The following is a 55,232-nucleotide window of genomic DNA, read 5'->3' on the forward strand; positions in this document are numbered from 1 at the left end:
AGAGAGGCAGTCGAGGTAGTACTGGGCGAAGAACACAAGGGTCTCCTTTGCAGCCGTAGGGGGTGCGGCATCACTGCGAACAATACCCCCGGGGGTATTACTCCCGAGGCCCCCGTGACCTGTCGCACACCACCTGGACCAGCCCCGGAGTCACGGCCAAGGCCTGGCCAATGAATACGGGTGGGGGTATATGATGTGCAGCGAAGCATACCCCCCTAGGTATCCGCCAGAAGGACGAGCACATGGACGAGGAGCACATGTACTCCGCGGAGACCCGAACCCACCACCGAGACCCCTCAAGGACCGCCATGCCGCTCTTCGCGCACACCTCCGGCCCCACGCAGATCACCGTGACCGAAGCCCATGACCGTGCCGAGGCGGGCGAGGCGGTGCTGCTCGACGTCCGGGAGACCGACGAGTACGCCGCAGGTCACGCGCCCGGCTCCGTCTGGCAGCCGCTCATCGCCGTCGCCGCCGGGGCCGACCTCCCCGCCGCGGCCCAGGGGCGCCCGGTGCTGGCGATCTGCCGCTCGGGCAACCGCTCCCAGAAGGCCGCCGAACTCCTCGCCGCCCGCGGCGTGGACGTCTCCAACGTCTCCGGCGGGATGCGCGCCTGGGCCGAGGCCGGACTGCCCGTCCAGGACAACGCCGGTCAGGACGGGCAGGTCATCTGACCGCCCGCGTCGGCGCCCCGCGCTGACACCCGCAACCAAGGCCCGTACCCCCGCGGCAGCCGTTCCGCTCCGCACCCCGGAACCGTTCACCGAAAGGAACACCCCCACCATGGCAGCCTCACTCACCGCCGAGCAGCTCGAACCCCGTCTGGGACAGTTCACCGTCATCGACGTGCGCTCACCCGGCGAGTACGCCGGCGGACACATACCCGGCGCCCTCAACATCCCGCTCGACAAGCTGCAGCGCGCCCTGCCCGACCTGCGCGCCGCCGCCGAGCGCGGCGAACTCGCCGTGGTCTGCGCCTCCGGCGCCCGCTCCCAGACCGCCTGCTCCCAGTTGGCGGCGGCCGGAATCCCCGCGTTCACCGTCGTCGGCGGCACCGCCGCGTGGGCCCAGGGCGGCCGACCGCTGGACCGGCCCGCCGGTGCCCGTGCCGTATGGGCCATGGACCGCCAGGTCCGGCTCGCCGCGGGCTCCCTGGTGATCGCGGGCATGCTGGTCGACCTCGCACTGCCCGGTGCCCGCTGGGTCTCCGCAGCCATCGGCGCCGGTCTGGTCTTCTCCGCGCTCAGCAACACCTGCGCCATGGGCACCATGCTGGCCAAGCTCCCCTACAACCGCCCCCGCGGCGGCACGGCCGACCTCGACGACATCCTGGGCAACCTGCGGAAGTGACAGGAGGCCGACCGGGCCCGGCCTCCTGAGGGACGATGACGGTTCACCTGTTCGCCCCCCCTGGCCGACAGGGTCCACCTGAAGGATGAGAGCGGGCTCCGCCGCGCAACGGAGGCGAAGAGCCTCGATAGTTGATGCCTGCCTTCAGGGCGACGCCCAAGACTGGGGTCCTTTCCGTGGAAGGGGCATCCAGGTGGAACGGTGGGATCGGATCGGGCGGTGGGCGGGATACGGGGCGGCGCTTGCCCTGTCCCCGTATGCAGTGATCAAGGCGTCGTGGGTCATCGGCTCCCTGCTGGGCCTGACACCGATCGGCGAGGGCTTCGACCTGGCCGGCTGGGTCCTCCTCAATACGGTGACCATCGGCATGGCGGTACTCGGGATCGCCTTGGCGCTCGCCCTGGTCCGACCCTGGGGCATGCGGATACCCGGCCGGCTGGTGGCCTTCTGTGCCTGGACGGGGGCCGGATTCCTCGTGTCGATCCTGCCGTACGCCGTGCTCAGCACGGTGCTCGACGCCGGGCAGAGCACGGCAGCCGACCACGGGGGCGACGACCCGTCCATGCCTGGCTGGGAAGCCGCTCTGATCCAATTCGGTTTCATCGGCATGGGGTTGGGTCTGGCCCTCGCGCTGCCCGCCTACCTGATCCGGCGCTGGCCGGAGGCCTTCGCCCCCCAGGCCGGGGACAAGGCCCGCACCTCTGCGCCATGGCCGACGTTCGTCGCGGGCGTCGTCGGTCTCGTCTGGCTGTACTGGACGATCGGCGGCACCCTCGGCATCGCGAACCCGGCTGAGCGGGACACGAATTGGTACCTGATGACCGGTGTGGGCGCGCTCTGGGCGCTGGCCGGGGCCGTCGCCACCTGGGCGCTCGTCCGCAAGCGTTCGGCCCGCGTGTTCCACCGGCTCCTGCTGGTGCTCGGCTGGCTCGGGTCGGGCTCGCTCTTCGCCTGGGGCGCCTGGAAGTTGCCGCTCACCGTGTTCGTGGCGCTGGCGCGCCCGAGCGACGTCACCTTGCCCGAAAGCCTGGTCGCCGCACCCGTGTTGCACCTCGCCGCCGTCGTAGCGGGGGTCGGCATGGCGAGGTCACTGATCCAACGGCAGCGTGCGCATCCAGCACGTTGACGGCAGGCCCGTCGCCGCGAGGCGGTCACCCTGGCAACTGCCTTGCCGATGGCGTAACTTGGAGCGCCGACCTGGGCTGGACAGGCAGGGGGAGCCGATATGACGCAGCCGGTGCGGGAGTCGACCCGGGTCGTGGTCGTGGGGGCGGGACCGGCCGGGCTGACCGTGGCCAACTTCCTTCACCGCGCCGGGATTTCCTGCGTCGTACTGGAACGGCAGGACCGTACCTACACGGAGCGGCGGCAGCGCGCCGGCATCGTCGAGACCCGCGCCGTACGCATGTACCAGGAGTGGGGACTGGACACCCGCGTCCTCGGCGGCGCACCGTCCGACGACGTCCTGGAGATCCGGGTGGACGGACAGCAGCGCCTGCTGCGGTTCGGCACCGACGACGACGGCCCGCAGTCACTGCTGTGCCCCCAGCAGGTCCTCGTCGCCAACTTGATCGCGACGTTCCGCGACGACGGCGGCGATCTGCGCTTCGAAGCGTCCGAGGTGGCCCTGGACGGGCTCACGGGTCCTCGTCCGACGGTCCGCTACCGCGCTCCGGACGGCACCGCGCACGAGATCACCTGCGACTTCGTCGCCGGGTGCGACGGCGACCACGGGGTCAGCCGGGCCTCCGTACCCGAGGGCGAGTTGACGGCCTACCCGTACGACCACGGCATCTCCTGGCTGACCGTGCTCGCCGAGGCACCGCCCCCGCCCCACCCCTTGATGGCCATCAGCCGCCACGGCTTCGCGGGACACTTCGCGCGCGGCCCCTTCGCCAGCCGCTTCTATCTGCAGTGCCCGCCCACGGACCGGGTGGAGGACTGGCCGGACGCACGGGTGTGGGGGCACCTGCGGACCCGGCTGGGCGAAGACGGACTGGTGGCAGGCGCGATCACCGAGAAGGTCGTCTTCCCGCTGCGGAGCGTCGTCCATGAACCGATGAGCTACGGCAGGTTGTACCTGGCCGGTGACGCGGCCCATGTGGTGTCCCCAGTGGGCGGCAAGGGGATGAACCTCGCCCTGTACGACGCCGAGATGTTCGCCCGCGCCGTACGCGACTTCCTCGCCGACGGGGACGAGTCCGGACTGAAGTCCTACTCCGCCGCCTGCCTGCGCCGCACCTGGAACTACCAGGAGTTCTCGCGCTGGATGACCGAGATGCTCCACGACGCGGGCGACGTCTCGCGGGCGGGCCCCTTCCACCGCAAACTGGCGCTGGCCCGGCTGGACCGGCTCTGCACTTCCCGCACCGCCGCCCTCGACTTCGCCGAACTCATGGCCGGGCTCGCCTGACGCCAAGTGGCTGCCGTACAGCGTCGTCGGCGCACCGGCCCGCCGCCGGATCCCGACGGCGGGCCCGGCCCTTCCGGGCTACGCCTCTGCCTCGGCCTTCACTCCGGCCAGCGTCGCCTCGATACCCGTACGCAGCAGCGCCAGCCGACCGTCGACGATCTGCTCCTCCTTCTCCGGGTTCTTCTCGACGAAGTCCTGAAGCGGGCTGCGACCGGACCCGAACCGCATGCCGTGCTCCACCCGCGTGCCCGCACCGTCCGCGAGCGGCTCCAGCGTGTACGTCCAGATGGCCAGCACCTCGCTGCTCTCCGGGCCGTCATAGATCACCTCCCACTGGAAGGTGTGCGGCGGCGTCACCTCCACGACGCGGCTGACGGTGCGCCACTCCCCGATGTGGTCGTTGCGGTTGCGGCCGGCGAAACGCGCGCCGACGACCGGCCCGTCGGCTCCGTCCAGCCACTCCACCTCCTGCAGTTCCGGGCTGTGCCGAGCCGAGGTGGAGATGTCCGACACCAACTCCCACACCCGCTTCGGCTCGGCGGCGATCTCGATCGCACATTCCACGTGAGGACCATCGGCAAGACGCATCGCTTCAACCTCCAAGACAGAACGGTAGTTCGGGGTCAGTGTAGTTGATGTTGTATTACAGGTATACAGAAATCAGCGTCAGGGAGACCAGGGGGATCGGGCGAATCTCAGGAATCGCGAGAATCGAAAGAGTGAAGAATGGAGAATCACAGGAACGATAATCACGAATATAGCTGTCTCCGACTTTCCCTTGCACAGAGAGGCTTCCAACCCTGATGCTGATAACGCGAAGTGAAACCAATTCGGTTCTCACTTCTTTCGTCTCAACGTCAGGAGTGAAGCGTGCTCAACGGATTCAAGAGCCGAGTCGGTGTCTTGGCCGCCATCGGCATCGTGGCGTCGGGTGGCTGGCTCGCGACGGCGGCTCCCGCCTCCGCGGCCGTCACCAGGGCGACTCCCGCCACCGTCGCTGCCCCCGCGGTCGCGCTCACCAGTGACACCATCATTCGCCCCCGGGCCCAGATCTGTAAGAACCAGGCCTGGACGTCCGGTAATGGGCGGGCCATTCTCCGCATGCAGTCCGACGGCAACCTCGTGCTCTACAAGAACGGCCGCCCGGTCTGGCAGGCCCCGAACGCCTGGAACCACGGCAACTGCGCCGTCTTCCAGGAAGACGGCAACTTCGTGGTGTACAACGCCTCGGGCCAGGCCGTCTGGGCTTCCGGAACGTGGCACAAGGGGGCCTATCTCGCCGTGCAGGACGACGGCAACCTCGTGATCTACAACAGCGCCAGGCGGCCGGTCTGGGCCAGCAACACCGGCGACTGACGCTCCCGCTTGTCGCATGAGGGCCCGCCTGCTCCCAGGCGGGCCCTCATGCCACATGTCCCCACTCCCCCACCGGGCTCAACTCCGGCCACGACGATCGCGCTCGAACACGATCGGGTCGTAGCGTGACGGTGTCCGGCCTGTGATCACGTCACCAAGCCGTCCCTGACACCGATTCACCACCCCCGGCACGCACCTCCCCGGCATCGCTGCACCCCGGCTCACCTGGTCTATGGTGGTCCGGGGCGAGTGACGGGGGGCACGGCGATGCAGGGCAAGCGCCGCGGTGCCATGGGCGCCGCCCTCGCACTGCTGACCCTGCTGGCCGCACTGCTCTGCGCGACCTCCGCCTCCCCGGCCCTGTCACAGGCGGCACACTCCTCGGCCGCGGCCGACCTTCGCGCACCGAGCCACCCGACGCTGGGCAGCGTCGGTCAGGACGCGCCCCGCACCGCGACCACCGCTCCCTGTCTGAAGAAGACACAGCCGGAGCGACAGCAGTCGCACTTCGCCGTGCCCCTCGTTCGTGCCCTGCCGACAGCACCCGACGCCCTGGCGTCGGCGCGGGCGGCCCTGCCCGCGCGGGTGCGGCACCGCGGTCCGGCCCCCTCCCCACCCGACCTCGCGGAACTCTCCGTACGACGGCTGTAGGCCCGCGCGCGCACGGTCGCCCCGCCTCCCGTACCGCTTCGCGCTGCCCAACGCCCGCGTACGCGCGCGGAGTTACGGGGCATTCCTGCGCACCGCTCGCCCCACTTCCCCTCTTCTCCTTGCTCTCGCACACCTGACTTCGGAGGTACCGTGCCGTCCTCTCTTCGTGCCCGCCGTCGCCGTCTCACCCTGATCGCCGTGAGCGGCGCCGTGGTGGCCGGTCTGGCCGCGATCGCCGCCCTCGGCGGTGGTTCGGGGGGTTCCGAATCCCCCGACCGGCCCGCAGCCGCCGCCTCGTCACCCGTCGGCGAAGCCACCCTCGACGAGCAGCAGAAGTCGCTGCTCGCCCTGGCCCGCCGGGACGCCAAGGACCCGCTTGCCATGGGCCGCGCCGACGCGCCCGTCGTCCTGATCGCCTACGCGGACTTCCAGTGCGCCTTCTGCGGGAAGTTCGCGCGGGAGACCGAGCGGCAACTCGTCAGCACGTACGTGGACAAGGGGGACCTGCGGATCGAGTGGCGCAACTTCCCCGTGTTCGGGGCCGAATCGGAGCGGGCCGCCCGCGCCTCCTGGGCCGCCGGGCAGCAGGGCCGGTTCTGGCAGTTCCACGATGTCGCCTACGCCAAGGAACACGCCCACAACAAGGGCGAGTTCTCCACCGCGCGGCTGCGCGAGATGGCCCGTGCGGCGGGTGTCCGCGATCTCGACCGCTTCGCCACCGACATGGAGTCCGACGCCGCCCAGGCGTCGGTGGGCCAGGACCAGGGAGAGGGCTACACGCTGGGCGTGTCCAGCACCCCCGCCTTCGTCGTCAACACCACGCCCATCCTGGGCGCCCAGCCGCTGAGCACCTTCACCGACGCCATCGACAAGGCCGCGAAGGAAGCCCGGCGATGAGCGGCGTCACCGTGGCGACGGCCTTCCTCGGCGGGCTGCTGGCGCTGCTCAGCCCGTGCAGTGCGCTGTTGTTGCCCGCGTTCTTCGCCTACTCCTTCACCACTCGCACCCGTCTGTCGCTGCGCACCGCGGTCTTCTACGCGGGCCTGATCACCACACTGGTGCCGCTCGGCGTGGCCGGTTCCTTCGCCAGCCGCCTGTTCTACGGGCACCGGGATCTGCTGGTGGCCGTGGGCGGCTGGACGATGATCGGGCTGGGGCTGGCCCAGATCCTGGGCGTGGGCTTCGGATCGCGCCGTCTTCAGCAGGCGGCGGGCAGCCGTGGGGCCGGGTCCGCGCTGTCGGTGTTCGCCCTGGGCACCGTCTACGGCCTCGCGGGCTTCTGCGCCGGACCCATTCTCGGCGGCATCCTCACGGTCGCGGCGCTGGACGGCAGCCCCGTGCACGGAGGTCTGCTGCTGGCCGTCTACGCGCTCGGCCTGGCGGTGCCCATGTTCGTCCTGGCGCTGCTGTGGGACCGCTACGACCTCGGCCGCCGCCGCTGGTTGCGAGGGCGCGCGATGCGGCTGGGCCCGCTGACGGTGCACAGCACCTCGCTCGTGGGCGGGCTGGTCTTCGTCCTGCTGGGGGTGGTGTTCCTGCTCTTCGACGGCACGTCCGCCCTGCCGTCCCTGCTGGACATCGACACCCAGGCGGCCTGGGAGGACGGCGCCGTGCGCCTCGGCAAGGCCGTCTCCGACCGAGCCCTGCTCCTGGTGGTGGCCCTGGCGGGAGCGGCCATGGCGGTGACGGCCGCCGTCCGCCTGCGTCGCCTCCCGGCGGAGGAACCCCAGGAGGAGTCGGACTCGGCGGTCTGACACAGCCGTCGTCACCGGGTCGGAGCCGACCCGGTGACGCCCCTTCCGTACGAAGTGCGGCTCATGCCTCCGCTGGGGCGGCCTCGGGGGACATGACCTGGGTGTCCGAGGTGCCCGGGGTCTCCGGCTCGGCCACGCTGGGGCGTTCCGCCCAGAAGTCGGCGGAGAACAGGCGCCAGAGGAGCATGGTGACCACTCCGGCCGCCGTGATGCCTATGCCGATGACGAGCGGCGGGCCCAGGGAGAACCAGGTGACCCCGCTGTAGGAGTTCTCGGGGTCGGACATGTCGATGACGGACTCCACCAGGAGCCAGGTCAGCATGGCGGCTCCCACCAGCGGACCCACGCCGATGAGAACGAAGTTGCGCAGGCTCTCCAGGAGGCGGTGGCGGTAGTAGACCGCGCAGGCCACACCGGTGAGCGCGTAGTAGAACGCGATGAGCAGCGACAGCGCGGTCAGCGAGTCGAGCAGGGCGTTCTCGCTGATCTGGTTGACGCCCAGGTACCAGACGATGGCCACCCCGGCGACCCACCAGGTGCTGACATGGGGGGTCTGGAAGCGGTGGTGCACCTTGCCGAAGTGCTGGGGCAGGGCATGGCGGCGGGCCATGGACAGCAGGGTGCGGGAGGCGGGGAGGATGGTGGTCTGGGTCGAGGCCAGCGCGGAGGTGCAGACCGCGAGGAGCACGACCCAGTCCCAGCCGCCCATCACCTTCTCGGCGAGGACGGCGAAGACGGCCTCTTCCTCGTCGGCGTTGGAGGCCAGGAAGGTGGTCCCGGCGAAGGCCACGATGGCGAAGGCCACGGACACGTAGGTCACCAGGAGGACGACCGTCGACCAGATGCCCGCCTTGCCGGGGGCGCTGGCGGAGTCCTCGACCTCCTCGGTGAGGTTGGCCGCCGACTCCCAGCCCCAGTAGATGAAGACGCTCAGCAGGAGGCCCCCGGTCAGCGCGGCACCTCCGGCGCCGAAGGGGTTCAGCCAACTGACCGACGGTGTGAGCGACTTGGGCATCGCGGTGCCGGCGTACACGCGGTACAGGGCCACCACCGCGAAGGTGAGGAGGAAGGCGACCTGGGCGAGGATGAGGACGTTCTGCACCTTGGCCGATGTCTCGGTGCCCATGACGCACACCGCGGTCATCGCGAGGATGAGGACGACGGTCAGGGTCTGCCGCACCAGATCGTCGGCAGCCAGACTGTCCAGGCCCATGGCGAGCAGCCCGAAGTTCACGGCGACGTCGGCGAGGGAGCCGACCACCAGGACGCCGGTCATCGCGATGGCCCAGCCGCCGAGCCAGCCGGCCCACGGTCCCATGGCCCGGGTGACCCAGGAGAACGTGGTGCCACAGTCCTGGTCGGCCTTGTTGAGGTAGTGGAACGCCGATGCGATGAGCAGCATCGGGATGAAGGAGGCCAGCATGATGCCGGGGGCGTAGACCCCGACGAGGGCCACGACCGGGCCGATGACCGCGGCGAGGGAGTAGGCCGGGGAGGTGGAGTTCAGACCGATGACGAGGGCATCGACGAAGCCGATGGCGTCGGCCTTGGGTTCCCCGGGCGGGCGGGCGTCCGCCGCAACGTCGTTCTTCAATGTGCTCCCTTGCTTCGGGGGGTCGGCGGGGCGTGGGGTACTGCGATGGCCGGGCCGGACGCGAGCGCGTCGGCCGGGGGCGGGGCGTGCCGGGTCCGGCCCCCGGAGTGGGGCCGGACCGGCGGCGAGGGGACCGGCGAGGGACTACTGGTCGCGCATGCCCCAGGGGGAGCCGTACTCGGTCAGCAGGTTCAGGAAGGGGCGGGGGTCGAAGGCTTCGGCGCCGAGGATGCCGGCCCCGCTCCAGGTGCCGTCGGCCAGCAGTTCGAGGGCGATGACCGGGTTGATGGCGGTCTGCCAGACCACGGCCTGCGAGCCGTACTCGCGCATCGACCACTGGTTGTCGACGACGTGGTAGAGGTACACCTCGCGCGGCTGTCCGTCCTTGGTGCCCTTGACCCAGGTACCGGCGCACGTCTTGCCGTGCATACGGTCGCCGAGCGTGGCCGGGTCGGGCAGGCAGGCGGCGACGACGTCACGCGGGGAGACCTGCGTACCGCCGACGGTCACCTTCTCCGTACGGTCGAGGCCGAGCTTGTGCAGGGTCTTGAGCGTCTCGATGAACTCGTCGCCGAGCCCGTACTTGAAGGTGACCCGCTCGGCGTCCACCCAGCGCGGGATCAGCAGGACCTCTTCGTGCTCGACGTTGACGCACTCGACGGGGCCGATGCCCTCGGGGAAGTCGAAGACCTCGGGCTCGCTGAAGGGCGGCGTGGTGAACCAGCCGCGGTCCTTCTCCCAGATCACCGGCGGGTTCAGGCACTCCTCGATGGTCGTCCAGATGGAGAAGGAGGGCGCGAAGTCGTATCCGTCGACCGTCAGGTTGGCGCCGTCGCGGACGCCGATCTCCTCGATCTCGTCGAAGAGTTCCTCGGCGGCGTAGCGGGCGAAGACGTCGGACAGGCCAGGCTCCACACCGACGCCGACGAGCGCGAGGCGTCCGGCCTGCTCCCAGGCCTCGGCACGCTCGAACTGCGCGTCGCCGAGCTTGACACCGCACGTCTCGTACGGCCGCTCGGGGTGCGGGTACGACAGGGACATCGCCATGTCGATGTAGTGCGCCCCGGCCTCCAGCGCGGCCTCGAACAGCGGCATCACGAAGCGCGGGTCGGTGGCGTTGAGCAGGACGTCGCAGCGCTCCTGGGTGAGCAGTGCGGTGACCGCGGCCTGGTCGGAGGCGTCGACGCGCGTGGCGCTGAACCGGGTGCTGCCCTCGCCCAGTGCCGCCACCGCCGCTTCGGCCCTGGACAGGTCGTAGTCGGCGACGACGATGTGGTCGAAGAAGGAGCGGCGGGCCGCGATCCGGGTGATCGCCGTTCCTACGCCGCCCGCGCCCACAAGCAGTACTCGCATGGCAATGATGCCTTTCATCAGCAGAGGCCGGTCATCAGCAGAGGCCGGAGCCTTGGTGCGCCCATGAAAGGTCCCCCGGCCAGCACACGTCAATGCCGTTGGCATAAGCTGCGAATGCGCTGGTGGAGGAGGGGTTATGCCCAAGAATGTGGTGCCGGAGGCGGCGCGAAGGCGTAGGAAGCCCACCAAAGGGGGCGTGGTTCTCTCGGAGCGGCTCATCGTCGAGACCGCGATGCGGCTGCTGCAGCAGCACGGCAGGGAGGGGCTGACCGTCCGGCGTCTCGGTGCGGCGCTCGGGGCGGATCCGAGCAGTCTCTACCGCTACTTCCGGGGCGCCGACGACCTCACGCTCGCCATCGCGGACGAGTTGATCGGCCGCGCGGTGCGGGGCTGGGAGGCCACCGGGGACTGGCGTGCCGATCTGCGCGATCTGGGCCTGCGCATCCACTCCGCCTATCTCGCCCATCCCCAGGCGGCGGTGCTCACCGCGAGCCGGGTCAGTGGCCGCGCGAACGAGATCGACGCCGACGAGGTGATCCTCGGTGTGCTGCGTTCGGCGGGCCTGCCCGACCGGGAGGTGGTGCGCGTGTACCACGCGTTCATCGACCAGACGCTGGCCTTCGCCGCGCTGGACGCGGCCGGTCGTGCCCTTCCGCATGCCGCGCGCGTCGCCGACGAAGCGGTCTGGCACGCGACCTACGCCCGGCTCCCGGCACAGACCCATCCGAACATCGCGGCCACGGCCTCCCTGCTGGTCGAGCGCATGAACGACAGCGCCTATCCGACGGCCCTGGAGATGCTGCTGGACAGCGCCGCCACCACGCTCGCCCGCTCGGCGGCGGACGGTCAACACAGTGCGTAGGTGGTTCCCTCGCCGATGGCGCGGAGCTTGTCCGGGTTGGCCACGTTGTGGAGGGCGGTGATGCTGCCGTCGGCGTCGAAGTCGAAGGTGACCGTGGCGATCACGCGGTCCGGTGCGCGGAACACCATGCCGGGTCCGCCGTTGATCTCGACGAGTTCGGCGGTCATGTCGGCCGGTGCGACACCTTGGTAGGTGACGGTGCCGATCGCCGCGAACCAGGCGGCCACCGTGGCGGCACCGACGACCGGGCGCAGGGCCTGGCGGACCTTGCCGCCACCGTCGGTCCACAGGGTGACGTCCGGGGACAGCAGCTCCATCAGGGCGCTCACGTCACCACCGGTCGCGGCGGCGAAGAACCGCTCGGTGACCTCGCGTTGTCGTGACCGGTCCGCGGTGAAACGCGGCCGGCGGGCCCGCACATGCTCGCGGGCGCGGTGTGCGGCCTGCCGCACCGCCGCCTCGGAACGCTCCACCATCTCCGCGATCTCCAGGTGGCTGAAGCCGAACACGTCCTTCAGGACGAACACGGCGCGCTCGAGGGGGCTGAGCGTCTCCAGCACCACCAGCATGGCCATCGACACCGACTCGGCATCGGTGACGGCGTCGGCGGTGTCCCCGGTGGTGAGGACGGGTTCCGGCAGCCATGGCCCCACATAGGTCTCCCGCTTGTGCCGGGTCGAACGGAGCTGTTCCAGCGCCTGGTTGGACACGATCCGCGTCAAGTAGGCCTTGGGATCGGCTACTTGGGAACGGTCGGTGGCGGACCACTTGATCCAGGCGTCCTGGACCGCGTCCTCGGCGTCCGCCGCGCTGCCGAGTACACGGTAGGCCACCGAGAACAGCAGGTTGCGGTGCCGGTCGAACGCCCGTTGATCCAGCGTCCGTTGGCCGAACTCCTGCTGAGCGATGTCCGGGGACGGGTCGGTCATCGCGCCTCTCCGATCCGGGTGAAGCGGCCTCCGCGGGGCCAGAACACGCCCGAGGCGGGCATCTTCTTCATACGGCCATAGGTCGGCCAGGGGGAAGCGGTCACCGTCTCCTTGTACCAGGCCGCCCTCCGGCCGGTCAGGCAGATGCGTCGGGGGCTGTTGTCGGGGTGGGTGAACTGCACGACCGCGTCGTCGCGGCCCAGGCTCACGGGTGCGTGGTAATAGCCGAAACGGAACGCCTTGGGCTGTTTACCCTTCAGGGTGCGGGCGATCGACACCGCGGCGTGCACCCCGGTCGGCATGCCGCCCTGACAGGTGCCGTGCATGAGGCCGTACCCCTGGCGGATCGCAGCGGCATCGCCCACGGCGTACACCTCGGGGTGCGACACCGACCGCAGTGCGGTGTCGGTGACGATGCGCCCGCGCTCGTCGACGGTCAGTCCGGCCGCGGCGGCCAGCGGCGAGATCCGTGTGCCGCCCGTCCACACGACCACGTCGGCGTCGACACGCTCACCTCCGGTCAACTTGACGGCGTCGGGCAGCACTTCGGCCACCTCGACCCCGCTGCGCACAGTGACGCCCAAGCGGTCGAGCGCGGCGTGCAGATACCCCCTGGCCTTCGGGTTCATGGTCACGCCGGGTTCCTGCCGACCCAGCAGGACGACGTGCGACTCCGGGTACCGCTCGGCGATTTCGGCCGCTGTCTCGATGCCGGTCAGTCCGCTGCCGGCGACCATCACCGTGCCTCCGGCGAGCCGCGCCAGTCGGGCGGCCAGCACCTCGGCGTCGTGGACACTGTCGAAGGTGTGGGCGTACTCCGCCGCGCCCGGTACCGACTCCGTGTCGGCCACGCTGCCCAACCCGTACACCAACGTGTCGTAGCGCAGGGTGTGTCGGTCGTCCATCCGCACGGTCTTCGCGGCCGCGTCCACCGCCGTCACCCAGCCGCGCACGAACCGCACTCCGGTGCCCTCCAGCAGTTCGGGGATACTCAGCTCGGACAGTCGCTGCCCCGTCCCCGTCATGTGTAGCCGCAGCCGCTCGGCGAACCGCTCCTGCGCGTTCACCAGCGTCACCTGTACGTCTTCGTGCCGCCGAACGCGGGCCGCGAGCTGGATCGCCGCCGACATCCCCGCGTATCCCGCGCCCAGGATCACGACGTGGTGCGCGGTCGCCGTGCGGGCTTCGTGCTGTGCGCTCATCGGTGTGCCTTCCTCCCGTGTTCCTGCTGACCCTCACCAGATGGGAGCGGCCCGTCCCTACGTGACATGAAATCGATGTGACGCGCGACACAGCCGGGTCGGCGGGTGTCAGCCTCGGGGCAACAGGAGGCGGGAGAGTGCGGCGGTGACGAGGAGGACCGCGGCGACGATGAGGAGTCCGAGGCGCATGCCCGGGAGGGAGTAGTCGCCGCCAGGGCCGGTGAGCAGGCCGCCGAAGAGGGCGACGGCCAGCGCGCCGCCGGTCTGGCGAAGGGAGTTGAGGAGTCCCGACGCGGTTCCGGCGCGCTGGGCGGGGACGGCGTCCATCAGCAGGGCGGTCAGCGCGGGCACCGTGAGCGCCCCGCCCGTGCTCAGCGGCAGCAGCAGGAGCAGGACCAGCCAGACCGGGGTGTGGGCGCTCAGCGGGAGCAGGGCCAGCATGGCCGCGACCAGGATCAACTGTCCGGCGACGATCACCGGGCGCCGCCCGATCCGCTCCGCCAGCCGGGGCGAGACGAGGTTGGTCGCGGTGACCACCATCGACATGGGGACGAACATCAGCCCGGCGGTGATCGCCGACATCCCGCGCACCTGCTGGTAGTACAGCCCGAGCAGGAAGATCCCGCCGTAGAAGGCGCCGTTGAGGGCGAACCCGGCCGCGAGTGGGACGGAGATCTTACGGTCCGTCAGAAGAGGCAGCGGGACCATGGGTTGGTGGTGGCGGGCCTCCACCGTACGGAAGGCGTAGGCGCCGGCGAGGGCAAGTGCCATCGCGGCCAGTACGGGGGCGCTGGTCCAGCCCAGGTGGCCGCCCTCGATCACCGCGAAGGCCAGGGCGGCCAGGGTCAGTACCGCGGTGAGCTGGCCGCCGCCGTCCAGCGCGGCGGGCCTGCGCGGGGAGCGCTCCACCCGGACCAGCAGGCCGAGGATCACCAGGCCCACGGGGAGGTTGAGCAGGAAGACGGCCCGCCAGCCGGCCGAGTCGGTGAGCAGCCCGCCCAGCACGGGGCCCGCGGCCATCGCCACCGAGCCGCCGACCGTCCACAGCGCGATGGCGCGGGCCCGCGCCCGAGCGTCGTCGTAGGACTGCCGGATCAGGGCCAGCGAGGCGGGCATCACGATCGAGGCGGCGGCACCCTGCGCCACCCGCGCGGCGACCAGCGCACCGATGCCGGGCGCGAGGGCGCAGCCGAGGGAGGCGAGGGTGAACAGGACGACGCCCCAGCCGTAGGCGCGGCGGGCACCGACGCGGTCGGCGAAGGCACCGGCGGAGAGCATCAGGGCCGCGAACATCAGGGTGTACGCGTCCAACACCCACTGCAACCCGGTCATTCCGCCGCTGAGGGAGGTCCGGATCGCGGGCAGGGCGATGTTCACCGCCGAGACATCGATGGTGATCACCGTGAACCCGAGCAGGGAGGCGAGCAGGGCGACGCCCGCTCCCTTCGGTGCGCCCGCCCCTCTCGGTTCGCCCGCCCCCCTCGGTGCGGCTGGTCGGCGCGGGTCCGGTGCTCGTCCCCGGAGTTCGAGGTCGTGTTCGGGAGCGGTGACGGGGGACGCGGTGCTCAGGGACGACATCGTGAACTCCTCGGTGCGGTGGGGTGGTTGGTGGTCGGCGAAGGCGACCGAGCGGCGGCGCCGCACCGCCGGGACCGCGGCCCGGTGTCTCGCACCCCCTGGGCCCCGGCGGTGGCGCCGCCCGCTGCGAGATCAACTCTCCGCTTCCGCAGGGCAGTCAGGTAGACCGCGCCGCACCCGGGGTGCCGCGTTCCTGGCCCTGACACACCCCCTCACGCTTCCCATGCACCTGTCACAATGATCGAATGACAGCAGCAGCGGACGTGCGGGGCACCGAGCTCGGCAGGTATCTGAAGGCCCGCAGGGCTCAGGTCCGCCCGGAGGAGGTCGGTCTCCCGGCCGGGGCGGGTCTGCGCCGTACTCCGGGGCTTCGCCGGGAGGAGCTGGCGGCGCTCGCCGGGGTGAGTGTCGACTACTACATCCGGCTGGAGCGCGGCCGGGAGACCAATCCCTCCCCCGCCGTCCTGGACGCCCTCGGCCGCGCGCTGCGGTTGCGCGGCGACGGGTACGAGCGCCTGCACGAGTTGGCGGAGCTGGCCTCGGGCCGCGTCTCCGAGTTGGAGGCCTGCTCGGACAACGTCGTCCGCGACTCGGTGCTGCGGATGCTGGAGTCCGTACGTCCGTTGCCCGCCTACGTGGTGAGCCGCTACAACCGGATCCTGGCCGGGAATCCGGCCGCCCGGCGGCTGCTTCCCGGGCTCTGGGACTGGCCGCAGGAGCAGCGCAACCTGACACGCTATCTGTTCCTGCACCCGGTCGGCCGGACGCTCTACGAGCCGTGGGAGGAGACGGTCGCGGTCTCGGTGGCGCATCTGCGGGCCGTCTCGGGCGCCGACCCGGACGATCCCGAGTTGACCACACTGGTCGGCGAACTGGTACTGAAGTCACCGGAGTTCGCGCGGCTGTGGGAGCGCTACGACGTCTGCGAGCGCGGCGGCGGACAGAAGCGCTTCCGGCATCCGGGCGTCGGGCCGATGACGCTGACCTACGAGGTCATGCGCCTGGCGCGCACCGGGGGCCAGCGGCTGGTGGTCTACCAGGCAACCCCCGGCACCCCGGACGAGCAGGCCATGCTCGGCCTGGATGCCGCCTCCTGAGAGGGAGTTGACGTACCGCGCGGCCGGACGCCCGTGCACGTCCGGCCGCCATGGCGTTCGCTACGCCGTCGGCTTCGTCAGCAGGAGTTCGGTGTTGTGGTCGACCGCGGTCCCGATGAGGCCGGAGGGGTTGGCGTAGGGGTCGTTGTAGGCGAGTTCGCGGTACAGGGCGGCGAGGCCGGGGTCGGAGGTGTCGCCGAAGTCCGTCCGGTACGGCGCCGCGGACTCGATGAGGGTGGTGAACAGCGAGAGGGTGCCGTCCTGGTTGTCGGCTATCTCGATGATCCGCGCGTGGTGCGGATAGTCCACGTGGGACGCCGTGTTGATCTCCCAGAAGGCGCGCTCGGGGACGGCGTGGCCGTGCGGGATGATCCGGTTGGCGTGGGTGTGGCCGTTGACCCAGGCCACGACGTTCGGGAAGCGCTGGAGCAGGGCGACGAGTTCGGAGCCGCTGTGCCGGCCCTCGAACGGATGGTACGGGTCGGGCAGCAGGTTGCCCATCGTGCCGCTGGTGTGGTGGCTGAAGAGGACGACGAGGCGGTCGTCGGAGCCGCCGCGCACCCGGTTGCCGCTGGTGTCGTACCAGTGGCCGCTGTGCGACTTGAGGACCGACTCCAGCCAGTCGAGCTGCGCGGTGCCGATCGAACCGTCAGCCCATCCCGCCCTGTTGGTGGTGTCGAGGCTGATGCCGAGGACTCCGTCGGCGAGGTCGAAGGTGTAGTAGAGGTGGCCGCTGCTGACCGAGTCCTGGGTGAAGCCGTGGCCGACGGGGCCGGGGCCGGTGTACGCCGGGTTCAGGTGCGCCTGCGCGAACTGCGTCGGGGTGAACGGGCGGCGCCGCTCGTCCGGTGTGACCGTACGGATCGTGCCGCCGCTCGTCAGCAGCTTGGCCAGCAGGGTGACCGCCTGGGCCGGGTTGTGCTGCAGGGCGTCCGCCAGTTGGGCGGCGGTCGCCGCGTCGCAGCCCTCCACCTTGCGGGAGCCGGTGTACAGGTCGTTCAGCAGGCCGAGGTCGGGCAGGGTGCCCTCGATGCTGTCGTCGTGGTTGCCGACCGTGGTGTACCAGGGGACGCTGAGGCCGGGCGCGTCGAAGGGGCGGATCGCACCGGCCAGGAAGCCGGGGATCTGCGGCAGGCCCTTGGCCTTGTAGGTGTCCTGGAGGGACGACTCGGGGTTCCAGTACCGAGCGCTGCCCGAGTTCTGCACGCCCTCGTAGCGGGTGAGGCTGCCGCTGTTCGGGGTGATCCGGCCGCCGCTCATGACGGTCAGATACCAGTCGAGTTCGAGCTGCTCGTGGTTGTCGGTGTTGTCGCCCGTGGCCATCACCATGCTGAACGGCATGCCGGTGTACGGGCCTTGGCGCACCCGGTTGACGCGCTCGATGAGCGACGAGGCGCCCTGCACGGTCAGCGCCTCCTGCGGCCGGTGCGCGCTGTCGATGAGGCTGGCCAGGTACTCGAACCGCACCGGGGATTCGGTGTCTGTCAGGTGCATGTCAGTGAATTGGACGAAGGAGGCGAGCCCGGTGCGCCGGTCGTCCCGTCCGGACGCCGCGCCCGCCACGTCGCCGCGCACCACCAGGGGCCAACCGGGGCCTGCCGCAAGGCGCTTGTACGCCCCGTCCCCCACCGCCATCGCGGCCTGTTCGAGCGTCGTCCCCTCGATCCGTACGGCCCGCGCGGCCGTGAGCGCCAGCGCCCTGTCCCGCGCGAGCGCACGACTTGGCGTCAGCAACGGCCACAGGGCGGCACCCGCGACTGCCGCGGACGCACCCGACACGAACCGACGACGACTGATTCCGCTCATGAATTCCCCTTGATCACGGCGGACTCGGGAATCCCGCCCGCCTGCCCGACCACGTCCGTCCGTCGCCAAACCTTACTGATGGGTAGAGAAGTGTCCAGGGGCCCCGAGCAAACTTCACGGAAACAGCGGGTGAGGGGGATTCAGGGGTGACGGGACCATTGGTGGCGACGGACACCGGCGCCGCGCACTGAGTTCGCGCGGGCGCCGGATGTGCGTCGAACCGTCGCTCAGTTCGCGGCAGGGGCGGTGTGCGGGGAACGCACCGCTGTGGCACGGGGGTTGAGCAGGCGCTCCGCCAACTCACCGAAGAGCAGGCCGAATCCGGCCCACAGGACGGCTTGGACGGCCAGTGCCGAGAGCCGGAATCGCCAGAGCAGGGCGGCCGGGAAGTGCTGCGGCACCTCGTTGACGACCGGCAGGAAGGCGTACGCCAGCCCGATCGCCACGACGAAGCCGGTCACGGCCACCACGGTTGCCCACCAGGTGCCGAGGCCGGGTGCCAGCCGCTTGCCCGCCATGGTGGCGGCGACGGCGAGAAGGACACTGAGCAGCACCATCAGGAAGTACAGGGTGGTCCGCTTGCCGATGGTGTCGGCTTCGCCGACCGAGGGCGGGTTGGCCGGGTACTTCAGGAACGGGACGACATAGACGGCGAGCAGCGCGCAGCCGGACAGCAGCAGCGCCGTCGCCCGTGGCGTGAGGCGGCCGACCCTGCCGAGCGCGAAGCAGTAGGCGAGGGCGGCGATGCCACCGAAGGCGACCCCGTAGACGAGGACGCCGGTGGCAAGGCCAGCGGTGGACTGTACGGAGCGGGAGACCGCCTCTATCTCGTGTTCGTGGGCGTGGGCTTCCTCGAAGCCGATCGCCTGGTCGACATACGGTTCGCCGAGCAGGTAAGCGACGACCAGGGCGAGTACACCGGCGGCCAGGCCGGCGAGCATGCCCCGCACCAACAGGCTTCTCACAGTGGTGGAGTTCATGGGTGTGCGGCGCCCCTCGCGTCAGTGGCAGGGGAAGCCGAGCAGGTGGCGGGCGTCATGCACCCATTCATGGACGTCCGTGCCGCTGAACACGGAGGTGGCACCCTGCTCCGCGCCCACGAAGTACAGCAGGACCAGCATCAGGATGCCGAAGAAGGCCGCCCAGGGAGCTGTCGCCTTCAGCGGCAGCTTGGCGGGGAGGGCGGGTGTGGTGGGTGTCGACTGAGCGACGGTCTGCGCCATGGCAGAGCCTCCTTGGGGAGTTCGCGTCCCATCTCGGTGCTTCCTGGACGACGGCCACGGGTCTGACTCACGGGACACGCAAGGTGTCCCGCACACAGTGGCGCGACCGTGCCGGATTCCCACCGGCTTCCGTCTCGCCGTCGTCGATATCGGACAGACCGTATCGCGAGTCGCGCGCCTGGCCAAGACCGTGCCGACCTGCTGTGACCTTCGTTTCGAGGTCAAGGCGCAACAGGCCCTGGTTCGTTGGGTTCCCGCCACCGTGACCGAAGCCGACCCACTGTTCGGGCAGCGTTCACCACGCGGTCTACCCCGGCGAGGTGTAACGCCCCTAGGGTCCTTGGAGGTTTCGAAGGAAGGGGCCCATGGACACGTTCCCCGCAATCCGAGCTCGCGGAATCACCAAGTGTTTCGGTGACGTCGTCGCACTCGACGGCATCGATCTGGATGTGGCGCACGGTCAGATCCACGGCCTGGTCGGACCGAACGGCGCGGGCAAGACCACCTTGCTCGGCCTTCTGCTGGGACTGGCCGTCGCCGACAGTGGCCGTCTGGAGGTCCTGGGCACACCGGTCGAGCGAGCGCTCACCACCCCCGACGGTGTCGCGGGCTTCGTGGACGGTCCCGGTCTGTACCCCTCGCTCACCGCCCGGCAGAACCTCACCGCGCTGACCGCTCTGCGCGGCCTCGACACGGGCCTGTCGGGCGTCGACGACGTCCTCGACCAGGTCGGGCTCACCGAGGTCGCCGACGACCGGGCCCGCGGCTTCTCGCTCGGCATGCGTCAACGGCTCGGGCTGGCCGCCGCGTTGCTGACCCGGCCCCGGCTGCTGGTGCTCGACGAGCCGTCCAACGGCCTCGACCCGGCGGGCAAGAAGCATGTCCACGGGGTGCTCACCCGGCTGGCCGCGGAAGGGACCAGCGTGGTGCTGTCGAGCCACCGTATGGACGACCTCGAAGCGCTGTGTTCCGAAGTCACCATCATCGCCACCGGGCGGGTCGTCTTCTCCGGTCCGCTCGGCAAGCTGGCCACCGACCATCGTGAACTGGACTACCGGCTGCTGACGTCGGACCCGCAAGCCGCCCGTCGGGTGGCCGCCGAGACGGCCGGGGTGCGGATCGTTGACGACGCCGCGGTGCGGCAGGACTCCGACCTGCTCGTCATCCGCGCGCTGGTGCCCGCTCTCGACGAACTGGTGGTGCGGCTCGTGGGCGCGGGCATCGCGTTGCGCGAACTGGCCCCCGTGGTGTCGCCGCTGGAGGCCGCGTTCCTCGCCCTCACCGAGCAGAAGGAGACGGGCAGTTGACCGCGACCCTCACCGAGCAGAAGGAGAACGGCAGTTGACCGCGACGCTCACCGCCGACAGAGCTGTGCGTGCCCCCCGTGTCCCGGTGGGGCGCGGCTACCGCTTCGAGTTGGTCAAGGTCGTCTCGCAGTGGCGTATCCGGCTGCTGGTCCTGGCCTGTTGGATCGCTCCGGCGGTGTTCGTCGCCGGGGTGAGTCAGCAGAGCACGCTCCCCGTCGACACGCTCTTCGGCCGCTGGATGCTCGCCACGGGGTGGGCCGGGCCGCTGGTGATCCTCGGCTTCGCGGGCACCTGGGCGCTGCCACTGCTGACCTCGCTGGTGGCCGGTGATGTGTTCGCCTCCGAGGACCGGCTCGGCACCTGGCGTCATCTGCTGGTGGCGGTCCGCTCGCCGCGGCGGATCTTCGTGGCGAAGGCGCTGGCGAGCCTCACGGTCATCCTGCTGCTCGTGGCCGGGCTGGCCTGTTCCAGTGCGATCGGCGGGCTGGCGACGGTCGGTCATCGGCCGCTGGTCGGCCTCGACGGTCATCTGCTGTCGGCCTCGGACGCCGCCGGCAAGGTCCTGCTCGCCTGGGTCTGCGTCCTCGGCCCGACCCTGGCGCTCGCGGCGATCGGCCTGCTCGGGTCCGTCGTGCTGGGGCGGTCCCCGATGGGGCTGCTGCTGCCCGCGCTCGTCGCGCTCGCGATGCAGCTCGCCCAGATGCTGCCGCTGCCCGTGGCCGTACGCCTGGCGCTGCCGGGGTACGCCTTCATCGCCTGGAACGGCCTGTTCGCCGACCCGGTCCAGCTCGGCCCGCTCCTGATCGGCATCGCGGTCAGCCTGGTGTGGGCGGTGGTGGCGACGACGCTGGCGTATCTGCTGTTCCTGCGGCGGGACTTCACCAACCTGACCGACGACGGTCTGGGGCACCGCGCGCTCACCCTCGGCGTGGTGCCGCTCGTCGGGCTGCTGGCCGTGTCGGTCCCGGTCGTCGCGGCGGCGAGCGGGGCCTCGGGGTCGGGTATCGAGCAGGACAAGGTGGAGCGTTCGGTCGCCACGGCGTTCGCCCACCTCTACCGCATGCAGACCGACCAGCTCCATCGCCCCGCCGTCACCGAGGCACAGGTGCGGGCGTCGGCGGCCTGCCACAAGGGCAGTGTCACGGCCGACGCGCAGGGGCCGGGCAACGACTGGCGCTGCGTCGTGTCCTGGCATCTGCCCGGCGTCGAGGCCCCCGGGACGGCCGTCTATCAGCTCGACGTCACCGCAGACGGGCGGTTCATGGCCGATGGCGATGGACCGAAGGAAGTGAACGGCTACTTCCTGGTGCGGACCCCGATCGGGGACGCGCCGAACCCGCTATGGCAGTTCGACGGCAATGTCGAGCTGCTCCCCACCTCGAAGGGATGACCCATGCAGGTAACACGCCGTCGTAGACGCGTCGGGAAGGAGTACTCCGGCCTTCCCGGTCGACGCGTCGGCCGCCGGACCCTGGTGACGGCCTGTATCACCGCCGGGACCCTCGTCGCCGCCGGCACCGCGATCGCGCAGACGCACCAGTTCGGCACCGACCAGGTCGGCCAGACCACCGCGCAGGGGCAGGTCGTCTCCAGCGACCAGTACATCGCCCCGTACGGCGAACGTCTGCTCATCAACAACGGCAAGATCATGTCGTCGTCCGTCAGCCCGGACGGCACCCATCTCGCGGCCTCGGTCACCGACGGTGGTTCGGCGCTGGCCATCATGGACCTGAAGAGCTGGAAGGTTCAGCAGCTCGTCGGCAACTCCGCGTCGTCCACGCCGCGCATCAGCGGCAACGACGTGGGGCAGGAAGGTCCGACGTACTCGCCCGACGGTTCGCAGTTGTGGCTGGGGCAGAACGACGGGTACACCCGGTTCACCGTGAACCCGGACGGCAGCGTCAGCAACCCGACGTCGATCAAGATCGCGGCCGACGGGCCCAAGCGCGCGCTGGTCGGCGAGGCCGTGTTCTCGGCCGACGGCTCCACCGTGTACTCCGCGGTCAACGGCCAGAACCGGGTGGTCGCCCTCGATGCACAGACGGGTGCCGTCCAGCGGAGCTGGAACGTCGGCAACGCTCCGCGTGACATGATCATGATCGGATCGAAGCTCTACGTGAGCAACGAGGGCGGACGTCCGGCCAAGCCCGGTGAGTCCACGATCAACTCGTACAACACCCAGGTGCCCGCCTCCCCGGTGACCGCGGCCACCACCACCGGCACGGTCAGCGTCATCGACCTGGCGAAGCCGGACGCCGCCGTCGGCAGCATCGACGTCGGTCTGCACCCGACCGCCCTGTACGCCAAGAAGGGCGCGCTGTTCGTCACCAACACGGCCACCAACGACGTGTCGGTCATCGACACCCGTAAGAACAAGGTCGTGCAGACCATCGCCACCCAGCCGTGGCCCGAGGCGTCGGTGGGCTACGAGCCCGACGCGGTGACCCTCACGGACGACGGCCGTCTGCTGGTGACGCTCGGCCGGGCCAACGCGGTCGCCGTCTACCGGTACACCTCCCCGCAGGAGCCGGTCGGTTACGTCGGTCTGCTCCCGACGGACTACTTCCCCGCGGAGATCGCGACCGTGGGCAAGCAGATCGTGGTCTCCAACACCCGTGGTGTCGACGCCCGTCGCCCCAACAACCCCGCCGGGCACGGGACGCACGACACGACATCGAGCCTTCAGCGGTTCACGCTGCCGAGCGATCGCGTCATCAAGTCGCAGACAGCCAAGGTGTTCAAGCAGAACGGCTGGAACGGCGACTCGGTCAAGCTGTCCCAGGGCAAGGGCAAGAAGAAGCCGGTGCCCGTGCCGGAGCGGATCGGCGACCCTTCGACGATCAAGCACGTCTTCATGATCGTCAAGGAGAACCGGACCTACGACCAGGTCCTCGGTGACGTCCCCGAGGGCAACGGCGACCCGTCGCTGGCGGAGTTCGGCGAGAACGTGACGCCCAACCAGCACGCGCTGGTGCGGCAGTTCGGCCTGTACGACAACACGTACGACATCGGCACGAACTCCGCCGAGGGCCACAACTGGCTGATGCAGGCGGACAACCCGGAGTACACCGAGTCCTCCGCCGGTGCCTACCAGCGCAGTTACGACACCGAGGACGACGCCCTCGGCCACCAGCGGACCGGCTTCCTGTGGACCGGCGCGCAGGCGGCCGGCAAGTCCGTACGCAACTTCGGCGAGTTCCAGCAGTTCCTGACCAAGCCGTCGGGCGCGAGCTGGCAGAACCTGTACTGCGACGCCAAGAACATGGCGGCGACCGGGCAGGACACCGCCTACCCGCTCAACTCGTCCTCGCCGATCCCGTCGCTCAACGACGTGTCGGTGCACGGCTTCCCGAAGTTCGACACCAGCATCCCGGACGTCTACCGGTACGAGATCTGGAAGCGCGACTTCGAGCGGAACGGTCCGGCGAACCTGAACATGTTCTGGCTCTCCAGTGACCACACGGGCGGCCCGGCGAGCGGGCCCGCCCAGGTCGCGGACAACGACCTCGCGACCGGCAGGATCGTGGACAAGATCTCGCACAGCAAGTACTGGAAGGACTCGGCGATCTTCGTCCTCGAGGACGACTCCCAGGCCGGGCTCGACCACGTCGACGGCCACCGTGCCCCGATCCAGATCATCAGCCCCTGGGCCAAGCACGGCGTCGTCGACAGTCACTACTACTCCCAGATCACGATGATCCGGACCATCGAGCAGATCCTCGGGGTCCGCCCGATGAACCAGAAGGACAGCGCGGCCAGCCCCATGCGCGCCGCCTTCACGCACAAGCCGGACTACACGCCGTTCACCGTGCTGCCCAACCGGACGCCGCTGACCGACGGGTTGAAGACCCCGCCGCCCTGCGGTGTGGACACCCCGGCGCCGCAGAACCCCGCGGCGGCGGCCGTGCCGTCGACCAAGATTCCGGCGGACAAGCAGGACCTCGTGACGACGTGGGAGAAGTGGAAGTCGAAGCAGCGGCTGACCGGGCCCCACGCCGTGCCCGACTACGCGAACCCCGCGCAGATGAACCACTTCACCTGGTACGAGACGCACGGCTGGAAGAAGCCGTACCCGGGCGAGAGCAAGATCTTCGCACCGAAGGACGTGCCGGGCGCGTTCATCCCGTCGGCGGAGAACGACGGCTGACGTAGGACGAGCGCACCGAGAGGCCCCTGGCCGGCGTTCACCGCCGACCAGGGGCCCATTCCCTCTCGCGCGCCAACTTCCCTTCAGATAGGGTCAGTTGTTGGCCACGAAGTCGATGACCAGCCGGTTGAACTCCTCGGCGTGCTCGATCATGGCCCAGTGACCGCACCGGTTGAGCAGCACCAGTCGGCTGTCCGGGATGTTCGCCAGCAGGTTCAGCGAGGTCTCGAACGGGACTCGCACCCCAGGACATCGCCCGCACCGTCGAGGCGGGCGACCACACTCTGCGCTACTACGAGGCGGGCCGGACGCCGACTGCTGGGCGACACCGGCGACGTCACCTGGCGGTCATCGCCTGCCGCGTCAAACGCTGGTGGCCCGACCGCGACGTACTGACCTTCTGGTCCGTCGCGATGATGTCGCCGGGGTTCCGGGTACCGGCGCCGCCACGCACTGGAGGCCGACCGCCGCCGGCCCTACGGGGCGCTTCCGCCCGGCCACGTTCGTCGGCAACTCGATGGGCGGCCACACCTCGCTGCGGATCGGGGAGGTAGTGTGCGGCGCCCTCGACCTCCAGGAAGACCGCCACCTGGTGGGTGGGCCGGGACCCTGGGTGTGCTGCCGCAGAACATGGTCATGAAGGACGCGGTGGACGCCGAGGAGCTGACCCGCCTCGACCTGCGCGACCTCGAAGCCCGTTACGGCTACCCCTACTTGGTGATCCACCGCAGCGATCTGCACGGCACCCTGCTCCGCGCCTGTGAACGCGCGGGGGTGGACCTCGGGACCGATGCCCACTGCACCGCGTACGAGAACACCGGCACCGGCGCCCGGGTCCGGTTCACCGACGGCCGCACCGACGAGGCCGAAGTGGTCGTCGCCGACGTCAGGCCTTCTTGACCACGCTGGACTTGAGCTGCATCGCGCCGAAGCCGTCGATCTTGCAGTCGATGTCGTGGCCGTCGACGCCGTCCTCGATGAGGCGGATGTTGCGGACCTTGGTACCCGCCTTGATGCCGCTCGGGCTGCCCTTGACCTTCAGGGCCTTGACCACGGTCACGGTGTCGCCGTCGGCGAGGACGTTGCCGACCGCGTCCTTGATGACCCGCACACCGGAGTCACCGGCCTCGGTCTCGGCGGAGACGGGGGTCCATTCGTGTCCGCACTCGGGGCAGACCAGCAGGGCACCCATCTCGTACGTGTAGACGCCGGCGCACTCAGGGCAGGGGGGAAGGTTGTCGCTCACGGCGGCAGTGTAGGGAGCGATTCGCCGAATTGCGAAATTGCGCAACTCGTCAGCACCGACCCACCTCACCGCCGCACCGGGCGCCTGCCATGATCCGTGTCATGCCCACACAGATCACCACGGCCGGGACGGCCGACCTCCATCAGGTTCTCGCCGACCACCACCGGTACTGGGGAGAACGCGACCTTCGGTCCCTGCACCTCACAGCACTGGTGCAGGAGTTCGGTGAGACCTGTCTGGTCGCCCGAGCCGAGGACGGGATCCACGGCTACATCATCGGGTTCGTCACCCCCACCGGCACCGGGTACGTCCACCTCATCGCCACTCGGGACGACGCCCGCGGCACGGGTCTCGGACGCCGTCTGTACGCGGCGTTCGCCGACGCCGCGCAGCGCCGGGGCGCGCTGCGGCTGAAGGCGATCACGTCACTCGGGAACACCGGCTCGATCGCCTTCCATCGACGCCTCGGCTTCGACGCGAAGACCGTCGACGACTACGGCGGCCCCGGCCGAGCCATGGTCGTCTTCCAGCGCACCCTGCCGCTCGACGCGGAGTAGCCCCGAGCGTCGCGTACACGTCCGTGGCGCCCGCGATCCGGCACCCGCCGTCGCCGTCGGTCTCGCGGCAGCCGCGGGGATGTGGCGGACGTCGTCCTGGCGAGGGTGGCGCCTCGTCGGCGTAGTGCGACTGCCGATGCCCCGGCCGGACCCTCACCGGAAGGTGACTTCCCTCGGGCCGTTGAAGGGCGCCAAGGACAGCACGGTCCTTGGTGTGCGCAGCCCGTCGTTCCGCGCGAAGAGGTTCCGCACCGCGTCGAAGGGGACATCGTCGCAGGCCACCAGTGAGGCGTGGTCGTAGAGTTCACGGATCGCGTCCGTGAACTCCTCGTCGCTGCCCGGTCCCGGGCCCCAGACGTCCCACAGCAGCGTCTCGACCTTGTTCAGCGCCGCGAGGTCGAGCCGGACGGCGCCTGCCACGAACCACTGCCCGAACATCGGCCCCTCCTGCGGCGGGTGGAGCCCGAAGGTCCTCGGGTCCGCCTCCCCCGCTCGGATGGCTTGCCACACCTTGCCCGCGACGAGGAAGCGGTCACGCGGCACGTCCATCGGGTCGAAATCGATCCCGAACGTGTCGACGACCATCGGGTCGGCCATTTGCGGATCGGCGAGCAGCCAGCCCCGCTCCGCGTCCCAGTACTCGGTCACCACATGGTCACCGTGGAACCCGTCCGAGCCGACGTAGTCCGCGAACCCGGACCGCAGTCGCGCGGGAACCCCCACATGACGCAGGAACGAGCAGTGCAGCAGCGCGAAGTCACGGCAGACGCCGACGAAGCGGTCACCGACATCACGCCGCTGCGTCAGCGGCGCGTGCTGCCGCCCGATGATGATCCGCAAGATGTCGTCGAGATAGCGCGTCTCGGCATCGTTGTGCAGCCGTTCCTCCGGGATGGCACAGCCGAACCGTTCACCTTCCAGGCGATGGACCATCAGATCACGGGCCAGGCAGCCCAGTTGAGCCGGGTCATCCGGTAGGTCGGCATAGAGCGGGGCAAGACCGCCGGGGTCGGAGAAGGAGCTCTGCGCGGTATAGAAGGTGGCGGCCTCCGGTGCGAGGTGAACGGATGGCACGGCTGGACCCCCAGAAGACATCGGCCACATGTCGAATCCCCGGGCCGGTGCACCTCACCGTGTCAAAATTTCCGCGCGATTGTCCAGACAGGCGGGTACCCCCGCGCCGCGTGTGCCCGGTAGCCCTGGAGGCGGATTTCCCGGCGGGTCAGGTGTGCGCGGGCAGCCGCAGACGCCCGTCGTGGACCTCGGCGATCCGGTCGACGGCGGTCAGGTGGGTACGGTCGTGGGTGACCAGCACGGTCGCGGTGGCCTGCTGGTGAGTGAGGCGGGTGATCAGGTCGAGGACGGCGGCGCCGCGTTCGTGGTCGAGGGCGCTGGTGGGTTCGTCGACCAAGAGGACGGTGGGGTCGTTCATCAGGGCACGGGCGATGTTGACGCGCTGACGCTGGCCGCCGGAGAGCTGGTGGGGGCGACGGCCGGCCTGGTCGACGAGGCCTACGGCATCAAGGAGATCCATGGCGCGGGCGCGGGCAGTGCGCGACTTGCGGCCGTCGAGCTGTGCCATGACCTGGAGCTGTTCGGCGGCGGTCAGGGAAGGCAGCAGGTTGGGCTGCTGGAAGACGATGCCGATCTTGTGGCGTCGCAGGTCGGTGAGTTCACGGCGGGTCATGCCCGTGGTGGCGACGCCGTCGATGGTGACGGTGCCGGAGTCGGGGGTGATGAGGGTGGCGGCGACGGCGAGGAGGCTGGACTTGCCCGAGCCGGAGGGGCCGACGACAGCGGTCAGGGCGCCCTTGGGTACGTGAAGGCTGACCTGGTCGAGGGCGGTGAGGCGGGTGTCGCCGTCGGGGTAGGTGAGGGTGATGTCGGTCAGGTCCAGGCTCATCGGGCGCTCCCCAGGGCGGTCAGCGGGTCGACGGAGGTGATACGGCGGATGGACAGGGCCGCGCCCAGAGCGCCGAGCGCGATCATGACGGCGGCGGGGACGAGGACGGTCGTGGGGGTGAGGAGGAAGGGCACCGCCGAGCCGATGACGAGGGCTCCCAGGCCGACGGCGAGGCCTGTGCCGATGAGAGTGCCGCCGGTCAGCAGGATGACGGCCTGGCCGAGCGCGTCCTTGAGCAGGTCGGCGGTGGAGGCGCCGAGCGCCTTGAGAACGGCGACGTCACCGCTGCGCTGGATGGTCCACACGGTGAAGAAGGCGCCGATGACCAGGGCGGAGATCGCGAACAGGAACCCGCGCATCAACTGCAGCGAGCCGTTCTCGGAGGTGTAGGAACCGATGGCGGACAGCGACTCGTCCGTGGAGACCGTCTTGGTGCTCGCGGCGTGGTCGGCGGCCTTGATGTCGGCGCCGGAGGTGGTGTGCAGGGCGATGACGGTCGCGGTCGGCCCGGCGGCGTGACCGGTGGGGGGTGCGGCCTCCTGCCAGAGTCCGAGGCCGGCCCAGATCACGGGGGTGTGGCTGAAGGAGGCATCCCCGCGCACCGCCGCGACGGTCGCCTGCTGCCCGGCCAGAGTGAAGGTGTCGCCCGCGGCCACGCCGAGGTCGTCGGCGGCGGCGGTCGACAGGACCGCCGCGTGACCGTCGATCTTGTCGCCGTCGGGAGCGAGGGGGGATCCGGGCTGGACGCCGAAGAGGGAGACACCGGTGCTCTTGGTCCCGGCTGTCGCCTTGGTGGTGGTGATGCCCAGCGGCTCGGCGGCGCTCACACCCGGCATCCTGGCCCACTGCCGCCACTGCTTCTCGGTGACGGTGGAGTCGGCATACGACAGCTTCTCGCCCTGACCCGGCGCTCCGAAGGCGATCCTGTCGGCGGGCAGGCCCGTGATCGCGGAGGTGTTCTGCCGGCCCAGCCCGGCCGTCAGCCCCGACAGCAGTCCGACCAGCAGCGTGATCAGCACGATGACGGTGCCCATCAGGGCAAAGCGCCCCTTGGCGAATCGCAGATCTCTCCAGGCGACGTACACGGCTCTGGCCTGCCCTTTCATGGAGTGGAAGCGGTAGGTCCCACTCTCGCCGCCGGCCCCCGCACGGGCATCTGGCCCAGGACGGCACTTGCCACGCCGAAGGACGGCCCGCCGGTTGTAACTTTCGATGGACGCCCGGGTGTGGTGCTGTTTCCTAGGCTGGAGGCACTGTGAACACCACCGCTCCCGCCTTGACCCCCACCACCCGGACCCTGGCCTGGTGCCTGCACCTGCTGGTCGTCGCCCTGCTCGCCCTGGCCGCCGGCCGGGCTGTCGCCGACGATCGCCCACACGCCGCGATGACCGTCGCCGCCGCGGCTGCCTGCAGCCTTCTCTACGCGGCCGGGCCGACGCTGCCTCGCGTACGCGGCTCTCGCGGGGCAGCCGCACTCTGGCTGACCGCCATGGCCGCCGCCTGGCTGGTGCTGCTGGCCCTGTCCGCCGACGCCGTGTGGGTGGCGTTCCCGCTGTACTTCCTCCAGCTCCACCTGCTGCCCCGCCGCTCGGGACTCGCCGCCGTGACGGCCACTGCGGCGGCGGCCGTCGTCGGGTTCGCCGTACACCAGGGCTCCTTCAATGCGGCCATGGTCATCGGACCGGTCCTCGGGGCCGCTGTGGCGGTCGCGGTGGTGTGGGGGTACCAGGCCCTGTACCGGGAGAGCGAACACCGTAGGCGTCTGATCGAGGAACTCACCACCACCCGCGCCGATCTGGCCGCCGCCCAGCACACTGCCGGCGTGCTGGCCGAACGCGAACGTCTGGCCCGTGAGATCCACGACACCCTCGCCCAGGGCCTGTCCAGCATCCAACTGCTGCTGCGCGCTGCCGAACGCGCCCTGCCGGACACTCCGCGGAACGCCACCCGCTACGTCGAGCAGGCCCGCCAGGCAGCCGTGGACAACCTCGCCGAGGCCCGCCGCTTCGTCGCCGCTCTCACCCCGCCCGCCCTGGAGGGCACCACCCTCGCTGCCGCACTGGAACGCCTGTGCGCCACCACCGGCACCCGCCACCGGATCACCGCGCGCTTTCACCTGACCGGGGACCCCGCACCCCTGCCGACCGCGCACGAGGTCGCGCTGTTGCGCATCGCCCAGTCCGCCCTCGCCAACAGCGTCCGCCACGCCGAGGCCACCACCGCCGAGGTCACCCTCAGCTACCTCGGTGACCAGGTGGCCGTGGACATCGTCGACGACGGACAAGGCTTCGACCCGGACCGCCTGCCCGTCCCCGACCCCGAATCCGGCGGATTCGGGCTGGCCGCCATGCGCGCCCGTGTCCACGCCCTGGGCGGTAGCCTCACCATCGAGTCCGCCCCGGGCCACGGCACCGCCCTGGCCGCCCAACTGCCCCTCGACCACCCGGCCGACCCCACACTCGACAAGGCCCGCCCGTGACCGACACCCCTGTTCGCCTGCTCCTGGCCGACGACCACCCCGTCGTACGGGCCGGACTCCGTGCCGTGCTGGAGACCGAACCCGGCATCGCCGTGATGGCTGAAGCCGCCACCGCCGAGGACGCTGTCACCCGCGCCGCCGAAGGCGACATCGACGTCGTGTTGATGGATCTGCAATTCGGCAAGGGCATGGGCGGCGCCGAAGCCACCGCCCGGATCACCGCCCGGCCGGGAGCCCCCCGCGTGCTGATCGTCACCACCTACGACTCCGACGCCGACACCCTGCCCGCCATCGAGGCCGGCGCCACCGGCTACCTCCTCAAGGACGCCCCGCCCGAAGACCTGGCCGCCGCCGTCCGCACCGCCGCCGCCGGACGCACCACGCTGGCCCCCGCCGTCGCCGACCGCCTCATGAACCGGCTGCGCACTCCCGCCACCAGCCTGACCCGGCGCGAGACCGAAGTCCTCGCCCTCGTCGCCGATGGCCTGTCCAACCAGGCCATCGGCAGCCGCCTCCACCTGACCGAAGGAACCGTCAAGTCCCACCTGGCTCGCATCTACGCCAAACTCGACGTCGACTCACGCACCGCCGCCGTCGCCACTGCCACCGAACTCGGCCTCATCCGGAGGTGGTAGGAAGGCCTGAGGTGTCGCTCACTCCTCGGCGCGACGCCTCGCCTCCCAGCGCCGTCATGGCTCCGGTCAGTCGGTGAAGATGTGCTGGCCCGGAGCCAGCAGGCCCCGCGGGTCGTAGCGGCGCTTGGCCGCGGCGAACTCCTCCCACACCTTGCCGTACTGGCCGCGCCAGTCGTCGGGGGTCATCGGGACGGTCCCCACCGGGTACTGCGTACCGCCGGCGGCGCGCACCGTCTCGTACGCGGCGCGGTTGGCGGCCGTCCGGGCCGTCACCGCCGCCTGGTCGGCCGGGTCCAGCGTCCACAGGACGGCCAGCAGATACGGCACCGGGTCGTCGGGGACCCGCAACAGCGGGGTGTGCAGACGGCGCTGGACCAGCGGGTAGAGCAGGACGGTGCCGCCGGGGCCGACGTCGTGCCCGGCGAACCCGTCCAGCAGGGTGCGCGCCAGGTCGACGGCGCGGTCACCGGGCAGCAGCAGGTTCAGCCAGGGATGGGCCCAGGACCAGAGGCCGGCGCGCTGGAGTTCGGCCACGCCCACGGCCAGCCGGTCGAGGAAGTCGAGGTAGGGGAGCGTCTCGGCGGCCACCGGGCCGGACCGGTCGTAGCGCAGGCCGCGCAGCAGCTCGGTGTCGTCCGGCTCGGGTCCGGCGGGCGGCCCGTAGGCGGCGACCTCCAGGACGTACGTCGTGTACGCGCCCGCGTCGTCGGCCGCGACCATGCCCTCGACATACGTGAACCGCGGGTCCCCGGCGAGCAGTCGCTGGTCGGCGAGGAACGTCTCCAGGTCCGTGTACGGCAGCAGGAAGTGCCGTACGGTCTCGGGCGCCGTGACCAGCCGCAGCGTCGCCGAGACGATGACCGCGCACTGGCCGAGCCCGGCGAGCACCGCCCGGAACAGGTCCGGCTCCCGGGTGGGCGAGCAGGTGACCTTCTCCCCGGCCCCGGTGACGACCTCCAGCTCGGTGACGTTGTCCACCTGGGCGCCGAACCGGTGGGCCTGGCCGCCGAGTCCGCCGACCGACAGTGTGCCGCCGACCGACAGGTCCAGGTAGTCGGTGAGGACGGGCGGCGTCAGCCCGTGCCGCAGCGTCTCGCGCGTCAAGGTGCTCCACAACACCCCGGCACCCACGGTGACTTGACCGGCTTCCACCGGTCCGATCCGGTCCAGCGACCCGGTCTCGATGACCAGTCCCCCGGCCACCTGCGCCTGCCCGTACGTCGAGTGCCCCTGGCCGCGGGCGGCCACCTCGATGCCGTGCGCGTCGCAGAACCTGACCATCTCGACGACGTCCGCGGTGGACTCGGGGCGCAGCACGGCCGCCGGGAGATGATGCACGAGGTGCCCGAAGTCGTCGGCGTCCTCGGCGAGCGAGGTCTCGTCCACTCTCAACGCGCCGTCCAGGTGCGGGACATGAGCCACCAGACCGTCCTGCCCGGCCGCCGCTTTCGTGACCCACGCCCGCGCCTGCGGGTCGAAGGCCACCGCCTCGTCCTCCGTCGCCGTTCGCCGCTGCGGCTGCTCCACCACGTCTCCCCCTCCTCGCTGACGCGCTGTTCGGGGCGGCGCGCCCCCAACTCGGCGCCGGAATCAGCGCGATGGTATCGCTCGCTCCGCAACCACCGGGGAAGATCAGGAAGTTGACCACACTCCCGCCCTCGCCGCCGCCGACGCCGACCGAGCCGCACCTTCGGCTGTCCTGTTCGGTGAGGGGGCTGCCCGTGTTGAGGAAGGCGTAGTAGAGCGGGGCGGGCCGTCGAACCTCGTCGAACTCCGTCGAACCCCGTCGAACCTCACCCACGAACTGCCGAACGGGCCGGGAAGCCACGGGACTTCCCGGCCCGGCGCTCATGTTCTGCCAGGCGTTCCGTCAGGCGCCGGTCGCCGCCGTGTAACGGGCCGCTACATCCGTCCAGTTGACCAGGTCCCACAGCTTGGTGACGTAGTCGGGGCGCACGTTCTTGTACTGCAGGTAGTACGCGTGCTCCCAGGCGTCGAAGACCAGCAGCGGCGTGGTGCCCTGGCCGACGTTGCCGTGGTGGTCGTAGACCTGCTCCACGATCAGCCGCCGCCCGAGCGGCTCCCAGGCCAGCACGCCCCACCCGGAGCCCTGCACGGACGTGGTCGCCACGGTGAGCTGCTTCTTGAACGCCTCGAAGCCGCCCAGGTGTTCGTCGATCGCGGTGGCCAGGGCGCCGTCGGGGCGGTCGCCGCCCTCCGGCGACAGGTTCTGCCAGAAGATCGAGTGCAGCACGTGCCCGGACAGGTTGAACGCGAACGTCTTCTCCAGACCCACGAGACCCGTCGGCGTGATCTGGTCCTTGTCGCGGACCTCGGCGATCTGCTCCAGGGTGTCGTTGGCGCCCTTCACATAGGCGGCGTGGTGCTTGGCGTGGTGCAGCTCCAGGATCTCCGGCGTGATGGCCGGGGCGAGAGCGGAGTAGTCGTACGGCAGATCAGGAAGCGTGTAGCTGCCCATGGGCACAGCTCTCCCTCGAGTAGGTGATCGTTCGAGGGCAGCCTACGCCTCTATTGCGAACTACTTGCAACAACTACAGCTATGCATCAGCATGGGGGTGCGGGGTCGGCCGTCAGTCATCGACTGTGCAGGCGCATCACGTGTGTCCTGTCCTTCCGAGCGCTGATCGTCATCTCTCCCGGCACCGGCCGGATCGGCCGACCCCGCACGCCCGACGCCGTACGCGCTACGAGCAATGCCCTACGCCCTGCACGCAACGGCGTATGCCCTGCACCGACGACAGCCGACCCCAGGGGGGAACAGGGAGTGCGCATCCGTGTGGCAGGACCGGAGGACGTACCGGTACTGGCGACGCTGAACGAGCAGTTGATCGAGGACCAGCCGCATGACAACCCCATGCGGGGCCGACAGCTCGCCGACCGGATGAGCCGCTGGCTCGCGGGTGACTACACCGCCGCGCTCGGCACCGTGGACCACGTCCCCGCGTTCTACGCCCTGTGGCGCACCGACGAGGAGGGCGGCATCCATCTGCGCCAGTTCTTCGTCGCCCGCGACTTCCGCAGACAGGGAACGGGCCGCGCCGCGATCGCGGCCCTGCGCGAGGAGTACTGGTCAGCACGGCGCGTGACACTCGATGTCCTCGCCCACAACGAACGAGGCATCGCCTTCTGGCGCTCCCTCGGATTCGAGGACTACGCCATCGAGATGAGGCTGCCGAGCACCATCGTGCTCGAAGCGGAGCGGCGCTGAACACCACCGCGCCGTCCGGCAGTTACCACAGCCCTCTTCAACCTTCCTCCACCACCGGCAGGGTGGAGGCGCGGGGCAGCAACGTGGCTGCGACAAGGCGGTGTCGGGGCCGGGCACCGGCCCGCGCCGGGTTCCGTATCACGTCGATCAGCAACTCGGCTGCCTGGCGGCCGATTTCCTCGGGCGCCAGGTCGAGCGCGGTCAGCTCCGGGCGCGCGCTGCGCGCGAACTCCCCGTCGGCGCCGACCACGATCTGTACGTCCTCCGGTACGGCGAGGCCGAGTTCGCGGCAGACGGCGAGTGTGGCGAAGCCGAACTTCTCCATCACGACGTACACGGCGTCGGGCCGGTCGGGACGGGTGAGCAGGCGATGCGCGGCGGCCGTGGAGGCCGTTCCCGACTCGGCGCGGTCCATGAGGACGGGGCGGCCGGTGCGCTCGCACCAGTCGACGTAGGCACGGGCCGCGTCCGGGCGCCGCGCAGGCCGCACCGCTGCCGGTCGTGGACGGCACCGTCCGCGCCGACCTCGCGCAGGACGCGCTGTACGTCACGGTCTCCGAGCGCTACGGGAAGAACGGCGGCGGCACGGTCACCGCGATGATCAACGGCTTCGGTCTGCGCTCCGGTGCGATCGCCTCCTCCGCCGCCCCCGACGACAACAACATCGACTGTGTCGGCGCCGACCGTGCCGACATGGCGCTCGCCGTGAACCACCTGGCCGAGCACGGCGGCGGTCAAGTCGTCGTGGACGGCGGTGAGATCAAGGAGTTCCTGCCGCTGCCGGTGGCCGGTATCGTCGCCGCCCTCGTCCCCGAGGAGATGGCCGCCGCGGAGGACCGCCTGGAGGCCGCCGCCCGCGCGCTCGGCTGTGAACTCCCCTCCGCCTTCGGATACTTGATCTACCTGGAGATCACCGCCATCCCCGAGTACGCCGTCACCGACCTGGGTGTCGTCAACTACCACACCCAGGACGTCGTCGACATCCTGCACCCCGCCGCCGCCAACTGACGCATCCAGCCGAGGAGTTCATCATGACCACCGCACCCGTCACCGTGGACGCGTTCATCGCCGGACTACCCAAGTGCGAGCTGCACCTGCACATCGAGGGCACCCTCGAACCGGGCCTGAAGTTCGCGCTCGCCCAGCGCAACGGCATCGAGCTGCCGTACGCCGACGAGGCCGCGCTGCGCGCCGCGTACGACTTCCACGACCTGCCCGGCTTCCTCTCCGTCTACTACGAGGGGATGTCCGTACTCCGTACCGAGCAGGACTTCTACGACCTCGCGGCGGCCTACGCGGCCAAGGCGCACTCCCAGAACGTGCGGTACGCGGAGATCTTCTTCGACCCGCAGGCACACACCGCGCGGGGCGTCGCCTTCGACACCGTCATCCGCGGTCTGACCCGCGCCCTCGACGACGCCGAGCGCGAGACCGACTTCAAGGGCCGTCTCGTGATGTGCTTCCTGCGGGACTTCCAGGCCGAGTTCGCGATGGCCACGCTGGTGCAGGCGCTCGCCTACAAGGAGTGGATCATCGGTGTCGGTCTGGACTCGGACGAGGCGGGCAACCCGCCGGTGAAGTTCCGCGAGGTCTTCGCTCGGGCGCGCGCCGAGGGGTTCCGGCTGACGATGCACTGCGACGTCGACCAGAAGAACTCGACGGAGCACATCCGCCAGGTCGTCGAGGAGATCGGTGTCGACCGTATCGACCACGGGGTGAACGCCCTGGAGGACCCGTCCCTGATCGAGCGGATCCGCGCGCGCGGCCTCGGCCTGACGGTGTGTCCGATCTCCAACGCGCATGTCACGGACGGCATGAAGGCGGCCGAGATCCGTGCCCTGCTCGACCAGGACGTGAAGGTGACGGTCAACTCCGACGACCCGGCGTACTTCCTGGGCTATGTCGCGGAGAACCTGGCCGCCCTGCGCGAGCCCGCCGCGCTCTCCGACGCCGATCTGGTGCGTCTGCAGCGCAACGCGATCGAGATCTCCTGGGCGGCGCCCGCCGTACGCGAGGAGTTCCTCGCGGAGCTGACGGCGTACGCGCAGCGCGCCGCCGTCTGACGTCCTCTCGCCGGCGAGTACCGCAAGTACGGCGAGTACGTGTGACGAGTACGTGTACGGCCCGGCCGTCGCAGGCCGGGCCGTACACGTGGTGGACTCGGCATGCGCGGTCAGTGTGCGCGGTCGGGGGTCCAGCGCATGGTCATGTCGGGCAGGTTCTCCATGTTCCGGCTGCCGTCGTTGGTGTCGACGACGGTGAAACCGTGACGCTCGTAGAACGCGCGGGCATCGGTGTTCTGCTGGAACACGTACAGGGACAGCCCCTCGGGGCTGTGCTCCCTGACCACGTCGAGCAACCGCGTCCCTATGCCCTGGCGGCGGACGTCCGGTCGCAGATAGAGGTCTTCGAGCATGTCGCCCTCGAGGGAGGCATAGCCGAGAACCTCCCCGTCACGCACCGCCACCCAGACGCGGCACGTCTTGAGCACGATGTTCGCCACCCACGCCGTGACCTCGTCCTGGCCGCGCGTCTGCGGGGGCAGATACGGCATGGTCGCCGCGCGCGAGTCCACGTGGATCTGTGCGATCGCCGCCGCGTCCGCGGTGTCCGCGGGTCGGATCTCGGTCCTTCTGTCATCACTCACGGCGCGAACCCTACTGGTTCCGCCGGGAGTTGCTCGAACGGATATCCAGGCGGACCGGGGCGGTGCCGAAGGGATGGTGCCGGTCACCGGGGTCGTCCGGTGACCAGCACCCTGTCCTGATCGCCCTTGATCGCCCTTGATCGCCCTTGATCGTCAGGCCGCGAGGGCGGTGGGCTTGTCCGCCTCGCCCAGCAGGTCCATCAGGGTCGCGCGGGCTCGGGCCACGCGGGAGCGGACCGTGCCGATCGGGCAGTCGCTGGCCTCGGCCACCTCCGCGTAGGGCAGCCCGAGCAACTGCGTGAGGATGAACGCCTCACGGCGGTCCTCGGGCAGCGATGCCAGCAGATCCAGCAGCACCACGCCGTCGTCGAAGCCCGGCAGATCGCAGGGCTGGGCCCGCTCGACGGCGAGCTGCCAGTCCGGTACGTCCGACAGACGCGGCCGGGCGGCGGCGTACCGGTAGCTGTCGATCACCGCGCGACGGGCGATGGACAGCAGCCAGGCCCGCGCCGAGGAACGCCCCTCGAACCGGTGCAGGCTGCCGAGCGCCCGCAGGAACGTGTCCTGCGCGAGATCGTCCACCGCCTGGGGGTCGCCGCAGAGATGGGCGACATAGCGCTGGACGTCACGGTGCAGGGCGCCCACGAACCGCTCGATGGCGTCCCGGTCACCGCCCCGGGCGGCCAGTGCCCATGCGGTGATCGATTCGTCGACCGCCGCCGAGGTGTCGCTTCGGGGACCTTTGGTGCGCGAGGTGGTCAGTGCGGAAGAAGTCACCAGGTGTCCTTCTCGAGTCAACCGTGATCCGGACCGGTGGCACGTGGAGAGTGGCACGGTCCGGTGAAGGGAGAGACGGCCGTGTACGGCCGTGGCCCGAGGCGCGAGCCGGTAGGTGGGCAGGCAGCCTCGGGAGACCCGCTGTCGTCAGACGACAGCCGTCCCCACGGGTGGACCCCGAGAAGTGATCGCATGGGCGAGAAGGAGGAGCGGGGGCGCACGGTCCGAGCGGCAGCGCCGGAGGTGGACGCGCGGACGGTCGGGGGTGGCGGGCAGCGCGAGCAGCAACCGCAGCGGGGCCACCAGCCATCCGGCCACCGCCCGCAGGATCCGGAAGGCGGCCTGCTCGCCGTACGCCAGCCAGAGGCCGCACAGCAGCGCGGCGAGCAGGTGGGCGGCGAGCATGCCGAACGACGAGGAGCCGACGCCGCTCATGAGGTCGCCGAGGTGGCCCGGGCCTGTCTGCGGCATGTGGTTCATGGAGCCCATGTCCATGCCGCCCATGGAACCCATGCCCATGTGGCTCATACCCATGTGGCTCATGGACATGTGGCTCATGGACATGTGGTCCACGCCCATGTGGGCCGCACCCGTGTGGCCGAGGCCCATGTGCCCCATGCCGCTCATGTTCATGGAGGCCGGGCCACCGGATGCCGACTGTGCGTAGGAGAACGCCTCGTGCAGCACGGCCTGGGCGGCGAACACGACCGTCACGATCATCGCCCGTCCGCGTTCACGCCCCGCCAGACACCAGCCCGCGGCAGCGGTCCCGGCCAGGCCTGCGGTGAGCGCCCACGCGGGCACGTCGCTCCCGGACATCAGGACGTGGCCCAGGGCGGCGAGCAGCACACAGACGGCCGCGAACACCGCGGCCCGTATCGCGCGCATACACCACCCTGCTGTCATGGCGCTTCATCCTCGCATTCCGGATTTCAGCAGTCATGAGCGGGTGCCGAATCTCGACCCGCGCACAGTGGGTGATGATCATGTGGCCCGACGTGAACAGGCCAGGACCGCAGCCGCGCCCCAGTGATCGGGCGCGGCCGGGCGATCAGTCGCGGGGAAGCAGGGGCCCCAGCGGGCCGAGGTCCAGGTTCAGGTCCTCGGGCTGCAGGTCATAGCGTTCGCGCAGCTCGGCCATGCGCTCTTCCAGGAGCATCAGCGTGCGGCCGATGCGCTCCTCCTGGTCCTCCGACAACTCGCCCGTGTCGAAGCGTCGTACCGCTTGGCGCTCCATCAACTGCCTGAGCAGTTCGACGATGGTCAGCACCAGCTTGACCAGATCGCGCTCTACGGTGTCGGGCTCCAGGTCCAGCCGGTTGCGGGGCTTGTCGGGTGTCCTGTCGGTCATCGCCCTGAGACCTCCGGCCAGGGCGAGGGGACCCGTGCGTTGACCGAGCTGATCAGGGCGTTGAGATCGATACGGACGAGGTCGACGTCCGCGATGCGCAACGTGATGTCCCCGGTGATGACGACCCCGCCCGCGAGCAGTCGGTCCAGCAGGTCGACCAGGGCGATCTCCCGGCGTTCGACGACGGTCACGTCTCTCCCTCCGTCAGCCCGGTGAAGGAGTACGCGGCCCACGGGCCGGTGAGTTCGACCCGGATCCCCGGACTGTCGTCCCCGGTGCGGTCCACCAGCTCCACGAACTCCTCGGATCGCCCCCGCGCCACCAGATAGGCGGCGTTGAGCACGTTGCGCCCGGCGGCCCTGGACAGCGTGGCGCTCTGCGGGGTGTGCAGCCGGGCGTCCTCGGCGTGCGAGGAGAGTGTCGTGTGGAGACGGCGGGCGAACTCCTCGGCCTTCCCCCACAGTTCGTCGTGCGCCATGGTGCGCGTGTGGCGTTGTCGGAGGTAGTCCCGCCCTGAAGTCGCTTTCGTGGCAGTGATGTTGTCCTCCGCCGTGTCCGTCTGGCGATCGTCCATATAGACCTTGACGCCCCATTCGACGCGTCCTTCGAGCCGTTCGAGGGCGTGCCGGAAGTCGTCCTCGCGGTCCTCGATCATCGACCGGACGCCGCTGTCGTCCCGGAAGACAGTGGCCAGCCGCAAGGGCAGCGGGGTCGTCACACCGGTGAGTACGTCGATGACGTGCTGGTGGGCGCGGGCGGTGGCGGCGAGCCAGTCCAGGTCTTCCAGATGCGCCTTCAACGGCGTCTCGGCGAAGTCCTCCTCGGGCACGTCGCTGACGACAGCGACGAGGCCGTGATGCTCCAGCTCCTCGGTGGGCGCGCCCCCGATCCCCTTCATCTGCTCCTGAAGTGGAGCGCCGAGGGGGAAGCAGAGGGCGTAGACGTACCGCAGCGCGGTCACGGTGGCTCCTTCCCGCCCCGCGCACGCTCCCTCTTCTCACGGCCGCGCGCGCGTTCCGGCTCGGCCCCGCCCCGTACGCCTTCCGATCGATCCTCGCCACGCGCACGCTCCAGCTTCGCCTCACCACGTCCGCGCTCCACCTTCGGCGCACTCCGCACGTCACTGTGGGCGCGTTCCAGTTCCTCCTCCTCGCGGGTGGCCTCCAGGCGCTCCAGACGGGCGCGCAACTCGGCGTTTTCGCGGGAGAGTTCCTGGCGCCGGGCGCGGGAGGAGAGCGCCGGGTCGTCCTCCCACCAGTCGATGCCCATCTCCTTCGCCTTGTCGACGGAGGCGATGATCAACCGCAGCTTGATGGTGAGGAGTTCGATGTCCAGCAGATTGATCCGGATGTCCCCCGCGATCACCACGCCCTTGTCGAGCACCCGTTCAAGGATGTCGGCGAGGCTGGCACCGCTGTTGGGGCCTTCGTAAGGAGACGGGAGCCGGGTGGGCGTGGTCATCGCAGGCTCCGCTCGTCCTCACGTGCGTCCTCCCCTTCCTCCTCGTCCTCCTCTTCCGGATACCCTTCGGTGTCGTCGTAGGCCCTCCGCCGATCCTCCTCGTCGCCGGGTTCCTCGTCCTCGTCCTCATACGCGCCGTGCTCGTCCGCGGGCTCCTCCTCGCCGGACTCCTCTTCGGCGAGCGCGTCCTCGTGGGTGCGAACGACCTCGCTGTCGCGGATCTCACCGCGCCAGCCCTCCTCCGCCTCGTTCTTGAACGTGATGAAGCGGGCGAAGTGCTTGAGGTCGAGGCGTGCCCTACGGCCCTGTGCACGCCAGAGGTTGCCGGTCTTCTCGAACAGCCCCTGGGGGTAGTACTCGATGATCAGCAGGATGCGGGTGAGGCTGTCGCCGAGGGGATGGAAGGAGACGACGCCCTTGGTCGTGCCCTTGGCACCCTCGGAGGTCCAGGAGATGCGGTCGTCAGCCACTTGATCGATGGTGGTGGCCTTCCAACTGCGGTTGGACCAGAGCACCTTCGCCTGCCAGTCGGAGGTGATGTCGTCGGTACGGCTGGCGCTCTTGACGCCCTTGGTGAAGGTGCTGAAGTCCTGGTACTGGGTCCACTGGTCGTAGGCGGTGCGCAGCGGTACGCCGACGTCGATGGACTCCATGATGACGGTGGGCTTGTTGCCCGCGCGGCGCTTGCGCTTGCTCTTGCCGCCGGTGAGGTTCCCGAGCGTCTCGGCGACGCTGTCCTTGGCGCGCCCGACACCCGTCTCCAGGAGGGCACGCAGCGGGCCCTTGCCCTCGATGAGCTTGCGCCCACCGTCCAGGGCGAGCCGGGCGAGGCCGGGGCTGTTGCCCTCGGCGATGTCGTTGAGCTTGACGGTGGTCTCGCCGAGCTTGCGCCCCACACCGGCGAGCAACCGCTGGGCCTGGACGGTGAGATACCCCTCCAACTCCGTCTTGAGGTGCTCGACCGCCTCGCCCCGGGTGACCTGGGACAGTCCGCCCTTCGCGCCGCCGGTCGCTCCACCGAGGGTGTCGGTCATCGTCACCGCCTCCCTTCACGGGCCTTCGAGGCGGTCGGCCTGGCAGCCCCGGCCGACCTGGCAGCCCTGGCCGTCCCGGCCTTCCTGACCTTCCCGGTCTTCCGGGACTCCCCGACCTCCCCTGCCTCCTCGGTGTCCCCGACCTCCTTGGCCTCCTCGATCTCCCCGTCCTCCGGAACCTCCGAGCCCGCACCGAGCTGCTCCCGTACCCGCTCCGTACGCCCGTGGAGCCGGTCCGCGAGGTTCTCGATCTGCCGCTCGACCAGCGCGCCGGAGGCGGCCGATCCGGCACCGCGCAGGTCCTCGCGCAACTGGCCGCCCATCTCCTTGAGTTCCGGGTTGTTCCGGAGTTGCTCGTCGACCAGGTTCGCGAGCGCCCGCGGGTCGAGCCGCATCCGCTTCCCGGCGACCAGCGAGCCCATGGCGAGGGCCAGCTTCATCTTCTTGGTCCGTCCAAGGACGTACCCGGCCCCGATCGCGAGGCTCAGTGCCACTCGGTTCATCATGACGTCCCGTCACCGGTCGCTGTACGGCCCAGACCGATCTCCAGCCGGTCCAGGAGCGCGTCCTCCTCGCGGTCGAACTCCTCCTCGGTGATGTCGCCCTCGTCGAGTCGGCGCTCGAGCAGGGCGAGTTCGGCCCGGACGTGCACCGGGTCGTAGTACTCACGCTCCGCCTCCGCGATCACCTGCCGGATCGCCCAGAGGCTGCCGCGCGCGGGTGCGAACGGCAGGAGCACGACTTCTGTGAGCAGTCCCATGGGTCACTCCTCGCTCATGGCGGTGCCGGCCGTGGTCCCGGCGGGCTCGGCGGGGCCGGGCTCGACGAAGCTGTACGGCGGCAGCGGCCCGACGACCCGCAGCGCGAGGTGCGGGTGGTTCTTGCGCGTCTGTTCCACGACGGCCAGGAACTCCTCGGCGAATTCACGGTCCACCAGGAAGGAGAGGTTGGCCAGCCAGCCGTGGGACTCGGGTCCGACGCTGACGGCCTCGGCCGCCGGTTCCAGGGCGCGCAGCAGATCCTCGGCGTCCGATGCCTCGAGGTCCTGGATCGCCCCGGCGATCATCTCGCCCAGCCGCATCCGGTCCTCGTCGCTGCCGCCCCCGGCGCGCTGGTTGGCCTCCACCAGGGCCCGCGCCTGCGGGTTCTGCCCCAGCACCAGGTGCAGTACGGACTCCTCGTCGTGGGTGGCCTTGACGTTGTACTCGGCGCGGCCCTGCAGCGCGGCGAGCCGCTCCCGGTAGTGCTCGGCACGCTCGGCGAGCACCTGGGTGACGGAGGCGTCGTCGGGGGCCACGCTGCCGAACCGCATGGGCAGCACGGAGCCGCCCTCGCCCGCCTCGCCGAGCACGTGCTGGTGGGCGAGCAGGTCCCTGCGTTTGGGCCGTAGCCCCTCGGGGGAGTCGCTGACGACCGCCGCCAGATCGCCCGCCTTGAGGATCCTGACCGGTCGTGGCGGATCCCCGACCCCGCCGATGTCCTTCGGGAGCGAGGGGTGCGAGGCCGCCGCGATGCCGTAGACGTAGGTGCTCACTCCTGCTCCTCCTCCCTGCGGTGGGTGGGTGCCGCCTTGTGCGCCCGAGGCCTTGTCTCGCCCTGGGCCTCTTCGCGGGCCTGCTTGAAGGCGTCGGTGACGGTCTGCGCGGCGCCGGTCAGGGCGCCCTTCGACTTGCCCCGCGCGCCGGACTCGGTGATCTCGCCGACCAGGTCGGGAAGCCCGGGGCTCTTGCGCGGGCCCGCCTCCAGGTCGAGCCGGTTGCACGCCTCGGCGAAGCGCATGTAGGTGTCGACGCTCGCCACGACGACTCGTACGTCGATCTTCAGGATCTCGATGCCGACGAGCGAGACACGGACGAACGCGTCGATGACGAGCCCTCGGTCGAGGACGAGCTCCAGGACGTCGTACAGCCCGCTGGAACCGCCTCCTGCGGTCTGCGGTGCCGGGACAACGGTCATACCGACCGCGCCTCCTTGTTGTCTGTCTGTTGTCGGTGAGGATGTGCGCGGGTCTTGCGGTGTGTCCTCGAACGACCTGGTGGGTCGGCCTCGAACGACCTGGTGGGTCGGCCGCGAACGGTCTGGTACGCGAACGGTCTAGTGGGTCGGCCGCTGGGGGTCGGCCCTCCCGCGTTCGTACCGGCGAACGCGCCGGTAACCGGCCAGTTCACCGTCTGCGGTGACGTCCACCTCGTAACTCGCGATCAAGCTCATGGTGTCGGGGACCCGGGCCAGTTCCAGAACCTCGATCTCCATCGCCCAGCCGTCCTGCGTGCGTTCGAAGGACGACACGGACTCGGGTGCCAGGCCGGTGAGCTGCGTGAACTGGTCACGCGCGTGCCGCAGTACGTCCATCGCGCCCGGTCCTGCGCCCGGCGAGCCGACCCTCGGCTCCTCGGGGGAGTCCGGTGCGTTCGATGCACGTCCTGTGTCCGACATGGCGACCTCCCAGGTCGAGTGCCCACCGTGCCTCGTGCAAACATGCCGGGCGTGTAGCAGACATGCCGAGCTCGCAAGGCGCCCGAGGCCCCCTCGCACAGACGCCCGCGGCCCCCTCACAAGACGGCCACGGCCTTCCTCGCGAGGTGGCCGCGGCCTCGACGCTCTTCAGCGCTCTTCAGCGCCGTTCGTCGTTCTTCAGGGCCGTTCGTCCCCTCCCCGCCCCGCCGCCCGGACCACCGCATAGGCGGCGAGCGACACCACCGCCCAGGCAGCCGTGGCCGTCCCGAGCGCGAGCCATGCCGAGTGGTGGCGGAGCAGGACCGTGCCGACGACGGCGAAGGCCACCAGGCCCGACGTGCCCAGCCCGGCGCCGCGGACATCGTCGCGGGCGCGCCGCAGCCCCTCCTCCTTCGCCACGAGCGTCAGGCTGGCCAGCAGGATGGCCGGGAAGGCGAGGAAGACGCCGCCGACGAACGAGCCGAAGACGGTCGACACGACGGCCGCGAGGAGGGACACGCCGGTTCCGAAGGCGAACCGGACGAGGAGGTCCTTGCGGGGCATGCCCCAGGCCGCCCGCACCTCCAGCCGCACCCGGTCCGTGTCCTCGGTGCGCTGTCCACGGCCTTCCCCGGACCTCGACGCGGACCCCGACGACCCCGGCGACCTGCTCATGGCCCCACCACGACACCGAGGACGGCCGCCGCGGCGCACCACACGAGGAGTGCCGCGGCGGATCCGCGTACGGCCCCGAGCCTGCCCAGCAGCGGGACGTCGACGAGACAGTAGGCGGTGAACGCGAGCGCTCCGGCGATCATCCCGCGCGCGGCGTCCGCGGCCTCGCGATCACCTTTGAACGCCACCAGAAGGATCAGCCCGGACAGCGCCACCGAGGGTGCCGCCGCGAACACGCCGGCCAGCCGCTTGGGCCGGAGGGTCTCCGCCACCATGGCGAACCCCACGACGAACAGGCCGCCGACGACGGACTTCAAGAGGATCTCCAGCAGGGACTTCATGTGTCCAACGTGAGCGCTGGGGGCGGACCGATCAACGGACCACACGGGCGGGACGTCGGACATTCGCCGCAGTGAGCGACCGGCACGTCAGGTGAACCGACGCGTCAGGCGAACCGACGCGTCAGGCGAACCGGCACGTCAGGCGAACCGACGCGTCAGGCGAACCGGCACGTCAGGTGAACCGGCGCGTCAGCCGCACGGCACCCGGCCGCGCCTGCTCAGCGCCGCCTTCGCCGTGGCGGCGAAGGCGAGGGTGAGCGCGCCGGCGACGGCGGCGGGGTGGCGGGCCAGGACGGCTTCGAGGGACCGGGCGTGCGCCATGTCGTCGAAGATGCCGTGGGCGCCGTGGTCGCTGCCCTCGGCTCCGTCGACGGGCTCGAAGAGGTTGCTCTCGCCGCTCGGGGGTCGCAGGTCGGTCTGTTGGGAGTCGAAGCCGGTACGCGCCAGGTAGCGGTCGAGCAGGGCCGGGGCCAGGCGGTTGGCCCAGATGGTCGCGAGTGTGGTGGCCCCGATGTAGTACTGCTTGCGTCCGGGGTGGTCCGCGGCGTGGACGACGCCTCGGGCGGCGACCTCCGGTTGGTAGATCGGCGGGACGGGCTGCGGGTGCCGGGGCAGGCGGGAGAGCACCCAGGAGAACTGCGGGGTGTTGACGGCGGGCATCTGGGCGACCGTCACCCGCACCCGGCTGCCGCGGTGCAGGAGTTCGGTGCGCAGCGAGGAGGTGAAGCCGTTGACGGCGTGTTTGGCCCCGCAGTACGCGGACTGCAAGGGGATGGACCGCTCGCCGAGCGCGGAGCCGACCTGCACGATGGTGCCGTGGTCGCGGGGCAGCATCCGCTTCAGTGCCGTACGGGTGCCGTTGACGAAGCCGAGGTAGGTGACGTGGGTGACCCGGTCGTACTCCTCGGCGGTGATCTCGTCGAAGGGCGCGAAGACGCTGGTGAACGCGCAGTTGATCCATACGTCGACGGGGCCGAAGGCCCGCTCTCCCGCGTCGGCCGCGGCCTCGACCTGCCCTGCGTCGGCCGTGTCGGCGACCTGTACGAGGGGTGTGCCGCCGAGCGACGCGACCTCCCGGGCGGCGGCGTCCAGGCCCGCCCGGCCCCGCGCGATCAGCACGACCCGGGCGCCCCGTGCCCCGTACAGACGCGCGATGGCACGGCCGATCCCGGCACTGGCACCGGTGATGACGACGGTCTGGGGCGTGGGTGTGACGCTCATGGATGTGATGGTCATGGGTGTGACGCTCATCGGTGTGACGTTCATGGGTGCCGCCTTCCGCTGTCAGGCCACTCGGTAGGCCTCGGCGCGCTCGGTGGCGAGGGCCAGCCCGAGTCCGGGCGTTCCCGCGCCGCCCGGGGTGATGCTGCCGCCGCTGGGGTCGAGGACGCCGTCGAAGAGGAGGCGCTCGATACGGACATGGTCGTGGAACCACTCCAGATGCCGCAGATTGGGCACCGCGGCGGCGACATGGGCGTGGGCGTGCGGGGCGCAGTGGCCGGAGATGTCGATGCCGCGCGCGTGGGCGAGGGCCGCGGCGCGCAGCCAGCCGGTGATGCCGCCGCAGCGGGTGACATCGGCCTGGAGACAGTCCACGGCTCGGGCGGTGAGCATGTGCTCGAAGTAGGGGAGGGTGTAGCCGTACTCCCCCGCGGCGACGTCCTGGGGCACCTGGCCGCGGATCTCGGCGAGGGTGGTGAGGTGGTCGGCGGAGACCGGCTCCTCGAACCAGGTCACGCCCTCGTCGGCGAGCGCCCGGCCGACCCGCACGGCTTGCTTGGCTCCGTAGCCGCCGTTGGCGTCGACGTACAGCTCGCACGTGCCGCCGATGGTGGCGCGGGCGTGGCGCACCCGCTGCCGGTCGCGCTCCTCGCACCGCCCCCATGACTCGGCGATCTTGATCTTGACGCGGGGAATGCCGTCCCGCTCGACCCAGCCGCGCAGTTGACGCTCCTGTCGCCGGTCGTCGTACGTGGTGAATCCGCCGCTGCCGTAGACCGGTACGGTCTCGCGCGCCGCGCCGAGCAGATGGACGAGGGGGAGGCCGAGCAGGCGCGCCTTGCAGTCCCACAGGGCGATGTCGACGGCGGCCACGGCCTGCGCCACGAGGCCGGGGAGCCCGGTGTTGCGGGCCGCGCGCCGCATGGCCTCGTGGGTGCGGGGCACGTCGAGAGGCGGGGAGCCGGTCACGATGCCGGCGAGGAGATCGTCGACGACGTGCGCGGCGGCTGCGGGCGCGTAGGTGTAGCCGAGTGCGGTGGTCTCCTGGCAGTGGAGGGTGACGAGCACGAGGGTGGTGCTGTTCCAGCCGAGGGTGCCGTCGGCCTCGGGCGCGTCCGTGGGCACGGTGTAGACGGCGCTGTCGACGCGCTCCACGACCGGGGTGTCTCTCACCGCTGGTCCCGGGCACGGGGCGGGCTCGAACGGCGGCGGCCGGGCAGGAACTCCTGGACCTTCGCCCTGAACCCCTGCCGGACCATGGCGGCCCGGTCGCTGTCGCCCTTGAGCACGGCGGTCGCGGCGGCTTCGATCTGGTCGAGGGTGGCGTGCGGCGGGATGGGCGGCACGGCCGGATCGGTGACGAAGTCCAGTACGCACGGCCGGTCCGAAGCGAGCGCGGCCTGCCAGGCGCCGGGAACGTCCTGCGGCGTCTCGATCCGCAGGCCGTCCAGCCCGATGAGGCGGGCGAAGTCGGCGTAGGCGATGTCGGGGATCGCCTGGGAGGGCAGGAACTGCGGGGCTCCCTCCATGGCGCGCATCTCCCATGTGACCTGGTTGAGGTCCTGGTTGTTCAGGACGGCCACCACCAGGCGCGGATCCTCCCATTCCTGCCAGTACTTGACGATCGTGATCAGCTCGGCCATGCCGTTCATCTGCATCGCCCCGTCGCCCACGAGCGCGATCGCCGGGCGGTCGCCGTGCGCGAACTTGGCGCCGATGGCGTAGGGCACACCGGGTCCCATCGTGGCGAGGGTGCCGGACAGCGAGCCACGCATGGTGCCGCGCAACCTCAGGTGCCGGGCGTACCAGTTGGCCGCGGAGCCGGAGTCCGAGGCGAGGACGACGTTCTCGGGCAGCATGTCGTCGAGTACGTGGACCACGTACTCGGGGTTGATCGGGTCCGCCTCGACCGCGGCCCGCCGCCGCATGACCTCCCACCAACGGGCGGTGTCCTGCTCGATCTTCTCGCGCCAGCCGTTGTCCTGACGTGCCGTCAGCATCGGCAGCAGTCGGCTCAGGGTCTCGCGCGCGTCACCGACCAGGTTCACCTCGAACGGGTAGCGCAGTCCGACCATGTGCGGGTCGATGTCGATCTGGACCCCCCGTGCCTGTCCGAACTGCGGCAGGAACTGGGTGTAGGGGAAGGACGATCCGATGACCAGGAGGGTGTCGCAGTCCCGCATCAGCTCGTACGACGGCCGGGTGCCGAGCAGCCCGATGGAGCCGGTGACACAGGGCAGTTCGTCGTCCAGGGCGTCCTTGCCGAGCAGTGCCTTGGCGACCCCGGCGTTCAGCCGGTCGGCGATCGCCATGACCTCCTGCCGGGCGCCCCGGGCTCCCTGTCCGACGAGGATCGCGGCCCTCTCCCCCGCGTTGAGCACGTCGGCGGCGCGGAGGAGGTCCTCGTCGCTCGGCGTGGCCGCGTAGTGGGGCCTGCCCAGGCTGGAGGGCACCATCTTGAAGGCGTGTTCGGGCGGCGCGTAGTCGAGTTGCTGCACGTCGGACGGGATGATGACCGCCGTGACGGTGCGGCGGGCCAGGGCGGTGCGGATCGCCCGGTCCAGGACGTTGGGCAGTTGCTCGGGGACGGTGACCATCTCGCGGAAGTCGGAGGCGACGTCCTTGTAGAGGGTCAGCAGGTCGACTTCCTGCTGGTACGAGCCGCCCATGGCGCTTCGCGCGGTCTGCCCGACGATCGCGACGACGGGTACGTGGTCGAGCTTGGCGTCGTACAGGCCGTTGAGGAGGTGGATGGCACCGGGGCCCGAGGTGGCGGCACAGACGCCGAGCCGGCCGGAGAACTTGGCGTAGCCGACGGCCTCGAAGGCGGCCATCTCCTCGTGGCGGGCCTGGATGAAGCGGGGGTTGTCGCCGGCGCGGCCCCAGGCCGCGAGCAGGCCGTTGATGCCGTCACCGGGGTAGGCGAAGACGTACTCCACCTCCCAGGCGCGCAGGCGCTCGAGTATGTGGTCGGACACCGTCCTCGACATGTCGACTCAACACCTTTCGTGGGGGTCTCGACTACGGGCGTCGTGGGGCGCCTCGCCTCGCCACCGCGGACGCCGCGGACGCCGCAGCGAGGGCTGCGGCGCTCGCGGTGGTCACGGTGATCGCCGTGGTGGCCCAACGCGCCGCGCGGGAGGGGCCGTCGGGGCGTTGGGCGAGGCGTTCCGGGTAGTCGCCGGGCAGGTCACCGTCCAGCGCCAGGGCCAGCACCTCGGCCAGATGCAGCGCCCGGCGGCCCGTGCGGCCGTCTTCGATCTGGGTGCGGCAACTGAAGCCGTCTGCGAGGACCAGCGTGTCGGGGGGTACGGCGCGTACGGCGGGCAGGACGCCCTGTTCCGCCACCGCCATGGAGATCTCGTGATGGCCGTGTTCGAAGCCGAAGTTGCCGGCCAGGCCGCAGCAGCCCTCGTCCAGCACCCGCGCGTCCAGGTGGGCGCGGCGCATGAGTTCCTGGTCGGCTTCGAAGCCCATGATGGCGTGCTGGTGGCAGTGGGTCTGCACGATCGCCTGCCGGGCCGCTCGGGGTGGCTGCCAGGTCTCGGGTGCGTGGTCGACGAGGTGCTCGGCGAAGGTGCGGACCTGCCCGGCCAGTCGTCGCACGTCCTGGTCGAGGGGCAGCAACTCGGGTGCGTCCGCGCGGAACACGGCGGTGCAGGAGGGTTCGAGGCCGATGACGGGGGTGCCTGACTCCAGGTAGGGCCGCAGGGTGCGCAGGGTGCGTCGCAACACCCGTTCGGCGATGGCGAGTTGACCGGTGGAGATCCAGGTCAGGCCGCAGCACACGGGGTCGCTCGGTACGGCGACATGGAAGCCCGCGTCCTCCAGGATCCGTACGGCCGAGATCGCGATCGACGGGTGGAAGGAGGTACTGAAGGTGTCGGGCCACAGCAGTACGGTCCGCGGGTCGGCCGGGTCCGGGTCCGGCCTGCCGCCGCGCCGCCACCACTGGACGAAGGACTCCCCGGCGAAGACCGGTGCCGGTCGGGCGCCGTCGATGCCGGCCAGCCGCTTGCCCGCACGGGCGAGGCCGGGTGCGTGGCAGACGCTGTTGACGAACGAGGGTGCCATGCGCGCGAGTTGGGCCCACAGGGGCAGCCAGCCCATCGCGTAGTGGGCCGCCGGGCGCGGCCTGCCGGCGTAGTGGTGGGCGAGGAACTCCGCCTTGAGCGTCGCCATGTCCACCCCGGTCGGACAGTCCGACCTGCACCCTTTGCAGGCCAGGCAGAGGTCGAGGGCATCGCGCACCTCGGTGGAGCGCCAGCCGTCGCCGATCGCGGAGGGCTCGTGCCCTTGGAGCATCTCGAACAGCAGCCGGGCCCGGCCCCGCGTGGAGTGCTCCTCCTCCTTGGTCACCCGATAGGAGGGGCACATCACGCCGCCGTGGAGGCTTCGGCAGTTGCCGATGCCGACGCAGCGCAGCACCGCGCGGGTGAAGGAGTGCTCGTCCTCGGGGTAGCCGAAGTGGGTGGCCGGGGTGTCGGGCCGCCATGCGGGGCCGAGCCGCAGGTGCCGGTCGACGGGATCGGGGTCCACGACCTTGCCCGGGTTCATACGGTTGTCCGGGTCGAACAGCGCCTTGAGTTCACCGAACGCGGACACCAACCGCTCTCCGTACATCCGGGTCAGCAGTTCGCCCCGGGCCTGGCCGTCCCCGTGCTCGCCCGAGAGGGAGCCGCCGTAGGAGGCCACCAGGTCGGCGGCACGCTCCAGGAAGTGCCGGAAGTCCGCCACGCCCTCGGCGGTCTTCAGCCCGAACGGTATACGGGTGTGCACGCACCCCTGCCCGAAGTGCCCGTACAGCGACGGGTGGTCGTAGTCGAAGTCGGCGAACAGCCCCTTCAGATCGCGCAGATAGTCCCCCAGGCGCTCGGGTGGGACGGCGGAGTCCTCCCAACCCTCCCAGGTCTCGCGGCCGTCGGGCGGACGTGCCGTCACGCCGAGACCCGCCTCACGGGCCCGGAGCATCTCCCCTTCTCGCGCGGGGTCGTCGGAGAACGCCACCGTCGCGTCCCGCTCGTCGCGGCCCAGCGCGCGCAACAGGTCGCGCGCCTGCTCGTCGACGTCGTCCTGGCTGTCGCCGCTGAACTGCACCAGCAGCCAACTGTCGCCGTCCGGAAAGGAGTCGAGGGAGTCCAGATAGGCGCCCTCCTCGCGCATCAGTTGCGCCATCCGCCCGTCCAGGGCTTCCAACTGGGCGGGCGAGCACAACCGGAGCAGGTGCGGCACCTCGTCGGCGGCGGCGCAGATGTCGTCGTAGCCGAGCACGAGAAGTGCCTGGCAGTCGGGGACCGGCACCAGGTCCAGTTCGGCGCGCAACACCGTCACCAGCGTGCTCTCGCTGCCGACGAGGGCCTTGGCGAGGTCGACGTGGTTCTCCGGGAGCAGCGAGTCCAGGTTGTAGCCGGAGACGCGGCGCGGGATCTTGGGGAAGCCGCGCCGGATGTCTCCCAGGTATGTGGCCACGATGCGGTCCAGACCCTCGTGGATCTCGGCCCATCGTCCGCCCTCCGCGGCGATCCGCGCACGCTCGGCCGGTGAGGTGGCTCCCACCCAGCCGCGGGCACCGTCGTAGGTGAGGACCTCGAGGCGGCGCACATGGTCCACCGTCTTGCCATACGCCTGCGCCGACGCCCCGCACGAGTTGTTGCCGATCATGCCGCCCAGGGCGCAGTGGCTGTGCGTGGCCGGCTTCGGCCCGAACTGGAGGCGGTGAGCGGACAGTTGGCGGTCGAGTTCGTCCAGGACGATGCCCGGCTCCACCACGCAGGTGAGCGCTTCGGGGTCGACGGAGACCAGCGCGTGACAGTACTTGGTCCAGTCGATCACGACAGCGGTGTTGGTGGCCTGCCCCGCGAGACTGGTGCCGCCGCCGCGCGACAGGACCGGGGCCCCGAAGTCGGCGCATACCTCCACCGCGGCGGCTCCCGCCTCCACGGTGTACGGCACGACGAGTCCCAGCGGCACCTGGCGGTAGTTGGAGCCGTCCGTGGAGTACGCTCCCCTGCTGCCCGCGTCGAACCGGACCTCGGCGTCGACCCTCGTACGGAGCGCCGCCTCCAGACCGGCCAGGTCCACCGCGTCCGCCGCGGGGTTTCCGGAGGGAGAGGTGCGAGTCATCGGAGTGCGACCGCCTTCCTGCCTACCTGGGGTGTCTCAGGCCGACGACGTGACCGCGGCGCGTACGTCGTCGGCCAGGGGCTTGTCGAGGGCCGCGTGGACGAGGCCGTCCGCCAGTCTCGGCAGCTCGCGACGTTCGACGAGGTCGCCCAACTCCTCGGGCGAGGCGGGCAGTCCGAGCCGTCGGGCGCCGTCCAGGGCCTTGTCGTCCAGGTACGGCGCGAACTCGGGCCAGACGCCCTGGACATCGCGCAGGAAGATGTCGGCGCCCGTGGGGCCGATACCGGGGATGTCCAACAGGGCCTGTCTCGGGTCGGGTTCCTCGCGCAGTCGGCGCAGATCGCCGCCGTAGCGGTCGAGGAGCAGTTCGGCGCCCTTGCCGAGCATGGTCGAGGTGCGCTCGTCGTAGCGCCGGTAGCCGCCCTCGCCCAGCGCGTCGACGCGTTGCTGCCAGCTCGCGTCCGCCATCGCCCGCGGGTCACGCAGTCCGGCGTCGAACAGCGCGCGGGCCGCCGCGACCGCGGTGTCGGCCCTGATGCGGGCGCTGAGGAGGATCGCCAGGACGAGTGTCTGGTAGAGGGGTGCGGGGGTGTTACGCAGCCGGATGCCCGCCTGGGCGGGGTAGGTGTGCCGCTGCCGGTCGAGCAGGGCGCGGACGATGTGGGTCTGCGCCGACTTCCCGGCGGTCTTCGTGGTCATGGCCATCACCCGTTCACCGAAGCGCTGAACCCATGCGCTGATACGGCATCTCGCTATGGCATCTCACCGTTCGCCACGGTCGCGCCGTTCGCCACGGTCGCGTCCACTCCGCGTACCCACCTGACACACATCGATGCCGCCGTTTCGCCACCGACGCTCCGGGAACCCGTGCATCGTGGCTGACAGCAGGGGCAGGCCTCGGACGACCGCGGCCGATCACCGGTTGGACACGTATCGAGGCAAGCGCCGGGCAGAACGGACGCCGGAGCCGATGAGCGGTGTGTCGCCCCCGGGCGGCAAGCGGCGGTTCGTGATCCAGAAGCACTCCGCGACACGGCTGCACTACGACTTCCGTCTGGAGGCGGGCGGCGTCCTGAAGTCATGGGCCGTGCCGAAGGGCCCGTCCACCGACACCAAGGACAAGCGCCTGGCCATCCGCACCGAGGATCACCCCGTGGACTACCTCGGCTTCGAGGGGATCATCCCGTCCGGCGAGTACGGCGCGGGCAAGGTCATCGTCTGGGACACCGGCACGTACCAGAACCTCGCCGAGCGCCACGGCAGGAAGGTGCCGGTCACCCAGGGGGTGAGCCAGGGCCACATCAAGGTGTGGCTGGAAGGCGAGAAGCTGCGCGGCGGCTACGCGCTGACCCGGACCGGGGGCGAGGGCGAACCCGAGCGCTGGATCATGGTCAAGCTGGCCGACGAGGGAGCGGACGCCCACCGGGACCCGGTGACCACCGAGCCCGCGTCCGTACGCAGCGGTCGCACCCTGGACGAGCTGCCCGAGAACCCATGAGCCGACCGGGCGACGTCGCGGACGGAGTCCCGTGGGCGTCTATGTTAGGGATGCACAGACCGACTGAACGTCCCCGACGCGTACCCGCCCCGGCTGCGCGACCGTGGCCAGCGCGTCCAGTCGCATGTCGTGCGCCCGCGCGATGGTGCGCAGGATCTGTGGGGAGTGCGGCAGGTCCCGCTGTGCCTCGTTGGTCATCACGCAGCGCTCGCTGGAGCGCTCGAATCGCAGCCGTAGGGTGGTGTGTCCGATCCGGGCGGTGCTGCCGAACCACTGGTCCTCCACGAACGCGGGTGTACCCGGCGGTGTGCGCACCAGCAGATTCGGCCGGAAGCGCCGCGTTCACCGCCCATGGACTTGATCGGGTACCGCCAGATCCGCTCCACCGTGCCGAGCACCGTGTTCATACCTCTCCCCGCGGTGAACTCCCCCCTCAGGTGAGGGATGTTCGGAGTGTGCTACAGAACGATCATCTGTCTGGCGTGATGACGATCACGACGACGGTGACGATCACGGCGGGGAATCCGCCGCCGAACGGCGCCACGGTGTGGGCTCGGTGGGTCACCCGAACGGAGCAGGGCTCTTCGTTACCGAAGCCATGTGGTCATGGGCAGAGGTCGAGGGGTGGGGGCCGGTGGCCCAAGGCGGTCCTCCGGTCGTTGGCCGGTACAAGGGAGAGTTACGGCTATATCCGTGTTTCGTAACGCGCATCCGTTTGGCGGCCATGTGTCGCGGTTGCGGGCCACAGTGTGGGGCCTCGGCAGCGAGCCGGGAATTCGGCCGCACGCCCTGCCCCGACCGGGCTGGGTGTGCACGAACATGAGGGGACAGTTCATGTCTGTTACTCGTAAGGCGGTCCGCCTGATCGCCGCCTGTGTGGCGTCGGGCGCCCTCGTCGGCGCGGCGGCCATGCCGGCCATGGCCTCGAGCCCTGACAACGGGAGGAGCTACACGCAGAGTCGTCACGCCGAGGGCTACGACCACGACGGTCACCGCG

57 protein-coding genes, 3 pseudogenes and 1 riboswitch (1 of these 61 running past the window's edge) are annotated in these 55,232 nt (G+C 70.4%); of the genes and pseudogenes, 22 read left to right on the forward strand and 38 right to left on the reverse strand.

Translation table 11 applies throughout. The features are described from left to right. Positions 1–242 precede the first annotated feature (242 nt). The 4 genes from NGF19_RS22055 to NGF19_RS22070 all read left to right on the forward strand — a co-directional run bounded on the left by NGF19_RS22055 (position 243) and on the right by NGF19_RS22070 (position 3,763). Entirely contained in the window at positions 243–674 is a 432-nt protein-coding gene (locus tag NGF19_RS22055) for a rhodanese-like domain-containing protein (RefSeq protein WP_372505715.1), read from the forward strand. A gap of 109 nt (positions 675–783) precedes the next feature. Continuing rightward, positions 784–1,350 carry a rhodanese-like domain-containing protein gene (locus NGF19_RS22060; RefSeq protein WP_252426813.1) on the forward strand — a complete coding sequence of 189 codons (567 nt, stop codon included), beginning with the start codon at positions 784–786 and terminating at the stop codon, positions 1,348–1,350. A 193-nt stretch (positions 1,351–1,543) separates the two neighbouring features. After that, positions 1,544–2,476, forward strand: coding sequence for a hypothetical protein (locus tag NGF19_RS22065; RefSeq protein WP_252426814.1), 933 nt, complete (start codon positions 1,544–1,546; stop codon positions 2,474–2,476). Between the two features lie 99 nt (positions 2,477–2,575). After that, a complete protein-coding gene (locus tag NGF19_RS22070) occupies positions 2,576–3,763 on the forward strand; it encodes a 4-hydroxybenzoate 3-monooxygenase (protein WP_252426815.1) in 1,188 nt (395 codons plus the stop codon). 78 nt (positions 3,764–3,841) lie between these two features. Here the strand turns inward: NGF19_RS22070 and NGF19_RS22075 are convergent, their stop codons facing one another. Then, complete coding sequence (locus tag NGF19_RS22075; protein WP_252426816.1) at positions 3,842–4,327, reverse strand: SRPBCC family protein; 486 nt, start codon at positions 4,325–4,327, stop codon at positions 3,842–3,844. A 306-nt stretch (positions 4,328–4,633) separates the two neighbouring features. Between NGF19_RS22075 and NGF19_RS22080 the strand changes: the two genes are divergently transcribed. The 4 genes from NGF19_RS22080 to NGF19_RS22095 all read left to right on the forward strand — a co-directional run bounded on the left by NGF19_RS22080 (position 4,634) and on the right by NGF19_RS22095 (position 7,524). Beyond that, the gene (locus NGF19_RS22080; protein WP_252426817.1) at positions 4,634–5,119 is read left to right on the forward strand and encodes a hypothetical protein; all 486 of its coding nucleotides are present in this window, start codon (positions 4,634–4,636) and stop codon (positions 5,117–5,119) included. A gap of 249 nt (positions 5,120–5,368) precedes the next feature. Beyond that, positions 5,369–5,770 (forward strand): hypothetical protein, encoded by a 402-nt coding sequence (locus tag NGF19_RS22085; RefSeq protein ID WP_252426818.1) that lies wholly within the window; start codon positions 5,369–5,371, stop codon positions 5,768–5,770. Positions 5,771–5,968: 198 nt separating this feature from the next. Then, positions 5,969–6,667 carry a DsbA family protein gene (locus NGF19_RS22090; RefSeq protein ID WP_308288511.1) on the forward strand — a complete coding sequence of 233 codons (699 nt, stop codon included), beginning with the start codon at positions 5,969–5,971 and terminating at the stop codon, positions 6,665–6,667. Further along, positions 6,664–7,524: a cytochrome c biogenesis CcdA family protein gene (locus NGF19_RS22095; RefSeq protein WP_252426820.1), complete on the forward strand. Its 861-nt coding sequence runs from the start codon at positions 6,664–6,666 to the stop codon at positions 7,522–7,524. The genes NGF19_RS22090 and NGF19_RS22095 overlap by 4 nt, the downstream gene beginning before the upstream one ends. A 61-nt stretch (positions 7,525–7,585) precedes the next feature. On the opposite strand, the gene NGF19_RS22100 is transcribed toward NGF19_RS22095, so the two are convergent. Together NGF19_RS22100 and NGF19_RS22105 are read right to left on the reverse strand one after the other, a co-directional pair. Then, positions 7,586–9,118: an APC family permease gene (locus tag NGF19_RS22100; protein ID WP_252426821.1), complete on the reverse strand. Its 1,533-nt coding sequence runs from the start codon at positions 9,116–9,118 to the stop codon at positions 7,586–7,588. Between the two features lie 144 nt (positions 9,119–9,262). Next, complete coding sequence (locus NGF19_RS22105) at positions 9,263–10,471, reverse strand: saccharopine dehydrogenase family protein (RefSeq protein ID WP_252426822.1); 1,209 nt, start codon at positions 10,469–10,471, stop codon at positions 9,263–9,265. A 136-nt stretch (positions 10,472–10,607) separates the two neighbouring features. On the opposite strand from NGF19_RS22105, the gene NGF19_RS22110 reads away from it, so the two are divergent. Next, on the forward strand, positions 10,608–11,333 hold the full coding sequence (locus NGF19_RS22110; protein WP_252426823.1) for a TetR/AcrR family transcriptional regulator: 726 nt from the start codon (positions 10,608–10,610) through the stop codon (positions 11,331–11,333). Here NGF19_RS22110 and NGF19_RS22115 read toward each other — a convergent pair. The 3 genes from NGF19_RS22115 to NGF19_RS22125 form a co-directional block, all read right to left on the reverse strand. Then, a complete protein-coding gene (locus NGF19_RS22115; protein ID WP_252426825.1) occupies positions 11,318–12,262 on the reverse strand; it encodes an RNA polymerase sigma-70 factor in 945 nt (314 codons plus the stop codon). The genes NGF19_RS22110 and NGF19_RS22115 overlap by 16 nt on opposite strands. After that, the gene (locus NGF19_RS22120; RefSeq protein ID WP_252426826.1) at positions 12,259–13,464 is read right to left on the reverse strand and encodes an NAD(P)/FAD-dependent oxidoreductase; all 1,206 of its coding nucleotides are present in this window, start codon (positions 13,462–13,464) and stop codon (positions 12,259–12,261) included. The genes NGF19_RS22115 and NGF19_RS22120 overlap by 4 nt, the downstream gene beginning before the upstream one ends. Positions 13,465–13,572: 108 nt before the next feature. Further along, positions 13,573–15,042 (reverse strand): MFS transporter, encoded by a 1,470-nt coding sequence (locus NGF19_RS22125; RefSeq protein ID WP_252426828.1) that lies wholly within the window; start codon positions 15,040–15,042, stop codon positions 13,573–13,575. 245 nt (positions 15,043–15,287) lie between these two features. Between NGF19_RS22125 and NGF19_RS22130 the strand changes: the two genes are divergently transcribed. Continuing rightward, positions 15,288–16,139, forward strand: coding sequence for a helix-turn-helix domain-containing protein (locus NGF19_RS22130; protein WP_252426830.1), 852 nt, complete (start codon positions 15,288–15,290; stop codon positions 16,137–16,139). A gap of 60 nt (positions 16,140–16,199) precedes the next feature. Here NGF19_RS22130 and NGF19_RS22135 read toward each other — a convergent pair whose 3' ends face one another. From NGF19_RS22135 to NGF19_RS22145, 3 genes are all read right to left on the reverse strand, one after another. Next, positions 16,200–17,945, reverse strand: coding sequence for a TIGR03767 family metallophosphoesterase (locus NGF19_RS22135; protein WP_252426832.1), 1,746 nt, complete (start codon positions 17,943–17,945; stop codon positions 16,200–16,202). Between the two features lie 227 nt (positions 17,946–18,172). Then, complete coding sequence (locus tag NGF19_RS22140) at positions 18,173–18,925, reverse strand: CbtA family protein (protein WP_252426834.1); 753 nt, start codon at positions 18,923–18,925, stop codon at positions 18,173–18,175. A gap of 21 nt (positions 18,926–18,946) precedes the next feature. Then, positions 18,947–19,168, reverse strand: coding sequence for a CbtB domain-containing protein (locus NGF19_RS22145; protein WP_252426836.1), 222 nt, complete (start codon positions 19,166–19,168; stop codon positions 18,947–18,949). Positions 19,169–19,203: 35 nt separating this feature from the next. Then, positions 19,204–19,346: riboswitch (cobalamin riboswitch) on the reverse strand. Positions 19,347–19,533: 187 nt separating this feature from the next. Here NGF19_RS22145 and NGF19_RS22150 point away from each other — a divergent pair. Genes NGF19_RS22150 through NGF19_RS22160 form a run of 3 tightly spaced genes read left to right on the forward strand, consistent with a single transcriptional unit; the run spans position 19,534 to position 24,622 of the window. Next, the gene (locus NGF19_RS22150) at positions 19,534–20,475 is read left to right on the forward strand and encodes an ABC transporter ATP-binding protein (RefSeq protein ID WP_252426837.1); all 942 of its coding nucleotides are present in this window, start codon (positions 19,534–19,536) and stop codon (positions 20,473–20,475) included. A 34-nt stretch (positions 20,476–20,509) separates the two neighbouring features. Next, positions 20,510–21,865 carry an ABC-2 transporter permease family protein gene (locus tag NGF19_RS22155; protein WP_252426839.1) on the forward strand — a complete coding sequence of 452 codons (1,356 nt, stop codon included), beginning with the start codon at positions 20,510–20,512 and terminating at the stop codon, positions 21,863–21,865. A gap of 3 nt (positions 21,866–21,868) precedes the next feature. After that, a complete protein-coding gene (locus NGF19_RS22160; RefSeq protein WP_252426841.1) occupies positions 21,869–24,622 on the forward strand; it encodes an alkaline phosphatase family protein in 2,754 nt (917 codons plus the stop codon). Positions 24,623–24,715: 93 nt separating this feature from the next. On the opposite strand, the pseudogene NGF19_RS22165 reads toward NGF19_RS22160, so the two are convergent. Continuing rightward, positions 24,716–24,859: pseudogene (locus tag NGF19_RS22165) on the reverse strand (alpha/beta fold hydrolase); the annotation flags it as partial. A 378-nt stretch (positions 24,860–25,237) separates the two neighbouring features. Here NGF19_RS22165 and NGF19_RS22170 point away from each other — a divergent pair. Continuing rightward, positions 25,238–25,522 carry an FAD-dependent monooxygenase gene (locus NGF19_RS22170; RefSeq protein ID WP_252426842.1) on the forward strand — a complete coding sequence of 95 codons (285 nt, stop codon included), beginning with the start codon at positions 25,238–25,240 and terminating at the stop codon, positions 25,520–25,522. On the opposite strand, the gene NGF19_RS22175 is transcribed toward NGF19_RS22170, so the two are convergent. After that, entirely contained in the window at positions 25,509–25,868 is a 360-nt protein-coding gene (locus tag NGF19_RS22175; RefSeq protein WP_308288512.1) for a zinc ribbon domain-containing protein YjdM, read from the reverse strand. The two genes, NGF19_RS22170 and NGF19_RS22175, sit on opposite strands and share 14 nt — an antisense overlap. Positions 25,869–25,957: 89 nt before the next feature. Between NGF19_RS22175 and NGF19_RS22180 the strand changes: the two genes are divergently transcribed. Then, positions 25,958–26,425 carry a GNAT family N-acetyltransferase gene (locus NGF19_RS22180; protein WP_372505718.1) on the forward strand — a complete coding sequence of 156 codons (468 nt, stop codon included), beginning with the start codon at positions 25,958–25,960 and terminating at the stop codon, positions 26,423–26,425. Between the two features lie 153 nt (positions 26,426–26,578). Here NGF19_RS22180 and NGF19_RS22185 read toward each other — a convergent pair whose 3' ends face one another. The 3 genes from NGF19_RS22185 to NGF19_RS22195 form a co-directional block, all read right to left on the reverse strand. Continuing rightward, positions 26,579–27,520: a transglutaminase-like domain-containing protein gene (locus NGF19_RS22185; RefSeq protein ID WP_372505719.1), complete on the reverse strand. Its 942-nt coding sequence runs from the start codon at positions 27,518–27,520 to the stop codon at positions 26,579–26,581. 127 nt (positions 27,521–27,647) lie between these two features. After that, positions 27,648–28,328 (reverse strand): ABC transporter ATP-binding protein, encoded by a 681-nt coding sequence (locus NGF19_RS22190; protein ID WP_252426848.1) that lies wholly within the window; start codon positions 28,326–28,328, stop codon positions 27,648–27,650. Beyond that, positions 28,325–29,413, reverse strand: a complete 1,089-nt coding sequence (locus NGF19_RS22195) for an ABC transporter permease (protein ID WP_252426992.1) — start codon at positions 29,411–29,413, stop codon at positions 28,325–28,327. The genes NGF19_RS22190 and NGF19_RS22195 overlap by 4 nt, the downstream gene beginning before the upstream one ends. Positions 29,414–29,583: 170 nt before the next feature. Here NGF19_RS22195 and NGF19_RS22200 point away from each other — a divergent pair, with 170 nt between their 5' ends. Together NGF19_RS22200 and NGF19_RS22205 are read left to right on the forward strand one after the other, a co-directional pair. Further along, positions 29,584–30,807 carry a sensor histidine kinase gene (locus NGF19_RS22200; RefSeq protein WP_252426850.1) on the forward strand — a complete coding sequence of 408 codons (1,224 nt, stop codon included), beginning with the start codon at positions 29,584–29,586 and terminating at the stop codon, positions 30,805–30,807. Then, positions 30,804–31,442 (forward strand): response regulator, encoded by a 639-nt coding sequence (locus NGF19_RS22205; RefSeq protein WP_252426852.1) that lies wholly within the window; start codon positions 30,804–30,806, stop codon positions 31,440–31,442. The genes NGF19_RS22200 and NGF19_RS22205 overlap by 4 nt, the downstream gene beginning before the upstream one ends. A gap of 66 nt (positions 31,443–31,508) precedes the next feature. On the opposite strand, the gene NGF19_RS22210 is transcribed toward NGF19_RS22205, so the two are convergent. Beyond that, on the reverse strand, positions 31,509–32,972 hold the full coding sequence (locus tag NGF19_RS22210) for an FAD-binding protein (protein WP_252426854.1): 1,464 nt from the start codon (positions 32,970–32,972) through the stop codon (positions 31,509–31,511). 340 nt (positions 32,973–33,312) lie between these two features. Continuing rightward, a complete protein-coding gene (locus NGF19_RS22215; RefSeq protein WP_252426855.1) occupies positions 33,313–33,921 on the reverse strand; it encodes a superoxide dismutase in 609 nt (202 codons plus the stop codon). 318 nt (positions 33,922–34,239) lie between these two features. Here NGF19_RS22215 and NGF19_RS22220 point away from each other — a divergent pair, with 318 nt between their 5' ends. Continuing rightward, complete coding sequence (locus NGF19_RS22220; protein WP_252426857.1) at positions 34,240–34,671, forward strand: GNAT family N-acetyltransferase; 432 nt, start codon at positions 34,240–34,242, stop codon at positions 34,669–34,671. Positions 34,672–34,708: 37 nt separating this feature from the next. Here the strand turns inward: NGF19_RS22220 and NGF19_RS22225 are convergent, their stop codons facing one another. Then, positions 34,709–35,161, reverse strand: a complete 453-nt coding sequence (locus NGF19_RS22225; RefSeq protein ID WP_252426859.1) for a substrate-binding domain-containing protein — start codon at positions 35,159–35,161, stop codon at positions 34,709–34,711. Positions 35,162–35,172: 11 nt separating this feature from the next. On the opposite strand from NGF19_RS22225, the gene NGF19_RS22230 reads away from it, so the two are divergent. Both NGF19_RS22230 and add read left to right on the forward strand, forming a co-directional pair. Next, complete coding sequence (locus NGF19_RS22230) at positions 35,173–35,679, forward strand: adenine deaminase C-terminal domain-containing protein (RefSeq protein WP_252426860.1); 507 nt, start codon at positions 35,173–35,175, stop codon at positions 35,677–35,679. A gap of 23 nt (positions 35,680–35,702) precedes the next feature. Then, entirely contained in the window at positions 35,703–36,734 is a 1,032-nt protein-coding gene (add, locus tag NGF19_RS22235) for an adenosine deaminase (protein WP_252426862.1), read from the forward strand. 110 nt (positions 36,735–36,844) lie between these two features. Here the strand turns inward: add and NGF19_RS22240 are convergent, their stop codons facing one another. From NGF19_RS22240 to NGF19_RS22335, 20 genes and pseudogenes are all read right to left on the reverse strand, one after another. Then, on the reverse strand, positions 36,845–37,318 hold the full coding sequence (locus NGF19_RS22240) for a GNAT family N-acetyltransferase (protein WP_252426864.1): 474 nt from the start codon (positions 37,316–37,318) through the stop codon (positions 36,845–36,847). A 153-nt stretch (positions 37,319–37,471) separates the two neighbouring features. Further along, positions 37,472–38,098 (reverse strand): sigma-70 family RNA polymerase sigma factor, encoded by a 627-nt coding sequence (locus NGF19_RS22245; protein WP_289736720.1) that lies wholly within the window; start codon positions 38,096–38,098, stop codon positions 37,472–37,474. Between the two features lie 144 nt (positions 38,099–38,242). Further along, positions 38,243–39,001 (reverse strand): hypothetical protein, encoded by a 759-nt coding sequence (locus NGF19_RS22250; RefSeq protein WP_252426867.1) that lies wholly within the window; start codon positions 38,999–39,001, stop codon positions 38,243–38,245. A 145-nt stretch (positions 39,002–39,146) separates the two neighbouring features. After that, positions 39,147–39,446, reverse strand: coding sequence for a gas vesicle protein K (locus NGF19_RS22255; RefSeq protein WP_252426869.1), 300 nt, complete (start codon positions 39,444–39,446; stop codon positions 39,147–39,149). Beyond that, entirely contained in the window at positions 39,443–39,637 is a 195-nt protein-coding gene (locus NGF19_RS22260) for a gas vesicle protein (RefSeq protein ID WP_252426871.1), read from the reverse strand. Before NGF19_RS22260 ends, NGF19_RS22255 begins: the two co-directional genes overlap by 4 nt. Further along, the gene (locus NGF19_RS22265) at positions 39,634–40,407 is read right to left on the reverse strand and encodes a GvpL/GvpF family gas vesicle protein (protein WP_252426872.1); all 774 of its coding nucleotides are present in this window, start codon (positions 40,405–40,407) and stop codon (positions 39,634–39,636) included. The genes NGF19_RS22260 and NGF19_RS22265 overlap by 4 nt, the downstream gene beginning before the upstream one ends. Positions 40,408–40,586: 179 nt before the next feature. Then, positions 40,587–40,907 (reverse strand): annotated as a pseudogene (locus tag NGF19_RS31160) (gas vesicle protein); the annotation flags it as partial. Continuing rightward, entirely contained in the window at positions 40,904–41,941 is a 1,038-nt protein-coding gene (locus NGF19_RS22275; RefSeq protein ID WP_252426875.1) for an SRPBCC family protein, read from the reverse strand. The pseudogene NGF19_RS31160 and the gene NGF19_RS22275, both read right to left, overlap by 4 nt. Positions 41,942–41,943: 2 nt before the next feature. Next, the gene (locus NGF19_RS22280; RefSeq protein WP_372505720.1) at positions 41,944–42,444 is read right to left on the reverse strand and encodes a DNA primase; all 501 of its coding nucleotides are present in this window, start codon (positions 42,442–42,444) and stop codon (positions 41,944–41,946) included. Then, positions 42,444–42,701: a gas vesicle protein GvpG gene (locus tag NGF19_RS22285; RefSeq protein WP_252426878.1), complete on the reverse strand. Its 258-nt coding sequence runs from the start codon at positions 42,699–42,701 to the stop codon at positions 42,444–42,446. Before NGF19_RS22285 ends, NGF19_RS22280 begins: the two co-directional genes overlap by 1 nt. Positions 42,702–42,704: 3 nt before the next feature. Next, complete coding sequence (locus NGF19_RS22290) at positions 42,705–43,475, reverse strand: GvpL/GvpF family gas vesicle protein (RefSeq protein ID WP_252426880.1); 771 nt, start codon at positions 43,473–43,475, stop codon at positions 42,705–42,707. After that, a complete protein-coding gene (locus NGF19_RS22295) occupies positions 43,472–43,897 on the reverse strand; it encodes a gas vesicle structural protein GvpA (protein ID WP_252426882.1) in 426 nt (141 codons plus the stop codon). The genes NGF19_RS22290 and NGF19_RS22295 overlap by 4 nt, the downstream gene beginning before the upstream one ends. 138 nt (positions 43,898–44,035) lie before the next feature. Beyond that, the gene (locus tag NGF19_RS22300; RefSeq protein ID WP_252426884.1) at positions 44,036–44,377 is read right to left on the reverse strand and encodes a gas vesicle protein GvpO; all 342 of its coding nucleotides are present in this window, start codon (positions 44,375–44,377) and stop codon (positions 44,036–44,038) included. Between the two features lie 198 nt (positions 44,378–44,575). Then, positions 44,576–45,052: a DUF3147 family protein gene (locus NGF19_RS22305; protein ID WP_252426885.1), complete on the reverse strand. Its 477-nt coding sequence runs from the start codon at positions 45,050–45,052 to the stop codon at positions 44,576–44,578. Further along, positions 45,049–45,393 carry a DUF3147 family protein gene (locus NGF19_RS22310; RefSeq protein ID WP_252426886.1) on the reverse strand — a complete coding sequence of 115 codons (345 nt, stop codon included), beginning with the start codon at positions 45,391–45,393 and terminating at the stop codon, positions 45,049–45,051. Before NGF19_RS22310 ends, NGF19_RS22305 begins: the two co-directional genes overlap by 4 nt. Positions 45,394–45,582: 189 nt before the next feature. Continuing rightward, positions 45,583–46,614, reverse strand: a complete 1,032-nt coding sequence (locus tag NGF19_RS22315) for an SDR family oxidoreductase (RefSeq protein WP_252426887.1) — start codon at positions 46,612–46,614, stop codon at positions 45,583–45,585. Positions 46,615–46,677: 63 nt separating this feature from the next. After that, positions 46,678–47,787 carry an enolase C-terminal domain-like protein gene (locus tag NGF19_RS22320; RefSeq protein WP_252426888.1) on the reverse strand — a complete coding sequence of 370 codons (1,110 nt, stop codon included), beginning with the start codon at positions 47,785–47,787 and terminating at the stop codon, positions 46,678–46,680. Next, on the reverse strand, positions 47,784–49,604 hold the full coding sequence (locus tag NGF19_RS22325) for a thiamine pyrophosphate-requiring protein (RefSeq protein WP_252426889.1): 1,821 nt from the start codon (positions 49,602–49,604) through the stop codon (positions 47,784–47,786). Before NGF19_RS22325 ends, NGF19_RS22320 begins: the two co-directional genes overlap by 4 nt. Positions 49,605–49,635: 31 nt before the next feature. After that, positions 49,636–52,737 (reverse strand): FAD-binding and (Fe-S)-binding domain-containing protein, encoded by a 3,102-nt coding sequence (locus NGF19_RS22330; protein WP_252426890.1) that lies wholly within the window; start codon positions 52,735–52,737, stop codon positions 49,636–49,638. 36 nt (positions 52,738–52,773) lie between these two features. After that, entirely contained in the window at positions 52,774–53,436 is a 663-nt protein-coding gene (locus NGF19_RS22335) for an HhH-GDP family DNA glycosylase (protein WP_252426891.1), read from the reverse strand. Between the two features lie 175 nt (positions 53,437–53,611). Here NGF19_RS22335 and NGF19_RS22340 point away from each other — a divergent pair, with 175 nt between their 5' ends. Next, the gene (locus NGF19_RS22340; protein WP_308288513.1) at positions 53,612–54,235 is read left to right on the forward strand and encodes a DNA polymerase ligase N-terminal domain-containing protein; all 624 of its coding nucleotides are present in this window, start codon (positions 53,612–53,614) and stop codon (positions 54,233–54,235) included. A gap of 39 nt (positions 54,236–54,274) precedes the next feature. On the opposite strand, the pseudogene NGF19_RS22345 reads toward NGF19_RS22340, so the two are convergent. Beyond that, positions 54,275–54,562 (reverse strand): annotated as a pseudogene (locus tag NGF19_RS22345) (MOSC domain-containing protein); the annotation flags it as partial. 507 nt (positions 54,563–55,069) lie between these two features. Here NGF19_RS22345 and NGF19_RS22350 point away from each other — a divergent pair. Continuing rightward, positions 55,070–55,232, forward strand: the 5' end (the start) of a protein-coding gene (locus tag NGF19_RS22350; protein ID WP_252426894.1) for a hypothetical protein. 167 nt of this gene lie beyond the right edge of the window; 163 of the gene's 330 nt are visible here — the first part of the coding sequence; its start codon is at positions 55,070–55,072; its stop codon lies beyond the right edge, outside the window.

Origin of the sequence: Streptomyces macrolidinus, assembly GCF_023887685.1 — a bacterium.
GTDB lineage: Bacteria > Actinomycetota > Actinomycetes > Streptomycetales > Streptomycetaceae > Streptomyces > Streptomyces macrolidinus.

Excerpts from the sequence above, each read along its gene's own strand:
- NGF19_RS22130 (WP_252426830.1), top strand. The coding sequence starts at position 15,288 with ATGACAGCAGCAGCGGACGTGCGGGGCACCGAGCTCGGCAGGTATCTG.
- NGF19_RS22060 (WP_252426813.1), top strand. The coding sequence starts at position 784 with ATGGCAGCCTCACTCACCGCCGAGCAGCTCGAACCCCGTCTGGGACAG.
- NGF19_RS22190 (WP_252426848.1), bottom strand. The coding sequence starts at position 28,328 with ATGAGCCTGGACCTGACCGACATCACCCTCACCTACCCCGACGGCGAC.
- NGF19_RS22255 (WP_252426869.1), bottom strand. The coding sequence starts at position 39,446 with ATGACCGACAGGACACCCGACAAGCCCCGCAACCGGCTGGACCTGGAG.
- NGF19_RS22125 (WP_252426828.1), bottom strand. The coding sequence starts at position 15,042 with ATGTCGTCCCTGAGCACCGCGTCCCCCGTCACCGCTCCCGAACACGAC.
- NGF19_RS22215 (WP_252426855.1), bottom strand. The coding sequence starts at position 33,921 with ATGGGCAGCTACACGCTTCCTGATCTGCCGTACGACTACTCCGCTCTC.
- NGF19_RS22110 (WP_252426823.1), top strand. The coding sequence starts at position 10,608 with ATGCCCAAGAATGTGGTGCCGGAGGCGGCGCGAAGGCGTAGGAAGCCC.
- NGF19_RS22095 (WP_252426820.1), top strand. The coding sequence starts at position 6,664 with ATGAGCGGCGTCACCGTGGCGACGGCCTTCCTCGGCGGGCTGCTGGCG.
- NGF19_RS22120 (WP_252426826.1), bottom strand. The coding sequence starts at position 13,464 with ATGAGCGCACAGCACGAAGCCCGCACGGCGACCGCGCACCACGTCGTG.
- NGF19_RS22140 (WP_252426834.1), bottom strand. The coding sequence starts at position 18,925 with ATGAACTCCACCACTGTGAGAAGCCTGTTGGTGCGGGGCATGCTCGCC.
- NGF19_RS22335 (WP_252426891.1), bottom strand. The coding sequence starts at position 53,436 with ATGACCACGAAGACCGCCGGGAAGTCGGCGCAGACCCACATCGTCCGC.
- NGF19_RS22325 (WP_252426889.1), bottom strand. The coding sequence starts at position 49,604 with ATGTCGAGGACGGTGTCCGACCACATACTCGAGCGCCTGCGCGCCTGG.
- NGF19_RS22300 (WP_252426884.1), bottom strand. The coding sequence starts at position 44,377 with ATGTCGGACACAGGACGTGCATCGAACGCACCGGACTCCCCCGAGGAG.
- NGF19_RS22275 (WP_252426875.1), bottom strand. The coding sequence starts at position 41,941 with ATGACCGACACCCTCGGTGGAGCGACCGGCGGCGCGAAGGGCGGACTG.
- NGF19_RS22150 (WP_252426837.1), top strand. The coding sequence starts at position 19,534 with ATGGACACGTTCCCCGCAATCCGAGCTCGCGGAATCACCAAGTGTTTC.
- NGF19_RS22105 (WP_252426822.1), bottom strand. The coding sequence starts at position 10,471 with ATGCGAGTACTGCTTGTGGGCGCGGGCGGCGTAGGAACGGCGATCACC.
- NGF19_RS22315 (WP_252426887.1), bottom strand. The coding sequence starts at position 46,614 with ATGAGCGTCACACCCACGCCCCAGACCGTCGTCATCACCGGTGCCAGT.
- NGF19_RS22250 (WP_252426867.1), bottom strand. The coding sequence starts at position 39,001 with ATGACAGCAGGGTGGTGTATGCGCGCGATACGGGCCGCGGTGTTCGCG.
- NGF19_RS22115 (WP_252426825.1), bottom strand. The coding sequence starts at position 12,262 with ATGACCGACCCGTCCCCGGACATCGCTCAGCAGGAGTTCGGCCAACGG.
- NGF19_RS22160 (WP_252426841.1), top strand. The coding sequence starts at position 21,869 with ATGCAGGTAACACGCCGTCGTAGACGCGTCGGGAAGGAGTACTCCGGC.
- NGF19_RS22145 (WP_252426836.1), bottom strand. The coding sequence starts at position 19,168 with ATGGCGCAGACCGTCGCTCAGTCGACACCCACCACACCCGCCCTCCCC.
- NGF19_RS22295 (WP_252426882.1), bottom strand. The coding sequence starts at position 43,897 with ATGACCGTTGTCCCGGCACCGCAGACCGCAGGAGGCGGTTCCAGCGGG.
- NGF19_RS22135 (WP_252426832.1), bottom strand. The coding sequence starts at position 17,945 with ATGAGCGGAATCAGTCGTCGTCGGTTCGTGTCGGGTGCGTCCGCGGCA.
- NGF19_RS22070 (WP_252426815.1), top strand. The coding sequence starts at position 2,576 with ATGACGCAGCCGGTGCGGGAGTCGACCCGGGTCGTGGTCGTGGGGGCG.
- NGF19_RS22055 (WP_372505715.1), top strand. The coding sequence starts at position 243 with ATGGACGAGGAGCACATGTACTCCGCGGAGACCCGAACCCACCACCGA.
- NGF19_RS22280 (WP_372505720.1), bottom strand. The coding sequence starts at position 42,444 with ATGAACCGAGTGGCACTGAGCCTCGCGATCGGGGCCGGGTACGTCCTT.
- NGF19_RS22330 (WP_252426890.1), bottom strand. The coding sequence starts at position 52,737 with ATGACTCGCACCTCTCCCTCCGGAAACCCCGCGGCGGACGCGGTGGAC.
- NGF19_RS22285 (WP_252426878.1), bottom strand. The coding sequence starts at position 42,701 with ATGGGACTGCTCACAGAAGTCGTGCTCCTGCCGTTCGCACCCGCGCGC.
- add (WP_252426862.1), top strand. The coding sequence starts at position 35,703 with ATGACCACCGCACCCGTCACCGTGGACGCGTTCATCGCCGGACTACCC.
- NGF19_RS22305 (WP_252426885.1), bottom strand. The coding sequence starts at position 45,052 with ATGAGCAGGTCGCCGGGGTCGTCGGGGTCCGCGTCGAGGTCCGGGGAA.
- NGF19_RS22185 (WP_372505719.1), bottom strand. The coding sequence starts at position 27,520 with ATGTCTTCTGGGGGTCCAGCCGTGCCATCCGTTCACCTCGCACCGGAG.
- NGF19_RS22180 (WP_372505718.1), top strand. The coding sequence starts at position 25,958 with ATGATCCGTGTCATGCCCACACAGATCACCACGGCCGGGACGGCCGAC.
- NGF19_RS22310 (WP_252426886.1), bottom strand. The coding sequence starts at position 45,393 with ATGAAGTCCCTGCTGGAGATCCTCTTGAAGTCCGTCGTCGGCGGCCTG.